At 38.1% G+C, this 57,671-nt stretch carries 44 protein-coding genes, 1 other RNA gene and 1 pseudogene (1 of these 46 only partly in view); 27 read left to right on the top strand and 19 right to left on the bottom strand.

The window, feature by feature from the left end:
- The 12 genes from ACFILT_RS01175 to ligA all read left to right on the top strand — a co-directional run.
- Positions 1-1,080, top strand: the 3' portion of a protein-coding gene (locus tag ACFILT_RS01175) for an FtsW/RodA/SpoVE family cell cycle protein (RefSeq protein ID WP_375678613.1). Its footprint begins 75 nt before the window's first position; only the last 1,080 of its 1,155 coding nucleotides appear in the window; its start codon lies beyond the left edge, outside the window; its stop codon occupies positions 1,078-1,080.
- On the top strand, positions 1,073-2,209 hold the full coding sequence (murG, locus tag ACFILT_RS01180; protein ID WP_375678612.1) for an undecaprenyldiphospho-muramoylpentapeptide beta-N-acetylglucosaminyltransferase: 1,137 nt from the start codon (positions 1,073-1,075) through the stop codon (positions 2,207-2,209). The genes ACFILT_RS01175 and murG overlap by 8 nt, the downstream gene beginning before the upstream one ends.
- Positions 2,193-3,620: a UDP-N-acetylmuramate--L-alanine ligase gene (murC, locus tag ACFILT_RS01185; protein ID WP_375679452.1), complete on the top strand. Its 1,428-nt coding sequence runs from the start codon at positions 2,193-2,195 to the stop codon at positions 3,618-3,620. The genes murG and murC overlap by 17 nt, the downstream gene beginning before the upstream one ends.
- Positions 3,598-4,575 (top strand): UDP-N-acetylmuramate dehydrogenase, encoded by a 978-nt coding sequence (gene murB / locus ACFILT_RS01190; protein WP_375634623.1) that lies wholly within the window; start codon positions 3,598-3,600, stop codon positions 4,573-4,575. The genes murC and murB overlap by 23 nt, the downstream gene beginning before the upstream one ends.
- 238 nt (positions 4,576-4,813) lie before the next feature.
- A complete protein-coding gene (locus tag ACFILT_RS01195) occupies positions 4,814-5,734 on the top strand; it encodes a D-alanine--D-alanine ligase (protein ID WP_375678610.1) in 921 nt (306 codons plus the stop codon).
- A complete protein-coding gene (locus ACFILT_RS01200) occupies positions 5,722-6,633 on the top strand; it encodes a cell division protein FtsQ/DivIB (RefSeq protein ID WP_375679453.1) in 912 nt (303 codons plus the stop codon). The genes ACFILT_RS01195 and ACFILT_RS01200 overlap by 13 nt, the downstream gene beginning before the upstream one ends.
- Positions 6,630-7,931 carry a cell division protein FtsA gene (ftsA, locus tag ACFILT_RS01205; protein ID WP_375679454.1) on the top strand — a complete coding sequence of 434 codons (1,302 nt, stop codon included), beginning with the start codon at positions 6,630-6,632 and terminating at the stop codon, positions 7,929-7,931. The genes ACFILT_RS01200 and ftsA overlap by 4 nt, the downstream gene beginning before the upstream one ends.
- 63 nt (positions 7,932-7,994) lie before the next feature.
- Positions 7,995-9,767: a cell division protein FtsZ gene (ftsZ, locus tag ACFILT_RS01210; protein WP_375678608.1), complete on the top strand. Its 1,773-nt coding sequence runs from the start codon at positions 7,995-7,997 to the stop codon at positions 9,765-9,767.
- Between the two features lie 214 nt (positions 9,768-9,981).
- Positions 9,982-10,866, top strand: a complete 885-nt coding sequence (gene lpxC / locus ACFILT_RS01215) for a UDP-3-O-acyl-N-acetylglucosamine deacetylase (protein ID WP_375678607.1) — start codon at positions 9,982-9,984, stop codon at positions 10,864-10,866.
- Positions 10,867-11,024: 158 nt separating this feature from the next.
- Positions 11,025-11,918 carry an outer membrane protein assembly factor BamD gene (locus tag ACFILT_RS01220; protein ID WP_375612003.1) on the top strand — a complete coding sequence of 298 codons (894 nt, stop codon included), beginning with the start codon at positions 11,025-11,027 and terminating at the stop codon, positions 11,916-11,918.
- A 6-nt stretch (positions 11,919-11,924) separates the two neighbouring features.
- A complete protein-coding gene (gene recN, locus ACFILT_RS01225) occupies positions 11,925-13,586 on the top strand; it encodes a DNA repair protein RecN (RefSeq protein ID WP_375678606.1) in 1,662 nt (553 codons plus the stop codon).
- A gap of 111 nt (positions 13,587-13,697) precedes the next feature.
- Positions 13,698-15,857: an NAD-dependent DNA ligase LigA gene (gene ligA, locus ACFILT_RS01230; RefSeq protein WP_375679455.1), complete on the top strand. Its 2,160-nt coding sequence runs from the start codon at positions 13,698-13,700 to the stop codon at positions 15,855-15,857.
- A gap of 605 nt (positions 15,858-16,462) precedes the next feature.
- Here the strand turns inward: ligA and ACFILT_RS01235 are convergent.
- From ACFILT_RS01235 to ACFILT_RS01245, 3 genes are read right to left on the bottom strand one after another with little or no spacing between them, the layout of a single operon-like run.
- The gene (locus tag ACFILT_RS01235; protein WP_375678604.1) at positions 16,463-18,289 is read right to left on the bottom strand and encodes an aminopeptidase P family protein; all 1,827 of its coding nucleotides are present in this window, start codon (positions 18,287-18,289) and stop codon (positions 16,463-16,465) included.
- Positions 18,290-18,311: 22 nt separating this feature from the next.
- Positions 18,312-19,181, bottom strand: coding sequence for a 50S ribosomal protein L11 methyltransferase (locus ACFILT_RS01240; protein WP_375678603.1), 870 nt, complete (start codon positions 19,179-19,181; stop codon positions 18,312-18,314).
- Positions 19,182-19,209: 28 nt separating this feature from the next.
- Positions 19,210-19,791 (bottom strand): SCO family protein, encoded by a 582-nt coding sequence (locus ACFILT_RS01245; protein WP_375678602.1) that lies wholly within the window; start codon positions 19,789-19,791, stop codon positions 19,210-19,212.
- Between the two features lie 136 nt (positions 19,792-19,927).
- Between ACFILT_RS01245 and ACFILT_RS01250 the strand changes: the two genes are divergently transcribed.
- Positions 19,928-20,557, top strand: coding sequence for a DapH/DapD/GlmU-related protein (locus ACFILT_RS01250; RefSeq protein WP_375678601.1), 630 nt, complete (start codon positions 19,928-19,930; stop codon positions 20,555-20,557).
- Positions 20,558-20,613: 56 nt separating this feature from the next.
- Here ACFILT_RS01250 and ACFILT_RS01255 read toward each other — a convergent pair whose 3' ends face one another.
- From ACFILT_RS01255 to ssrA, 5 genes are all read right to left on the bottom strand, one after another.
- Positions 20,614-22,953, bottom strand: a complete 2,340-nt coding sequence (locus ACFILT_RS01255) for an ATP-dependent helicase (protein ID WP_375678600.1) — start codon at positions 22,951-22,953, stop codon at positions 20,614-20,616.
- Between the two features lie 120 nt (positions 22,954-23,073).
- Positions 23,074-23,325 (bottom strand): ribbon-helix-helix domain-containing protein, encoded by a 252-nt coding sequence (locus ACFILT_RS01260; protein ID WP_375612010.1) that lies wholly within the window; start codon positions 23,323-23,325, stop codon positions 23,074-23,076.
- 10 nt (positions 23,326-23,335) lie between these two features.
- The gene (locus ACFILT_RS01265) at positions 23,336-23,518 is read right to left on the bottom strand and encodes a DUF4169 family protein (RefSeq protein ID WP_375612011.1); all 183 of its coding nucleotides are present in this window, start codon (positions 23,516-23,518) and stop codon (positions 23,336-23,338) included.
- Between the two features lie 8 nt (positions 23,519-23,526).
- A complete protein-coding gene (locus ACFILT_RS01270) occupies positions 23,527-24,078 on the bottom strand; it encodes an SspB family protein (protein WP_375612012.1) in 552 nt (183 codons plus the stop codon).
- Between the two features lie 179 nt (positions 24,079-24,257).
- Positions 24,258-24,614: a transfer-messenger RNA gene (ssrA, locus tag ACFILT_RS01275) on the bottom strand.
- 97 nt (positions 24,615-24,711) lie between these two features.
- Here ssrA and ACFILT_RS01280 point away from each other — a divergent pair.
- Positions 24,712-25,017, top strand: a complete 306-nt coding sequence (locus ACFILT_RS01280; protein WP_375618238.1) for a DUF2853 family protein — start codon at positions 24,712-24,714, stop codon at positions 25,015-25,017.
- 68 nt (positions 25,018-25,085) lie between these two features.
- Here the strand turns inward: ACFILT_RS01280 and ACFILT_RS01285 are convergent, their stop codons facing one another.
- From ACFILT_RS01285 to ACFILT_RS01295, 3 genes are all read right to left on the bottom strand, one after another.
- On the bottom strand, positions 25,086-26,393 hold the full coding sequence (locus ACFILT_RS01285) for an MFS transporter (RefSeq protein WP_375632342.1): 1,308 nt from the start codon (positions 26,391-26,393) through the stop codon (positions 25,086-25,088).
- 653 nt (positions 26,394-27,046) lie between these two features.
- On the bottom strand, positions 27,047-28,357 hold the full coding sequence (locus ACFILT_RS01290; protein WP_375678599.1) for an MFS family transporter: 1,311 nt from the start codon (positions 28,355-28,357) through the stop codon (positions 27,047-27,049).
- Positions 28,358-29,310: 953 nt separating this feature from the next.
- Entirely contained in the window at positions 29,311-30,618 is a 1,308-nt protein-coding gene (locus ACFILT_RS01295; protein ID WP_375678598.1) for an MFS family transporter, read from the bottom strand.
- A 213-nt stretch (positions 30,619-30,831) separates the two neighbouring features.
- Between ACFILT_RS01295 and ACFILT_RS01300 the strand changes: the two genes are divergently transcribed.
- From ACFILT_RS01300 to ACFILT_RS01330, 7 genes are all read left to right on the top strand, one after another.
- Positions 30,832-31,626 (top strand): thymidylate synthase, encoded by a 795-nt coding sequence (locus ACFILT_RS01300; RefSeq protein WP_273722957.1) that lies wholly within the window; start codon positions 30,832-30,834, stop codon positions 31,624-31,626.
- Positions 31,623-32,132, top strand: coding sequence for a dihydrofolate reductase (locus tag ACFILT_RS01305; RefSeq protein WP_375629938.1), 510 nt, complete (start codon positions 31,623-31,625; stop codon positions 32,130-32,132). Before ACFILT_RS01300 ends, ACFILT_RS01305 begins: the two co-directional genes overlap by 4 nt.
- A 119-nt stretch (positions 32,133-32,251) precedes the next feature.
- Positions 32,252-33,391 (top strand): FtsH protease activity modulator HflK, encoded by a 1,140-nt coding sequence (hflK, locus tag ACFILT_RS01310; RefSeq protein ID WP_375612019.1) that lies wholly within the window; start codon positions 32,252-32,254, stop codon positions 33,389-33,391.
- Positions 33,392-33,393: 2 nt separating this feature from the next.
- Positions 33,394-34,332 carry a protease modulator HflC gene (gene hflC / locus ACFILT_RS01315; protein WP_375628861.1) on the top strand — a complete coding sequence of 313 codons (939 nt, stop codon included), beginning with the start codon at positions 33,394-33,396 and terminating at the stop codon, positions 34,330-34,332.
- 151 nt (positions 34,333-34,483) lie between these two features.
- Complete coding sequence (locus ACFILT_RS01320; protein WP_375628863.1) at positions 34,484-36,007, top strand: Do family serine endopeptidase; 1,524 nt, start codon at positions 34,484-34,486, stop codon at positions 36,005-36,007.
- Between the two features lie 707 nt (positions 36,008-36,714).
- Positions 36,715-37,587 carry a tRNA (adenosine(37)-N6)-dimethylallyltransferase MiaA gene (miaA, locus tag ACFILT_RS01325; RefSeq protein ID WP_375678594.1) on the top strand — a complete coding sequence of 291 codons (873 nt, stop codon included), beginning with the start codon at positions 36,715-36,717 and terminating at the stop codon, positions 37,585-37,587.
- Positions 37,588-37,857: 270 nt separating this feature from the next.
- Positions 37,858-39,657: an acetolactate synthase 3 large subunit gene (locus tag ACFILT_RS01330; protein ID WP_375632344.1), complete on the top strand. Its 1,800-nt coding sequence runs from the start codon at positions 37,858-37,860 to the stop codon at positions 39,655-39,657.
- Positions 39,658-40,316: 659 nt separating this feature from the next.
- Here ACFILT_RS01330 and ACFILT_RS01335 read toward each other — a convergent pair.
- The 4 genes from ACFILT_RS01335 to ACFILT_RS01350 all read right to left on the bottom strand — a co-directional run bounded on the left by ACFILT_RS01335 (position 40,317) and on the right by ACFILT_RS01350 (position 43,700).
- Complete coding sequence (locus ACFILT_RS01335; RefSeq protein WP_375678593.1) at positions 40,317-40,826, bottom strand: TauD/TfdA family dioxygenase; 510 nt, start codon at positions 40,824-40,826, stop codon at positions 40,317-40,319.
- Between the two features lie 33 nt (positions 40,827-40,859).
- Positions 40,860-41,156, bottom strand: coding sequence for a hypothetical protein (locus tag ACFILT_RS01340; RefSeq protein ID WP_375679456.1), 297 nt, complete (start codon positions 41,154-41,156; stop codon positions 40,860-40,862).
- 902 nt (positions 41,157-42,058) lie between these two features.
- Complete coding sequence (locus ACFILT_RS01345; RefSeq protein ID WP_375679457.1) at positions 42,059-42,499, bottom strand: MFS transporter; 441 nt, start codon at positions 42,497-42,499, stop codon at positions 42,059-42,061.
- 274 nt (positions 42,500-42,773) lie between these two features.
- On the bottom strand, positions 42,774-43,700 hold the full coding sequence (locus tag ACFILT_RS01350; RefSeq protein ID WP_375679459.1) for a D-2-hydroxyacid dehydrogenase family protein: 927 nt from the start codon (positions 43,698-43,700) through the stop codon (positions 42,774-42,776).
- A 1,039-nt stretch (positions 43,701-44,739) separates the two neighbouring features.
- Between ACFILT_RS01350 and ACFILT_RS01355 the strand changes: the two genes are divergently transcribed.
- From ACFILT_RS01355 to ilvC, 3 genes are all read left to right on the top strand, one after another.
- The gene (locus tag ACFILT_RS01355) at positions 44,740-45,861 is read left to right on the top strand and encodes an ATP-dependent RecD-like DNA helicase (RefSeq protein WP_375629922.1); all 1,122 of its coding nucleotides are present in this window, start codon (positions 44,740-44,742) and stop codon (positions 45,859-45,861) included.
- Positions 45,862-45,944: 83 nt separating this feature from the next.
- Positions 45,945-46,679 (top strand): pyridoxine 5'-phosphate synthase, encoded by a 735-nt coding sequence (locus tag ACFILT_RS01360; protein WP_375678900.1) that lies wholly within the window; start codon positions 45,945-45,947, stop codon positions 46,677-46,679.
- A gap of 1,068 nt (positions 46,680-47,747) precedes the next feature.
- The gene (ilvC, locus tag ACFILT_RS01365) at positions 47,748-48,767 is read left to right on the top strand and encodes a ketol-acid reductoisomerase (RefSeq protein WP_375612028.1); all 1,020 of its coding nucleotides are present in this window, start codon (positions 47,748-47,750) and stop codon (positions 48,765-48,767) included.
- 126 nt (positions 48,768-48,893) lie between these two features.
- On the opposite strand, the gene ACFILT_RS01370 is transcribed toward ilvC, so the two are convergent.
- The 4 genes from ACFILT_RS01370 to ACFILT_RS01385 all read right to left on the bottom strand — a co-directional run bounded on the left by ACFILT_RS01370 (position 48,894) and on the right by ACFILT_RS01385 (position 54,728).
- A complete protein-coding gene (locus tag ACFILT_RS01370) occupies positions 48,894-50,285 on the bottom strand; it encodes an amino acid permease (protein WP_375612029.1) in 1,392 nt (463 codons plus the stop codon).
- 1,011 nt (positions 50,286-51,296) lie between these two features.
- A complete protein-coding gene (locus tag ACFILT_RS01375; protein ID WP_375612030.1) occupies positions 51,297-52,697 on the bottom strand; it encodes an amino acid permease in 1,401 nt (466 codons plus the stop codon).
- A gap of 792 nt (positions 52,698-53,489) precedes the next feature.
- Complete coding sequence (locus tag ACFILT_RS01380) at positions 53,490-53,969, bottom strand: LysE family translocator (RefSeq protein ID WP_375678902.1); 480 nt, start codon at positions 53,967-53,969, stop codon at positions 53,490-53,492.
- A gap of 150 nt (positions 53,970-54,119) precedes the next feature.
- Positions 54,120-54,728 (bottom strand): fumarylacetoacetate hydrolase family protein, encoded by a 609-nt coding sequence (locus tag ACFILT_RS01385; protein ID WP_375678903.1) that lies wholly within the window; start codon positions 54,726-54,728, stop codon positions 54,120-54,122.
- A gap of 622 nt (positions 54,729-55,350) precedes the next feature.
- Here ACFILT_RS01385 and ACFILT_RS01390 point away from each other — a divergent pair.
- From ACFILT_RS01390 to ACFILT_RS01400, 3 genes and pseudogenes are all read left to right on the top strand, one after another.
- Positions 55,351-55,542 (top strand): annotated as a pseudogene (locus ACFILT_RS01390) (DEAD/DEAH box helicase family protein); the annotation flags it as partial.
- Positions 55,543-55,665: 123 nt separating this feature from the next.
- Positions 55,666-56,313 carry a hypothetical protein gene (locus tag ACFILT_RS01395; protein ID WP_375679460.1) on the top strand — a complete coding sequence of 216 codons (648 nt, stop codon included), beginning with the start codon at positions 55,666-55,668 and terminating at the stop codon, positions 56,311-56,313.
- A 29-nt stretch (positions 56,314-56,342) separates the two neighbouring features.
- A complete protein-coding gene (locus tag ACFILT_RS01400) occupies positions 56,343-56,522 on the top strand; it encodes a hypothetical protein (RefSeq protein WP_375679461.1) in 180 nt (59 codons plus the stop codon).
- The last annotated feature ends 1,149 nt before the right edge of the window (positions 56,523-57,671 follow it).

The raw sequence follows: 57,671 nt of genomic DNA on the forward strand, positions 1-57,671 counted from the left end.
TTAATTTTAATGGGAATTGGCATTATGCTGTCTTTTGCTGCCAGCCCTATTATTGCAAAAAAAATCGGAATTGCTGATAGTTTTTATTTTGTTCGGTGGCATATCATTTTCAGCATTTCAGCATTTTTTACGATGGTTACCATTTCTTTTTTTTCGCTTTCTAATATTCGTCGTTTATGTGCTCTTTTGCTCATTGTAACGCTTGCTCTTATGGTTGCAACCTTATTTTTGGGTCCAGAATTAAAGGGAGCAAGGAGGTGGATTCTACTATTTGGTTTTTCTGTACAGGCTTCAGAGTTTATGAAGCCAGCTTTTGTGGTTATGTCCGCTTGGCTTTTTTCGGAACAGATACGCAAGAGGGGCATTCTGGGTTATACGTTAGCGATTCTACTTTATGGCATTTGTTGTGTGCTTCTGGTTTTGCAGCCTGATATTGGACAAACAGTTTTAATAAGTGCAACATGGGGGGGGCTGTTTTTTATTGCTGGTGTCCCTCTTACTATTATTTTTCTCTTTCTTATTTTAGGCGTTGTAGGAATTATTTTAGCTTATTTTTTTCTGCATCATGTGCGCGAGCGGATCAATGGTTTTTTGACAGGTGAAGGAGATACTTTTCAAGTGGATGTGGGACGTGAGGCTATTTTGAATGGTGGTTGGTTTGGGCAAGGTCCTGGGGAGGGCACAGTAAAACGTATCATTCCTGATAGCCATACAGATTTTGTATTTTCCGTTGCTGCTGAAGAATATGGTATTATTCTTTGTTTATTAATTATGATGCTGTTTGGCTTTATCGTTATGCGTTCATTGTATATAGCCATGAATACACGTGATTCCTTTATACGTCTTGGTATTACTGGCATAGCAATGATGATTGGCTTTCAATCAGCTATTAATATGGCTGTTAATCTTCACTTAATTCCTCCCAAAGGCATGACATTGCCTTTTATTTCTTATGGTGGTTCTTCGATGGTGGCGATTGCGTTTTCAATGGGCATTTTGCTCAGTTTAACACGTCGTTGGCCAGAAGCACGCCTTTCAGCTTTTTCTTCCTCTTCTGTCTTGGATACGCCTTATGAATGATAAAAAAGTTATTGTTTTGGTGGCTGGTGGTACAGGTGGACATCTTTTTCCTGCTGAAGCCCTTTCTGTTGAATTAAGGAAGCGTGGATATGATGTTCATTTAATAACAGATGAAAGAGCACGACCTTTTGTTCGGTGCTTTGATGAAGAGCATATTCATATCGTTTCATCGGCAACATTTATACGACATCATCCTTTTTCTCTAATAAAGACGTTTTGGTCTTTGCTAAAGGGAATGGGGCAATCGTTGGTGTTGTTTTATAAATTACGTCCTGTTCTTGTTGGAGGATTTGGGGGGTATCCGAGCTTTCCTCCTCTTTTTATTGCGGCTTTAACGAGGCGTGTGACATTTATTCATGAACAAAATGCTGTTATGGGGCGTGCCAATCGGGTGTTGGCAATTTTTGTGCGTGCAATTGCTGGTGGTTTGTTGTCGCCAAATGGCGCTTATGCTCATAAAATACTTTTGACGGGGAATCCTGTCCGTGAGGCTGTGTTGAAGGCGGCCAAAATTCCTTATCATTCTTCAGAAGGGGAAAAGCCATTTAATTTTTTGATTTTTGGAGGTAGCCAAGGGGCTTCTGCTTTTTCACATATTGTTCCAGAAGCTATTGCTTTATTTGATGATAAGAACCGTAAACGTTTACGAATTGTACAGCAAGTCCGCGGTGAAGCAGGAAGGTTGATCAAAATCTATCGTGATATGGGGGTACAAGCAGAAGTTGCTCCTTTCTTTGATGATATGGCTGAACGTATGGCACATGCTCATTTTATTTTGTCGCGCGCTGGGGCTTCGTCCGTTTGTGAGATAGCGGTGATTGGTAGACCTGCTTTGCTTGTTCCCTATCCCCATGCTTTAGATCATGATCAGGCTGCCAATGCAGCTCTGCTTGCTCGTGTAGGTGGTGCGCAAATTGTATCAGAAAAAGATTTAAATGCACAAAAGCTTTTTTCTCTTTTAATGCACGCTTGTTGTGCGCCCCATTTATTGGAAAAACAAGCGCTTGCTGCAAAAAAAGTTGGACAACCTCATGCAACCCGTTGCCTTGCTGATATGGCTGAGTCCTTAATTGCAGGGCGATTGTTGTCAGATATAAAAGAGGAGCTTTTTAATGAAAATGCCACTTGATATAGGCGTTATCCATTTTATCGGAATCGGGGGGATTGGTATGAGTGGAATTGCGGAGGTTTTTTATAATCTTGGCTATAAAGTTCAAGGGTCAGATCAAGTTGAAAGTGCAAATGTTGAACGTTTGCGGAAAAAAGGAATTAACGTTCATATAGGTCATTGTGCTGAAAACTTAGGGAATGCAGAGGTTGTTGTTTTTTCTACTGCCGTTAAAAAAACAAATCCTGAGTATATTGCTGCAAAGGAAAGACATTTGCCGCTTGTCAGACGTGCAGAAATGTTGGCGGAGCTAATGCGGTTTCGGCGTGCAATTGCAGTGGGTGGTACACATGGTAAAACAACAACCACATCAATGGTCGCAGCCCTTCTTGATGCTGGTCATTTTGATCCAGTGGTGATTAATGGCGGTATTATTAATGCTTATGGTACGAATTCTCGTACAGGAGATGGCGATTGGATGATTGTTGAAGCTGATGAAAGTGATGGTACATTTTTAAAGCTGCCTGCTGATATTGCTGTTATTACTAATATTGATGCTGAGCATTTGGATCATTATGGAAGTTTTGATGCTGTGCGTGAGGCTTTTCGGCAATTCGTAGAAAATGTTCCTTTTTATGGTTTTGCTGTTTTGTGTCTTGATCATCCAGAGGTTCAGTCATTGGCGGGCCGTATTGATGATCGTTGGGTGATCACTTATGGTGCAAATCCACAAGCGGATGTTCGTTTTCTTAATCTTTCGATGGATGGTCAAAAAACGCATTTTGATGTTCTTGTTCGCTCACGCAAAACAGGAAGAAAGATTGAGTTGAAAAATTTGCTTTTGCCCATGGCAGGGCAGCATAATGTTGCCAATGCAACGGCGGCGATTGCTATTGCGCATGAACTTGGCATTTCAAATGAAGCTATAAAAAGGGGCTTAGCAGAATTTGGCGGAGTAAAACGGCGTTTTACGCGAACAGGAAGTTGGCGTGGCATTGAAATATTTGATGATTATGGACATCATCCTGTTGAAATAAAGGCTGTTTTGCGTGCAGCACGTGAGAGTGCAAAAGGGCGTGTTATTGCGATTGCACAACCCCATCGGTATTCGCGTTTGTATCACTTATTTGATGATTTTGCTGCTTGTTTTAATGATGCAGATACAGTGTTGATTACGCCCGTTTATGCGGCTGGTGAAGAGCCTATTGTAGGATTTGGTTCTCAAGAATTGGTAGAGCATATTAAAATGGCGGGTCATCGTGATGTGCGCTTGATACATAGTCTGGAAGATGTTGTGTCTCTTGTCTCAAAATTTGCTCAGGCAGAGGATTATGTTGTTTTTCTTGGTGCTGGCAATATCACACAATGGGCTTGTGCTTTGCCTCATCAGTTAGCGGTATTGGATGGTCATGGTAAATTTTCAACACATTGATGGTGAGGCGCTATTGGCGCAATTGCAACCACTGTTGGGTGGCGTGAGAGGAAAGCTTACACCTAATGTTGAGATGCGTAAGGTAACGTGGTTTCGCACGGGCGGGTTGGCAGAGCTTTTTTATCAGCCTGTTGATGAAGAAGATTTGGCTCTCTTTCTTCAAAATTTGCCTGAATTTGTTCCTGTAACAATTGTCGGTATTGGTTCTAATCTTCTGGTGCGTGATGGGGGGGTTCCTGGTGTTGTGATTCGTCTTTCGCCAAAAAAATTTGGGCAAGTGAAGCAAGTTTCTCCAAAAGGCTTTTTAGTTGGTGCTGGTACGGCGGATAAACATTTAGCTGCTGCCGCTTTAGAAGCTGAGATTGCAGGTTTTCATTTTTATCATGGTATTCCTGGAGGTCTTGGAGGAGCTCTCAAAATGAACGCGGGTGCGAATGGTGTTGAAACTGCAGCGCGTGTTGTCGAGGTCTATGCGCTGGATCGTAAAGGGCAACGTCATATCTTGAGTGTGAAAGATATGCATTATTCCTATCGCCATTGTGATATTCCTAAAGATTTTATTTTTACGGCTGCTTTATTAGAAGGAAGACTCGGCAATAAAGATGATATTCGTGCTGCTATGGATGAAGTTGCCCTCCACAGAGAAACAGTGCAACCTATTCGCGAAAAAACAGGGGGGTCAACTTTCAAAAATCCTGAGAATACATCCGCGTGGCGCGTGATTGATGAAGCAGGGTGTCGTGGTTTACAGATTGGTGGCGCTCAAATGAGTGAAATGCACTGTAATTTTATGATTAATACAGGGCAAGCAACAGGATATGATCTTGAAGCATTGGGAGAAACAGTGCGTGCGCGTGTTTTTGCAAATTCAGCCCACCTTTTACAATGGGAAATAGAGCGTATTGGTCAATTTGAGCGTGGTCGAAGTGTTTCTCCTTTTGATCCATTTCATTGATTTATTGTTCACTAAAAAAGTGAAAATAAAAAATTGAGTCATTTCAAAGAGATAATAAAAAAATTCTATTAAGAATCAATAAATTAACAAAGAATCTCTTGCATCAGGCTTTTGAGTCTGATTCATTATGCAAAATGCTAGGTTATTGATTCGCAAGGATAAACTTTGTTTTTCCTGTATGTGGTGCTGATGTATTCTATATAGACTACATATAGTATGCGAAAGAGGGTGATTTATTATGAAAGATAAACATATAGCTGTGTTAATGGGAGGTTTTTCTTCTGAACGGTCTATAAGTTTATCTTCGGGGGCGGCGTGTGCTGATGTTCTAGAGATGCAGGGGTATCGCGTGAGCCGCGTGGATGTTGACGCTCATATTGCTTCTGTTCTTGAACAGTTGCAGCCCGATATTGCCTTCAATGCATTGCATGGTCCATTTGGTGAAGATGGCCGGATCCAGGGGATTCTTGAATATTTAAAAATTCCTTATACCCATTCTGGTGTGATGGCATCCGCTTTGGCAATGGATAAGGGACGTGCAAAAATTATCGTTGAAAATTTTGGGGTTTGTGTTGCTCCTTCTCGTATCATGAGCCGCTTTGCTTTGGGACAAACGCATCCCATGGAGCCTCCTTATGTAATTAAACCTGTGTGTGAAGGATCAAGTTTTGGTGTTGTCATTGTCCAGGAAAATGAAGCAGCACCGCCGCATAGTATTGGGGGAGCTGAGTGGGGGTATGCTGATGAGGTGATGATTGAAAAATATATTCCTGGTCGTGAATTGACTTGTGCTGTTTTGGGGAATGAAGTGCTGGATGTGTGTGAAATTCTTCCCGATAAACACTTTCCATTCTACGATTATGGCTCGAAATATAAAACGGGTGGTTCTCTTCACATTTGTCCTGCACAACTTTCACTAAATATTTACCAAAGTGTGCAAAGAATGTCTTTAGCAGCCCATCAGGCGATAGGGTGTCGAGGTGTTAGCCGTTCTGATTTTCGTTTTGATGAGAAAACGGGAGAATTGGTTTGGCTTGAAATTAATACGCAACCCGGTATGACATCGACGTCTCTTCTTCCTGATATTGCAAAAGCGAGCGGCCGTACTTACGGCGATATTGTTCAATGGATGGTGGAGGACGCATCATGTATGCGTTGAATGTTAATAAAACAAATGTTCCGATGGAGGTGCTTTCAGTGCCGGCTTTGCCACGTCTTTATCGTCGTTTTCTCCGGTTTATGTTTGAGTTTGTTTTTGTCAATATTCATATTCCACGCCATTTCGGCTCTTTTGCTGTTGTATGGTTTTTCTTTGTTACGGCTTTTTATGGACTTTCATCAAGTGGTCAGATGGCTGTGATCGTAAATACGATCATATTGGATAGTAGTTTTGTGGTCACTCATGTCGATATAAGCGGTAATAAGCGCTTGGCAAAGCAGGATATTTTTAAAATTTTAAAACTTGATGTTGCGCCTTCTATATTCACTTTTGATGTTGAAAGAGCACGTTCTCTTTTGGAAAAACAGGCTTGGGTGCAATCGGCTAATGTTCAGAAAATTTATCCCAATAGAATGCGCATTTCCATTGTGGAGCGTGAACCCTATGCCATTTGGCAACATGATGGCATAATGGATATTGTTGATAATACAGGTCGTGTCATTGTGCCTTTTAAAGGGGAAATTGTTCGGGATTTACCTCTTGTGGTTGGGCAGGGTGCACAAAATGCTGCTAAAGTGTTTATTCAAGCGCTGTCAGTCTATCCGGAAGTATATGATCGTATTCGTGCTTTTGTGCGGGTAGGTGATCGACGTTGGGATCTTGTTTTGAATAATGGAATGCGCGTTATGTTGCCTGAAAATGGTGCTCTTGAAAGGCTTTCTTTTCTTTTTTCGTCCGGTATAATGCAAGATCTTTTATCTCGCGATATTCTCAGTGTTGATTTACGTCTTGCTGATCGAATTACTGTTTCTTTATCAGATGAAACGTTGGAGCGTTATCATACTACTGTAGCAGAAGAAGAACGTATTTTAAAAGCGCGAAAGGCAGGAAGCCTATGATGCTACTCAGATCACATCATTTGAAGGGGCGTAAAACACGTTTTTTAACGGTACTTGATGTCGGTTCAAGTAAGATTGTTTGTCTTATTGCTTGTTTGCGTCCTTTGAAGTATGCACACTATTTACATGGTCGTACACATTCTACGGAAATTCTAGGCTTTGGAGTGCAGCGTTCACGTGGTATTAAATCCGGTGTTGTCATGGATATGTTTGCAGCAGAACAATCAATAAGATTGGCTGTTGATGCGGCAGAAAAAATGGCGGGTTTGGTGGTGGATTCAGTGATTGTGAATTTTTCCTCAAGTCGATTACAAAGTGCTTTGATTAATGGAAAGGTTCATTTGAATGGTCGTGAAGTCACCAAGCGTGATATGCGTATGGCCTTTTCAGATGTTTCGCGTAAAGCCTTTGATGCTGAACGTCATGTTATGCACTCAGTTCCAGTTTCTTATGTATTGGATGGAGATAAAGGAATTTTTGATCCTATTGGCATGGCAGGGGAAACATTTGGTGTCGACGTGCATGTGGTAACAGCAGAAACAGCCTCTTTGCGTAATTTGGAAACTTGTATTAATCGTGCACATTTGAGTGTTGAAGCAATGGTTGCTACTCCCTTTGCAAGTGGTCTTGCTGTCTTGATGAATGATGAGGCGCGTTTAGGGGCTGCATGTATTGATTTTGGTGGTGGAACAACAACATTTTCAGTGTTTTTTGAGGGGAAATTTATTCATGCAGATGCTCTTGCTGTTGGGGGGCATCATGTCACTCTTGATGTTGCGCGCGGATTTTCTATGTCTTTAACAGAGGCGGAACGTTTAAAAGTTGTTTATGGTTCAGCACTTTTAACAAGTGCTGATGAGCGGCAAATGATTAATGTAGCAGAAATTGGGAGTGAACAGCGTGAAACTCAATATCCTCGCGCGGTTCTTGGGCGTATCATTCGTGCGCGTGTTGAAGAAATTTTAGAAATGGTCCGTGATTGTTTAAATCGTTCTGGTTTTGGTCACATCATTGGTAAACGTGTTATTTTGACTGGGGGAGCAAGCCAGTTAACAGGATTGCCAGAAATGGCACGTACTATATTAGGAAGAAATGTTCGTATCGGGCGGCCTTTAGGTATTTCGAGGCTTCCTTCTCTTGCAAAAGGGGCGGCGTTTACATCTGCTGTTGGGTTGTTAATTTATCCGCAATTGGTGGGTTTTGAAGAAAAAACAATGCAGGCGGCAGGAAATCATTTATCGATGGGCACGCGTGGGTATTTTCAGCGTGTTGGTCAGTGGTTGCGTGAGAGTTTTTAGTTAAGTCTAGTTGGATAAATTTCATCGCTTTGGCTTGCGGTGTCTTATGAGAAGGAAAAGAAAATGACGATTAATCTGCATCGGCCAGATATCGCGGAATTGAAGCCACGCATTACCGTTTTTGGTGTTGGAGGTGGTGGCGGGAATGCCGTGAATAATATGATAAATGCTGGTCTTCAGGGAGTTGACTTTGTTGTTGCAAATACGGATGCACAGGCTTTGGCTATGTCAAAGGCTGAACGTGTTATCCAACTTGGGGCAGCTGTGACAGAAGGTTTGGGTGCTGGTGCTTTACCGGAAGTTGGACAAGCGGCGGCGGAGGAATGTATTGATGAAATTATTGATCATCTTGCAGACTCTCATATGGTTTTCATTACTGCTGGTATGGGGGGAGGAACTGGAACAGGAGCTGCTCCCGTTGTTGCTCGCGCAGCGCGTGAAAAAGGTATTTTGACTGTTGGTGTTGTGACAAAGCCGTTTCAGTTTGAAGGTGCACGCCGTATGAAAACGGCAGAGGCTGGTATTGAAGAATTACAAAAGTCTGTCGATACATTGATTGTTATTCCCAATCAAAATCTTTTCCGTATTGCAAATGATAAGACAACGTTTGCTGATGCTTTTGCTATGGCTGACCAAGTGCTTTATTCTGGTGTTGCTTCCATTACGGATTTGATGATTAAAGAGGGGTTGATTAACCTTGATTTTGCTGATGTTCGTTCTGTTATGCACGAAATGGGGCGAGCCATGATGGGAACGGGTGAGGCATCTGGTGATGGGCGTGCTTTGGCTGCGGCTGAAGCTGCTATTGCAAATCCATTGTTGGATGATACCTCTATGCGTGGGGCGCGTGGTTTATTGATTTCTATTACGGGTGGTCGTGATATGACTCTCTTTGAGGTTGATGAAGCTGCTAATCGTATTCGTGAAGAAGTAGATGCTGATGCGAATGTGATCTTTGGCGCTATTGATGATGAGTCATTGGAAGGTGTTATTCGTGTTTCTGTGGTTGCCACCGGTATTGATCGTGAAGTTAGTGATGTGGTTCAGTCCTCTCATCCTCAGATTCAAAGGCCTGCTTCTTCAATACGCAAGAGCGATCCTGGAACGTCACATAGTTCTTTTCATGTTCAATCATCGCCTCTGCGTTCTGAGTCAATGGTAGAAGTGATCGAATCACTTGAAATAGAGAAGGGTAAATCAACCGGAGAACAGTTCCGTCCCAAAAGTCAAATTTTTGCACAACCTGCAGAAGCAATGACGACACGAAGTGCCTCGAATGCTGTTGCGTATGGTTCAAATGCTGTTCAGGAACAGAGATCCAATGTGCCTCGTATGCAAGTAAGCCGTGGTTCTCAACAGGCGATGACGGCTCCTGTGAGTATGGAGGCAACAGCGCATGTTCTTGATGAGATGACAGGGCTTGTGAAGCAAAAAGAAAAGCCAGTGCAACCAAAACAAATGCAACAAATGCAAGCGCGCGCTCCAATGCGTATGCCTGAGTTAAAGGATTTTCCTCCTGTTGCGCATGGACAAAGCCAAAGAACATTTGTGACGGATCAGGGTCCTCGTAATCTTTGGCAGCGTTTGAAACAGAGCTTGACACATCGTGAAGAAGCTGAGCCAGAAGCGAGGCTGGAGCCTGCTGTTAGCTCGTCTCAGCAGAAAGAGTCTCATGTTTACAATAAAAACTCTCAGGCGCTTTCTCAAGATGCTTCTGTTTATGTTCCACGTCGTTCTGGTGAGCTGCATCCTCAGGTACCACAAGATCAGCGTACTTTTATAAGTGAAGAAGATCAGTTGGAAATACCAGCATTTTTACGTCGTCAGGCAAATTAATTGATGAAAAATGAGGTAAAGTAAGAAATTTTATTATTTCTTTAATGATCAGACAAAAATTATACAGTAAAATATATTACTGTTTTTTGGATAAAATACTTTGTTTAAAAAAAAACCGCTTACAATAAGCGGTTTTTTTTATTATTTACTATGAATATTTTTTATAGTTTTATAAATTTTGTTAAAAGATGTACAAGCAATTTAATAAAATGATATGATGAATTTAGTACCAAAATATCAGTCTACTCTTAAAAAAGCAGTAACATTTAAGGGGATTGGCGTTCATAGTGGCTGTTTGTCAGTGGTAAAGGTTTGTCCAGCGGATGTTGGGTGTGGTATTGTTTTTAAGCGTTGTGGATTAGACGGAACAGAGAAAATATTTCAAGCCCATGCATCGCAAACAGGAGAAACTGAATTATCGACAGTACTTGGAGATGGAGATGTAAGGGTTGAAACAATTGAACATTTGATGGCGGCAATTGCTGCTTATAATTTGGATAATCTTATTATTGAAGTGTCACATAATGAGATTCCTATTTTGGATGGTTCAGCGTGGCTATATTGCCAAGCTTTTGAAGATGTTGGTATTGTACAGCAAAATGCGTTGCGTTCTTATTTCATTATAAAAAAGCCGGTGCGAGTTGAAGGAGCTCATGGTGTTGCAGAGCTTTTGCCATTCGATGGACGTCGTTTTGATATAACGATCTCTTTTCCTTCTTCTGCTATTGGTAAGCAACATTTCAGTTTTGATCTTACCACACGAGGGTTTAGGGATGATTTGTCACGTGCGCGCACTTTTGGTTTTATCAAAGACGTGGAAGAATTAAGGCTTTCTGGAAAGGCGAGAGGCGCTTCTTTGGAAAATTCTCTTGTTATCGACCTTAATGATAAAATTTTAAATCCCGATGGTCCTTATTGGGAGAATGAATGTGTTCGGCACAAGATGCTTGATGCGATTGGTGATACTGCTTTGCTTGGGGCACCTTTTATTGGATTATTTCGTTCTTATTGTAGTGGGCATAGAATTAATGCGCAATTGGTGAAGGCTGTTTTGGCAGACGAATCATATTATGAAAAGAGCTTTTTAGAGAAAAAGTAAAAAAATTGGCAAGATTTTTTTATCGTTTATTTGATTTTTAAGGGGATGATTGACCTAAACTGCTAAATTGGTTATGTGGATTTTAAAGTGATATGGTATAAAAACTTTAATAAATTGTTTTTGCTACAAGGTGATATTCTCTGGAGGCCGGAAAAACTATGAAAAAATCTCATGTGTGCATTGGAAATATGACATATAGAAAATCTAACATTGTACGCAAGATATTGGGGGTGGTACTTTTAGGAAGCACCTGTATGTTAGCGGGATGTCTCTTTAAAGAGAAAAATACCCTTGATCCATCTGCTTATGTTTTGAAAATAGAGCCACCAGATGTTCTCTATAATCAGGCGCTTGCTAGCCTTGAAAGTGGGCGTCTTGGGGATGCATCGAAGAAGTTTTTGAAGATTGAAAAACAGTACGCTTATACAGACTGGGGGCGTAAATCTTTGGTCATGGGTGCTTTTACTAATTATCGACTCGGAAAGTATGATGATTCAATTAGTATGGCTCAACGCTATATTACTCTTTATCCAGGGTCGACTGACTCGGCTTATGCGTACTATATTATTGGTCTTTCTTCTTTCCGTCGGATTCCTGATGTTACACGTGATCAACGTGATACGAAACGTGCTATTGCTGCTATGCAGCTTCTTATAGAGCGTTATCCTAATTCTGAGTATGTCAAGGATGCTAAGGATAAAATCCGTTTTGGTCGCGAACAGCTGGCTGGTAAAGAAATGCAGATTGGCCGTTATTATGAAGAGGGGCGGCGTTACCTTGCGGCAAGTAGACGGTTTCGTACCGTGGTTGAAGAGTATTCTGATACAAATCAAATTGAAGAAGCGCTTTTCCGCTTGACTGAGGTTAATCTTGCTCTCGGCTTAACGGCGGAAGCACAGACGGCAGCAGCTATTTTAGGACGTAATTATCCCAAAAGTGAGTGGTATAAATTTTCTTATAATCTCTTGCAGAAGAATAAAATATCACCACGTGAGCATAAATCTTCTTGGATCTCAAATGCTTTAGGTGGTGACAAGAAGAGGGTACGTTGATTCTCTATGTTGGTACAGCTTTCGATTCATAATATTGTTTTGATCGAAACGCTCGATATTCATTTTACAGCGGGGTTGACGGTTTTAACTGGAGAAACGGGTGCGGGGAAGTCTATTCTCCTTGATGCTTTATCACTTGCTCTAGGGGGGCGGGGTGATGCTTCGCTTGTGCGTCATGGGGCTGACCGCGGGCAGGTCACAGCTGTTTTTGATGTGTCTGTTTCACATCCTGCACGTCAACTTATTCGTGAGAATGGTCTTGATGATGAGGGTGATATTATTTTACGACGTGTGCAATCAAGTGATGGACGTAGCCGTGTTTTTATCAATGATCAGGTGTCTAGTGTTGCATTGATGCGGAGTGTTGGCCGTTTGCTGGTTGAAATCCATGGACAACATGATGATCGTGCGCTTGTTGATGTTGCTACACATCGCCAATTATTAGATGCCTTTGGTGGTCTTGAAGATGAAGTGGAAAATTTGCGTCAGTGTTATCACACATGGCGTGAATTTGAGGAGCGTTTGCAACGGCAGCGTCTTAAAGTAGAGAGTGCTGTACGGGAGGTTGATTATCTTCGTGCGTGTGTAGAAGAGCTTGAAAAGCTTGATTTTAAAGTTGGTGAAGAGGAAGCTCTTTCTCTTCGTCGTGCTGATATGCTTAAATTAGAAAAAATAGCGACAGATATTAAAGAAGCGGATGATCTTTTAACGGGTCAAAAATCACCAATCCCAGTACTTTCTAATTTGGTGAGGCGTTTGGAGCGGAAAATTCCTGAGGCGCAAGAACTTATTGCACCAGTGGTGAAATCTATTGATGAGGCATTGCATGCACTTGCAACAGCACAAGAAGGTATTGAGACGGCAATACGAGCATTAGATTTTGAACCTGATGAATTGGAACGGATAGAAGAGCGTCTTTTTGCTCTTCGGGGTTTTGCTCGTAAATATCAAGTTTCTGCGGATGAATTGGTTCAGTTACGCGATAAAATGGATGCTGAACTGGCTGACTTTGAAGAGGCTCAGACCATATTGACACGTTTTGAAGATGAGGCAGAGCAGGCAAAGAAAAATTATGATACATTGGCGCAAGCCTTAACAATAAAGCGTCGGGAGACAGCAAAGCATTTATCTGAAAGTGTTATGGCTGAGTTGCCGGCATTGAAGTTAGAGAGGGCTGAATTTATTGTTGAAATGCAAAGTGATATGGAAAAGCGGAGTGCAGAGGGATGTGATCGTATTGAATATTGGGTGCGGACAAATCCTGGAACACGTGCTGGGCCGATGCTTAGTGTGGCTTCTGGCGGTGAATTATCCCGTTTTTTGCTGGCATTAAAAGTTGTTTTATCTGATCGAGGATCAGCACCGACGCTGATTTTTGATGAAGTTGATACAGGCGTTGGGGGGGCTGTTGCAGCGGCTATTGGGCAACGGTTGCAACGCTTATCAGAACATGTCCAAGTTTTCGCTATTACGCATGCTCCACAGGTTGCATCGAAAGCGCATGGTCATTTTCTTATTTCAAAAATTGAGAGTCATGATAAAGGACGCTTTGTTACTGCGATTCATAAAATGAAAGAACATGAGCGTGCAGAAGAAATTGCCCGTATGTTGGCTGGAGAACAGATTACTGAAGAAGCGCGTGCAGCGGCTCAAAAGCTTCTCGCATAAAGGTAATTAGTCAGCGATAAAAATACTGGAAAGCTTATATTTATTGAGATTCACTTGATAAGGAGGCGTGGGAGGCCCTTGTGACAGCGCTTGTAATTTGGAATAGATTTTATGAACAAAGATGCAGATAAAAATCTCACAGCTGTTGAAGCAGAACATGAATTAGAGTGGTTGGCAAAAGAGATTGCACGTCATGATGTGCTTTATAATCGTGATGATCAGCCTGAAATTTCTGATGCAGAATATGATGCTTTACGTCGTCGTAATGCAGAAATTGAAGCTCTTTTTCCAGAACTTATACGTATTGATTCTCCTTCACATAAAATTGGAGCACCAATTTCTGAAAAATTTGAAAAATCTGTTCATGCACAGCCTATGCTTTCACTTGATAATGCGTTTAGCTCTGAAGATGTTACTGAATTTGTTGAGCGTATTCGTCGTTTTTTACGGCTTCCAGAAACACAAGTGTTGGAAATAACAGCGGAGCCAAAAATTGATGGTTTATCTTTGTCTTTGCGCTACGAAAAGGGGCAGCTTGTGCGTGCGGCAACGCGTGGGGATGGAACTGTCGGTGAAAATGTGACGGCAAATGCCCGAACAATTGCTGATATTCCACAAGTTTTGCAAGGTGATTTTCCTGATATTATTGAGGTGCGTGGTGAAGTTTATATGGGGCGGGAGGATTTCCAAGCACTAAATATCAGCCAACAAGAGAAGGGCAAGTTAACCTTTGCCAATCCTCGAAATGCGGCGGCTGGTTCTCTCCGTCAGCTTGATTCACGGATAACTTCTAGCAGAAAACTTCAATTTTTTGCTTATGCTTGTGGTGAGGTGAGTGAAATATTGGCAGAAAGTCAAATGGAGATGATGAAAAAGCTAAAAGAGTATGGCTTTGTTATCAATCCATTAACAAAAGTCTTTAAGACAGTAGAAGACATTATTTGCTATTATCACGATATCGAAGAATGCCGTCATTCTTTAAGCTATGATATTGATGGTATTGTTTATAAGGTTAATGATTTGATGCTCCAAAAGCGTTTGGGGTTTGTTGCTCGTTCGCCGCGTTGGGCAATAGCGCATAAATTTCCAGCAGAAAAAGCAATGGCGCTTTTGGAAGATATTGACATTCAGGTCGGTCGTACGGGAGCTTTGACGCCTGTTGCACGCCTTACACCTGTTACTGTTGGTGGGGTGGTGGTGACCAATGCCAGTTTGCATAATGAGGATTATATTAAGGGAATTGGTCATAAAGGAGAGCCCATTCGTGAAGGGCGTGATATCCGTGTAGGCGATACCGTGATTGTACAACGCGCTGGTGATGTGATCCCTCAAATTGTTGATATTGTCATTGAAAAACGCCCGAAAGATGCTGCTGTTTTTATTTTTCCTCATTTTTGTCCAGCTTGTGGGAGTCATGCTGTTCGTGAAGTGGGAGAAGCCGTGCGTCGATGCACCGGTGGGCTTATTTGTCCTGCACAAGCGATTGAACGTATTCGTCATTTTGTTTCACGCAATGCCTTTGATATTGAAGGACTTGGGAAAAAACAAGTGGAATTCTTTTTCCATGTTCAAGATGAGGCGCTTTGTATTCATACACCAGCCGATATTTTTACTTTACAACGGCGCCAAGAAAAGTCTTTGATACGTTTGGAAAATATGGAAGGTTTTGGTACTGTTTCAGTGCGAAAATTGTATGATGCCATTAATGCGCGTCGAGAAATTCCTTTGAGCCGTTTTTTGTTTGCATTGGGGATTCGTCATGTTGGCGAAGTGAATGCACGCCGCCTTGCACGTGCTTATAAAAATTATACAGCTTTTGAGACTGCGGCTATGGAAGCATTTATGCCATGTGATAAGGAAAATGAAGAAGGAAATGAGGCTTGGATAGAGCTTACCAATATCGAAGGAATTGGACCACAGGTAGGGAGCGCAATTGTTGATTTTTATCAAGAAGAGCATAACCGTGAGATTTTATCTGTTTTGCTTGAAGAAGTAACTCCTCTTGATGAGGAGCCTATCATAGCAGATTCTTCACCTATAGCGGAGAAGATCATTGTTTTTACAGGAACTTTGGCGCATATGTCACGCGATGAAGCAAAAGCATTGGCAGAGCGATTAGGGGCTAAAACATCTGGTTCACTTTCTAAAAAAACAGATCTTCTTGTTGCAGGACCTGGAGCGGGCTCCAAATTGGCTAAAGCTGAGGAATTAGGTGTTGAGGTTATTGATGAAGAGGCTTGGCTACAGCTAATTGAGAAACATAATGTTTAGAGGATGTTTTCTAGAAGATCGTATGCTGTTTGTATGATTATCTCTCTTACATTTTTTGGGGGATGAAATCAAAAAGGGGGATAATAGGGGCTGTTTTTTGCAAAAACAGAGCGCCATATATTTTAATATTTATTACGTTATTTAAAATAATTAACGTTGAACTTAAATATTAAACTTAGAACTATTATGATGAAGAATATACAAGGTTATTATTAGTAAAATTTATAAATTATCATTGTGAAGCAAGGTAAAAATTGTAAATAAATATGCAGAATTTTTGAATCTAAACGGCGTAATAAGTTGGTTATAATGGGCGTTTTAGAAATGCGACGCGGAGGGTTACAAAATATAATGAAAATTTCTATATAGCAGAATAAGGCTATAACTCATGTGGAGATGGTGGAGGATAATTGATAAGCATGATCTTTTGCGAGTGTATCCCGTTCTGTTTCAATTTTGGAAGGCTTTTGCCGTATCGGCAAAAAAACTTGAAGTATTTCATAGAAGCATTTTTGGTGTTTGCTGATGGTAAATTCGCACTTCTCTCTTTAAAAGAGAAGGGTGTAGTGTTTTGTAGAAAGGGTAAAAGTTATAGGTTGCTTCATTTAAAGGGGCATTGTTGCTTCTTTTGCCCATTTTTTATCTTCTTCATTTAAGTAAGGTGCATTCATCTGATAAACGCGCGCATGGTAATCATTGAGCCATTGTCGTTCTTCTTGTGTCAAAAGCTCTGGAAGGATTAACCGTCGATCAATGGGGCAATGTGTGAGTGTTTCGAACGAGAGCATTTCTATATCTCCGCCATCAATTTTTTGTGCTGGCTTCACAATCATCAAATTTTCAAGACGGATACCAAAAGCGCCTTCGCGGTAATAGCCTGGCTCGTTTGAAAGAATCATACCGGAGATGAGTTCTTGGCACCCTTTGCGAGAAATATTTTGCGGTCCTTCATGGACAGAAAGATAAGATCCAACACCATGACCGGTGCCATGGGCATAATCAAAACCAGCTTTCCACAATGCAATGCGTGCAAGAGCATCAAGGTCTTGTCCTCGTGTGCCTTTTGGAAATCTGATAGTTGAAAGAGCAATCATGCCTTTGAGGACAAGCGTAAAACAGCGTTTTTCTTCTTCTCCAATATTCCCAATTGCTACGGTGCGTGTGACATCAGTCGTGCCATCACGATATTGTCCACCTGAATCAACGAGGTAAAGTTCACCGGCTTTGAGTTGTTTATTTGTTTGCGTTGTTACACGATAATGAATAATGGCACCATTTTCTCCTGCTGCTGAAATTGTATCAAAAGAAAGATCTTTAAGTTTTTCTCCCATTTCTTTTGCTGTATTTATGCGAAATTCTTCTAATTTTTGAGCAGCAGAAATTTCACTTATTGACCCTGGTATTTGTTTATCTAACCAAGAAAAAAAACGGGTTAGGGCAACACCATCGCGTAGATGCGCTTTGCGTGCGCCATTGAGTTCTGTGTCATTTTTAATGGCACGTGGTAGAGCAGCAGGATCGGTAAGTGTGATAAAAAAGCTATTTTTTTCTTCAATAACAGTTCGTAATTTTTCGCATGTTAGCTGTGGATCTAAGGCAAACACTGTCCCTTTTTGAACATACTCTTTGATCTTGGGAATAAGCTGTTCTGGTTCATATAATTTTGCATAACGTTCTAGATATTGTTTCTGTTCTACACCAAGTTTTTTGCTGTCAATGAATAAAGCTGGTGTTTTGTTAAGTGGAATGAGAGCAAAACAAAGGGAAAAAGGCGTGTTGGAAACATCATTGCCCCGTATATTGAATGTCCATGCAATGGAAGAGGGGTCTGTAAAAATAAAAGCATTTGCATGAGTTTGCTGTATATCTTTGTAAATCAAAGCGAGTTTTTCATCTGTATCGCACCCAGCATATTTGAGAGGGTGAATTGATAAGGCAGATTGTGGTAATTTTGGTTGATCATGCCAGAGCAGATCAATGGGATTATGTTGAACTTCTACAAGTTTTCCACCTGCTTTCATTTCTAATGCGTTTTTTAATGCATCGGTGGCAGCAATCGTGTGGAGCCATGGATCAAAGCCAATAGAAAGTTTTTGACCATTTTTTTCAAGCCATTGTGAGGGAGGACAAGTTATGAGATCTTCATAATTAAAAATATCAGGATCAGTTTGTTGGCGAACTTGGAGCTTATATCGCCCATCTGTAAATATGATGGCTTTGTTTTTTAAAATCAGTGCAATCCCAGCTGATCCAGTAAAGCCGGTTAACCAGCTAAGGCGTTGAGCATGAGGAGGGACATACTCTCCTTGGTGTTCATCGCACCGCGGAACAAGAAAACCATCGAGTCCAAGGTGATCGAGTTCTTTACGAAGGCAAGAAATGCGTTCTGCTGCATAAGCAGGATTTGTTGTCGCCTCAAAAGATTGATACATAACGACGTCCTTTTCTTTTATTTTATTTCAGGTGTATCGTAACCCATCCTTGCCGGTGGTATGTTTCGATATGCTTCAGTCCTTGTTTTATATAAGTCTCCAAAACATGGGCATGTTGTTCTTCAAGAATTCCAGAGAGTATAAGTGATCCCCCTTTTTGAAGTGCCGTTACCACTTCTTGCGCAAGTTCAATAAGCGGATTAGCAAGGATATTGGCAACGATGAGATCAAAAGGGGTTCGTGATGCAATTGCATCATGGGAAAAATCTGTTGCTGTAATAGCTGTAATATATTCCTTGACACCATTGAATTCGATATTGTGTTGTGCAACTTGAACAGCAATTGGGTCAATATCGGATGCAAGCACAGTAATTGGTTTGAGCATTGCTATGCCAATGGCTAGTACACCGCTCCCAGTACCAAGATCAAGGGCATTTTTTGGATTTTCGTGTTTCATGACTTTGGCAATCATTTCTAAACAACCGGCTGTTGTTCCATGATGTCCGGTGCCAAAAGCTTGATTAGCTTCAATTTCAATAGGGAGAACATTTGCTGGAATGGCGTTTCGGTTGTGACTTCCATGAAGGAAAAAAGGACCGGCTTGCACAGGTTTTAGTCCTTCTAGGCTTTTTTGTACCCAATCAATGTTGGGTAAAACTTCCATATTAATTTTATCAAAATCTATAGAAAGAATTTTGGCAAAACGTTTCAATGCGTTCTCTTGATTGTCTTGATCGACATATAGAGAAAGCTCATATACAGCATTTTGTTCATCTATCTCTGTAAGAGCAAGAGGATAACCTTCTTCGTCAAAGGCTGTTTCTATAAGGGTATAGAACCGTTCTGCTTCATTTTTAGAAGCAGTATAATAGAGGCGAATTTGTTGCGACATGCTGTTCTTTCTTTTGATCGGCTTTTTTTTAGTTTAAGATGAGTTTTTTTAACCGTTCAATGGCGATTTCATCTTTTAATTCGTTATCGCTTTCTTTCGTGTCATAACGGATAACGCCAGCTAATTTTCCACCTTTTTTGAGTAAAAAAATTGCTGCTGTATGGTTATATGTATAGTTTCCATCTGTTTCAGGGACTTTTTCAGCAACGATGTTGAAAGAATTGACCATTTTATGAACTTTATCAGGATCTCCACTAATGCCAACAATTTTATTGTTAAAATTACTGAGATAATCATGGAGTACTTTTGGTGTGTCACGTTCAGGATCAACAGTCACAAACCATATACCTAATTTATCAGCTTCAGGACCAAGGGCTGTAAGCCATCGATCAAGATTCATCAGTGTGGTAGGGCAGCTTTCAGGACACATAGTGAAGCCGAAAAAAATTATTGAAGGCTTGCTTCGAACATCAGCCTCAGTAATATTTTTTCCATTAGAATCAGTGAGAGTAAAGTTATCACCTAAAGGCTTATTTGTCAGCGTATCATAACCAAAAACACCTGCAAGAAATATGATTGTCAGCCCCAAGATGCGTATTACATTTTTCATAGTTTGACTCTCTTAGATAGATCGAGAAATTGTAACATTGGCAGGTTTGTTTTGCAATGTTTGTTTCACGGTTGATTTTATTGGTTTGGTTGGTATGTCTTTCCATATCTATTGATGAAACATTGGTGAAAGATGTATGAATATTGAGAAAGATCTTCGATTTCATGAAAGTAAACCTCGTATCCATACGACAGCGCGGCTGCATGGTTGTAAATTAGGGCGCTATGTGGAAATTAATGAGCGGGTGATTTTACGGGATGTAACCGTTGGAGATTTTTCTTATTTAGAGCGTAATAGTGAGGCTATTTATAGCGATATTGGGCGTTTTTGTTCTATTGCATCTCATGTACGGATGAATGCGTTGGAGCATCCTATGGAGCGCGTTTCAACGCATAAAATAACCTATCGTCCAAACGAATATTTTCGTTATATGGCATTAGATAGTGGTTTTCGTGAAAGGCGTTGTGCAAAACGTGTTATTATTGGGCATGATGTGTGGATTGGATATGGTGCGGTTATTATGCCTGGGGTGACAATTGGTCATGGCGCTATCATTGGCGCGAACGCTGTTATAACGAAAGATGTTTTGCCATATACGATTGTCGTTGGGGTGCCTGCTAAACTGTTGCGGATGCGTTTTCCCAATCATGTGATAGAATGCCTTTTAGATATGGCTTGGTGGGATTGGCCGCTTGATAAAATTCACAACGCATTGCCTGATATGCAAAATTTGCCCATTGAAGCCTTTGTTCGTAAATGGAAATGACATTCAGAATAAAATAAAGTGGTTTCTTGAAAAAACTGATCGTGGTTTACTTGTAATTAAGCTTTGTTTACAAAATTGTCTAGTACACGCTTTTCTCCGGCTTTTTCGAACATTATTGTCAATTTATGATCGTCTATTGCTGTAATATGACCATAACCAAATTTTATGTGAAAAATCCGATCATTGACAGAAAAATCTGAAGGTGCATGAGAGATCGATTGAGAGATAACTTTCCCTTCAATATTCTTGTTTTTTTGTGCACGCTTTTGTCTTGCTGTTGCATAGTCACTATAAAAGGAATCGTGATGTTGAAAGGAAGATTTTCCATAACCACCATAGGATGTTTCCATTTCTACAACTTCTATATGTTCTTCTGGTAATTCATCTAGAAAACGGGAGGGAAGAGCAGGTTGCCAAAGTCCATGAATTCTTCGATTCGATACAAACCATATATGCAAATGTTTTTTTGCTCTTGTTAGACCTACGTAAGCAAGACGCCGTTCTTCTTCTAATCCTGAACGTCCACCTTCATCTAATGAGCGCTGGTGGGGAAAGAGTCCTTCTTCCCAACCTGGAAGAAAAATTGTTTCAAATTCAAGCCCTTTGGCTGAATGAAGTGTCATGATGTTGACTGCATCCATATTTTCATTATTTTCCGTTTCCATAACGAGTGCAACATGTTCCAAAAAACTTTGAAGATTTTCAAATTGTTCCATGGAACGAATCATTTCTTTAAGATTTTCTAGTCTTGTAGGAGCCTCTGGTGAACGATCTTCTAACCACATGGTTGTATAACCAGAATCATCAAGGACGATCTCGGCAAGTTCTCTATGAGGAGTGTCTTGAAGCATATTTTGCCAGCGGCGGAAGTTTTCAATAAGGCTTCGTAACGCACTGCGTGCCTTAGGCTTTAATTCATCTGTTTCAATGATGTCAGCGGCAGCAGAAAAGAGAGGAACAGCACGTGCACGTGCACTCTCATAAAGAATGCGCAGGGTTGCATCTCCTATGCCGCGTTTCGGTGTATTAATAACACGCTCAAAAGCTAAATCATCAGTGGGTTGAACAACAACGCGTAAATAAGCCATGGCATCACGTATTTCCATTCGCTCATAAAAACGAGGACCACCAATGACGCGATAATTAAGGCCAAGCGTTACAAAGCGATCTTCAAATTCACGCATTTGAAATGATGCGCGTACCAATATAGCCATATGATTTAATGCATGACCGGTTTGTTGTGCGCGTTCGATTTCTTCTCCAATTGCTCGTGCTTCTTCTGCCGAATCCCATGCTGAATGAATTTTTACCTTTTCTTCCTCGCTCTTTATTTGAGCAGAAAAAAGGACTTTTCCCAGTCTTTCTTCATTATGCGCAATGAGATGGGAGGCGGTTTTGAGAATATGAGATGTTGAGCGATAATTGCGTTCTAGACGAATAATTTTAGCAGAAGGAAAATCTTTTTCAAAACGTAATATGTTTTCGACTTTTGCACCACGCCATCCATAAATGGATTGATCATCATCGCCAACACAACAAAGATTAACATGTTGACCTTGAGGATGTTGGGCCAAAAGGCGAAGCCAAAGATATTGTGCTGTATTTGTATCTTGATATTCATCGACGAGAATATAACGAAATTGAGAATGATATTCGCGAAGGATATCTGGATTATGTTGGAAGATAGAGATAGAATGAAGTAGAAGGTCACCAAAATCACAAGCATTAAGATCTTTTAATCGATTTTGATAACTGTGATAAAGTTCACGTCCCATGCCATTACCAAAGGAATGAGCATCACTTTTTGAGATATGTGTTGGTGAGAGTCCTTGATTTTTCCAAGAATCAATCATCATGGCAAGGTTTCGTGCGGGCCAACGCTTATCGTCTAATCCTTCAGCTTGAATAAGTTGTTTTAAAAGTCGAAGAACATCATCGCTATCGAGAATAGTAAAGTTTCTTTTTAAATCAACAAGCTCTGCGTGACGGCGTAAAATTTTAGCTCCAGTGGAATGAAAGGTTCCAAGCCAAGGCATACCTTCAACAACTTCTCCAATAAGTTCACCAATACGTATTTTCATTTCACGTGCTGCTTTGTTGGTGAAAGTGACAGCAAGTATTTGCTGAGGAGAGGCAAGTCCAGAGCGTAAAATGTGAGAAATACGGGTTGTTAAAACGCGTGTTTTTCCTGTACCAGCACCTGCAAGAACTAAAAGAGGTCCCTCAGTATTCATAACAGCTTGTTGCTGTTCTGGATTGAGTTGTTCTAAATAGTCTGTGTTATATGATTTTTGTTCTTTTAGAGTATGGGAGAAAAAACCAGAGCTCTTCTTATCATGGTCTGGAGGGGAATCTTCTTCAAAGAAAGGTATGGTATGATCAGAAAAATTACTCATTATCTCTCTTTTGTAGTCTTTTTTTTATTGAAGTTCTAGATTAAAAAAACTTCTCTTAAAAAGTCACAACAGTTTCAGTTGAACAGACAGAAAGAGAACGTAAAAAAATAAGCACAAACATTAAAGGCTTTGGGTGAGAACGCTTTGAAGGGCATAAACGCGTAACGAAGCCGAAAGATTTACTTGTTGTGGTCTTTTGCTATCAATATCGGTAATAATAAAGGCTAAAGATTGTCCTTTTTTGCGGGCTATATCTTTTAGAATATCTAAAAATGGTGGTTCTAAAGAGACGCTTGTTGCGTGTCCATCAACGCGAACAGATATCTTTCGTGGAATGACTTTTGACCAATCGATAGAATTATTTTCGTGCATTTTTCCACCTTTATTCGTCGTTTCGTAAACGATTTTGATCAAGAAATTTTTGCATTTTTAAAGATTTTTGCTGCTCAAAATTTTTTTCAGTTTTTGTTCGTCCAAAACGATAACGATTTTGCTCAGCACAAAGAGATTTTTCTGTACGTTTTTTTTGTTTTCGAAATTGGCGAAGATTAATCAATTCAGTCATGAGAAAAATTATTTTTTCCGAAAGGAATCTAAAGAGACAACATCAGCACTTTGATTTTGTTTTGCATCGTTATTTGAAGGTTCTTTATTTGTACTGAGATTTTGTTCTTTTGTAAGCGTATTTTCTTTTTTTTGTTTGTTTGATAAGGTAATAGGCGTAGTTGAGGTATTTTCTGAATTTTCACTTTCTCCAGAGGTCAGATTTGAGGGCAGATCAAATGCTGCTTCAAATGCTGCTACAGGATCATAAAAGACCTGAATGGAAGTAAAAGGAATCACGAGCTTTTCGGTTATTTCCCTGAAAGAGAGGGTTACTTCGAAAGCTGTTTCTGAAACACTGAGATCTCTAAATTGATGTTGTAAGACGATTGTCATTTGCTCGGGATAGCGATTTTTTAGCCGAGGAGAAATTTTAACGCCTGGGGCATTTGTCAAAAAAGTTATAAAAAAATGATGATTTCCCGGAAGACCTGCTTTGGCAACTTCCGATAAAACTTTACGGATAACTCCACGAAGCGCATCCTGAACGAGAATATCGTAACGGATTTGATCTTTAACCATCGAAGTTTATTCCTTTTATTTCACGTAGCAGAATGGGGCGTATTGATATTGTGTGACAGAATATATTTTAAATTAGCAGATTTTTTCTACGATGCACCTCAATAAATCGAATAAATACGAAACTCTATGGTAAATAATGTCTGATAATGTCTGAAAGATCAATCAACAACATTTAAAAAAGTGAAGGCTTCTGTTGCCAGGTGCCTCCGAACCCCGCTTAAACCTGCGACGGTTTAAGGCTCAAATTGAAACATTCACACCACCTTAAGCGGCGAGACGTGCTTCCGCATAGTTGTCATTTGCAACTACTCATTTAGCCCGATAACGGTGGTACAATGCCGAGTAAAAGAGCGATCTTTACACCCTTGTCGATCCTATTTCGCCCCCACCAAAATATAACTTTGGTTTCTTATATTTTGGTGGAGGCGCCGGGTACCGCCCCCGGGTCCAATAGGTTTATTTCACCGTCCATTTATTACCATAGCTGGTAAACCAGCCCTCCAAATATAGATGAAGAACAGTCTTAGGAAAAGGGGGGGTTGTTAATATTTTTAATCCTCTAATTATTTATGGAGCTATATGATGCGGCTGTAAAGTATAGTCCGCTCATTTTTGGAGAGGAGATGATGCAAAATGACAAATAATTTAGCAGATATTAAACTATATGATTCAAATCCCGATGAAGCAGCAGTAGAACGACTTAGCCGTCGTTTAGCTTTAGTGATGAAAAAGCAGGATGCAGCGCTTGTTGCTACATCGGATCCAAAAGAGTTAGAACGTGTTGAAAAATGGGTTCAAGATGTTTTAGAAGCCGATGAGAAGAGTGCTAAAATGGCTGTTTCAAAAGTGGCTGAGATGATGTCTGGAGAGCGTAGAAAAAGTCGTATGACTTTTTATTATCTAGTTGCTAAGCAACTTAATGCACTTCATAAAATTTAAACAATATTAAATTTGTGATAATGATAAAAAAAGCCCAATTTCTTGGGCTTTTTCGTTGATAAAAAGGGTTAATGTTTTTCATCCTCTTGGAGGTAGCCTCCTTTACGCATACTCGGGACAAAGAGAAGAGCAATGAATGCCATGATCATCACGACGGTTATATAAAAATAAAAGAGAGATTCATGACCGTACTTTTTTAATCCAAGCGCAACGTATTCAGCAGAACCACCAAATAAGGCGTTGCCAATGGCATGAGAGATGCTAACGCCTAATGCGCGTATTGAAGAGGGAAACATTGCTGATTTGACGACACCAGAGATGGATGTATACATGCTCATAATGAAGAGCAAGCCAATAATGACGGAAAAGGCAACCCATATACTATGCGTATTACCGATTATCCAGAGTCCAGGAAATGTAAAGATGACAGAGAGTACACTCCAAATGATAAGTAAAGTTTTTGTTCCAATTTTATCGGCTATGATACCAGCTATGGGTTGGAATAGGATGAAAATAAATAGTACAGCTGTCATAATCGTTGTTGCGGTATGTTTATCAAAGCCGGTGGTTGTGATCAGATATTTTTGCATATAAGTCGTAAAGGTGTAAAATGTGAGTGATCCTCCTGATGCAAAGCATGCAATTACGACAACGGCTTTTGTATGCTTGGTGAGAAGTTCCTTAAGACTGCCAGAGTGTTTGTGAGAGCGGCTTTCTTTCGTGGTTGTTTCGTGGAGAGAACGACGCAGATAAATCGCAATCACTGCCCCGAAACCACCAATTACAAAAGGAATGCGCCATCCCCATGCTTTTAACTGATCTTCAGAGAGATAAGATGCTAGAATAAATATAATGAAGCTGGCAAGAAGTTGACCTGTAATAAGGGTGGCAGATTGGAAAGAAGCAAAAAGCCCACGATGTTTTTTGAGGGCAACTTCGCTCATATAAGTGGCTGCTGTACCATATTCACCACCTGCTGAAAGTCCTTGCATCATCCGAGCTAAAAGTAAAAGGATTGCTGATGTTACTCCTAAGGTTTCATAGGTGGGAAGTATGGCGATGAAAAAAGAGCCACCACACATCATAAAAATGGATATAAGCATCGAGCGTTTACGTCCATAACGATCGGCGACAAACCCTAAAAACCAAGCTCCAATAGGGCGCATAAGAAAGCCAATAAAAAACACACCTGCGGTTTTTAACAGTGGCGTAATCGTATCACCATCGGAGGGAAAGAATTGTGATGCAAAATAAATTGATGCAAATGAGTACACGTAAAAATCATACCATTCTACGAGATTTCCTGATGCGCTTGCTATAATAGCAAAAACACGTTTTCTTGCATCCTGTGATGCTGAAGTTGTTTCATTTTTCATGAATTGTTCCCCTTTTGGATTTATAGTTCATATTTTCTAAACATAATTGTTTATGATTTCCAGAAAAATTCAATGGTATTATAACAATTTCTTAGGGAAACTCTTTAAGATGATTTATTAGAGTTATGTTGTTATTCGTTTTAAGATTTTTACTTGTGTTATAGAATAAAAAGTTATTACGTTGCATTTAAAGGGAGAGAACATTGAAAAGTAGATCAAGATACTTAAACTTTATGAGAAGAATGCAATTATTGGAATCATACCGGAAGATCATAGAAGAGATGGTCTTTATGAGCAGAAAGCCCAAAAACTGAAAATATTTCAAAAAGCTTAAGTAATGTAAAAGGGGATTTTTGTGTCCTTGCTTATCTTGTTGTATCACCACACATCATTATTTAGGAGGGGGAGGTAAGGCTCAGATAAGGTTTTCTGTATGAGGTATTTTTCAGATATCATGATAAATATTTAGGGTAGGGCTTGCCTATAGAATCTTATCAAGTAAATTACATAAAGAGGGCAGTAACTATAGACAATTTAAGAGAAACTGAGTTGTTTGTAAGACGAATGCGGGGCGGGCTTTTCGTTCTTTATTAGGGTGGAGAGGAGATCAAAAAAACCCAATTTCTTGGGCTTTTTTTATCCAGAAAATAAGTTTAATGAAGTCTATCGTCTTTATTGAGATATCCTCCTTTATCTATATCGGGCATAAGAAGAATAGAGATGAGTGCAATGACCATCATACCAACGATGTAAAAAAAGAAAACAGATTCGTATCCCATATTTTTTAATCCAAGCGCTACATATTCAGCAGAACCGCCAAAGAGTGCGTTGCCAATGGCAAAAGCAAATCCAACACCAATTGCTCGGATTGAAGCAGGGAACAATTCTGCTTTTATGATACCAGCAATGGACGTATAAAAACTCATAACACAGAGTATTCCAATAATAATTAAGAGTGCTGTCCATGGATTATGGGCATTACCGATCATTTTAAGTACAGGAATGGTGCAGATAATGGATAATGCCCCCCAACTAATGAGTGAAGCTCTTGCTCCAATTTTATCGGCTAGGGAACCAAAAAGAGGTTGGAGTAGCACAAAAACAAAGAGGGCGGCAGTCATTATCGTTGTTGCGGTTTGTTTATCAAAGCCCGTGGTTGTGATCAGATATTTTTGCATATAAGTGGTGTATGTATAAAATGTGAGAGATCCACCAGCTGTAAAGCCAACAACCAAAAAGAAAGCTTTTTTATGATTGCGAAAAAGTTCTTTAAGACTACCAGCGTGTTGTTCAGAGCGGCTTTTGTGGGTTGTTGTTTCATGGAGCAAACTACGCAGATAAATTGCAACGATTGCTCCAAAGCCACCAATGACAAAGGGAATACGCCATCCCCATGCTTTTAACTGATCCTCGTTAAGGTAAATGGCTAAAATAAATATTATAAAACTTGCGAGAAGTTGACCTGAGATCGTTGTTGCATATTGAAAAGAAGCAAAGAGCCCGCGACGATTTTTGGGTGCAACTTCGCTCATATAAGTTGCTGCTGTACCATATTCACCGCCAACGGAAAGTCCTTGAAACATACGGACTAAAAGGAGAAGAAACGCTGCTGTTATTCCCAAGGTTTTATAAGTGGGAAGTATGGCAATGAGAAAAGAGCCACCACACATCATAAAAACAGAAATAAGCATTGAGCGTTTACGTCCATAACGATCCGCAATGTATCCAAAGAGCCATGCTCCAATTGGACGCATAAGAAAGCCAATAAAAAAGATTCCTGCCGTTTTTAACAGTTGTGTAACAATATCTTCATCTTCAGGAAAAAATTGTGATGCAAAATAAACCGATGCAAAGGAGTAAGCATAAAAGTCGTACCATTCTACCAGATTTCCTGATGCGCTGGATATGATAGCAAAAATACGTTTCCTTGTATCATGTGGATCTAAAGTTGTTTGATTATTCATGAAGTATTCCCCTTTTAGATTTATAACTTTTCTTCTTTTTAAAGCTATTTACGATGTGCATTATAAAAACGCCATTGTATCATGATAATTTTTTAGGGAAACATAAAGATTTTTTCTAGAGCTATCAGTGGTGTTTTGGGCTCATGGTGTTGTTACATTGCGTAAATCATACGCTTTTTACTATCCTTAAGGAAATATTATTTTTTGTTTGATTGTGAATTATTTGCATATGCAGAGTGTTTATGAAGATATGATACTCTTTAGTTTATATGCTTGATGTTGTTTCGTAAAATGATGTTATTGACTATTTCATGCGAGGTTGGTGTATCTGTTAAAATACTTTTTATGAATGAGCTTAAGTGTTAAGGGGGAGTACAATATTAAGAGTTCGTCAAAAGTATAATGATAGCGGCTTGCACTTTTATTAAGTGTAAAGAGAGTAATGTTCATGTTTATATTTTACGGGGCTTTTACGTTATGTCATTCACGGGTGCCGTTGTGAAATGGAGTTGGATGCATTGAGAAATGTTTCTCAAAAAAGTGTGCGAATTCATAATATAATGGTATTTTCTATTTTCATGAAAGAATTTGTTTTGCATGAGGGGTACCATTAAGAATGTATTAAACAAAATCATGAGTGTAATCTTTATTATTGATAAAATTATCTTGAAAGATAATCACTTTTCTTCGATTTTGAGTGGGCATGGGAATATTAAAATAAATCAAACGTTTTTTATCTTCAGTGAATTAAATTCAGCTAAAGAAGTATTTATTACATAATAATATGAAGCCATTTATTTTTATAAGCGGCGTGTGCAGGAGGGAACATTGCTTCTTTAGAGTGTTTGAAGGGATAAAAAATTGTGAGCTTTAAACTTCTATCGGAAAGAATATAAAAAAAGCCCAGTACTCTGGGCTTTTTTGTTAAAATTCTTGTTTGTTAACATTAAAGGTTAATGAATATCGTCTCCTTGTAAATACCCTTTTTTGCGAGCATCTGGCATTAAGAAAACAGCAATGAATGCAATAATCATCATGCCGGTTATATAAAAATAGAAGACAGATTCATATCCAAGATCTTTTAATCCAAGTGCGACATATTCAGCAGAACCGCCAAACAGTGCGTTGGCAATAGCATAAGAGAGCCCAACTCCTATTGCTCGTACTGAAGCAGGAAACATTTCTGATTTTACAATGCCAGAGATAGATGTATAAAAGCTCATAATGCAGAGCATTCCAGTAATGACTGATAAAGCAATCCATGTACTATCGGTACTACCAATCATATTAAGTCCAGGAATGGTAAAGATAATAGATAAGACACTCCAAATAAGGAGTGAAGTTCTTGTTCCAATTTTATCTGCAAGAGCACCAAAGAGGGGTTGGAGTAACATGAAAACAAAGAGTGCAGCTGTCATGATTGTTGTGGCTGTATGTTTATCAAAGCCAGTGGTTGTGATCAGATATTTCTGCATGTAAGTCGTATAGGTGTAGAATGTGAGCGATCCTCCAGCTGTAAAGCCAATAACCAGAAAGAAAGCTTTTCGGTGGTTACTCAGAAGTCCCCTAATACTACCAGCTTGTGCACTAGAACGACTTTCTTTGGTCGTTGTCTCATGGAGTGTGCGGCGTAGATAAATCGCAACAATTGCGCCGCATCCACCAATGGCAAATGGAATACGCCAGCCCCACGCTTTTAGCTGATCTTCGGTGAGATAAAGCGCTAAAATGAATATAACGAGACTGGCGAGAAGTTGACCACCAATCAGTGTGGTATATTGGAAAGAGCTAAAAAATCCGCGGCGATTTTTGAGGGCGATTTCGCTCATATAAGTTGCTGTTGTACCATATTCACCACCGACAGAAAGCCCCTGAAGCATTCTGAGTAAAAGTAAAAGAATTCCTGCTGCCATTCCAATGGTTTCATAGGTAGGAAGTAGGGCGATTAAGAACGAACCACCACACATCATAAAAACAGAGATAAGCATTGAGCGTTTGCGTCCGTAACGATCGGCAATGAAGCCAAAAAGCCATCCGCCGATTGGGCGCATAAGAAAACCAATAGCAAAAACACCCGCCGCTTTTAAAAGTTGCGTAACGTCATTGCCATCTGAGGGAAAGAATTGTGATGCAAAATAAATAGATGTAAAGGAATAAACATAAAAGTCATACCATTCTACTAGATTACCTGATGCACTGGACACGATAGCCCAGATACGTTTTCTTGTATCATGTGGTTTTAAAGCTTCTTGTTTTTCCATAGTCGATCCCTTTATTTGATGTTCATCCATCTTTGTTCATTTATGTCATTTTTTTAGAAGCTGTCTATAGTATTTTATCTTTTGCATCAAAAATTTAGTTAGATCATGATAATTTCTTGTGTAAGATGTTTTTGGAAAAAGATTTGAATTATGTTTGTACGGATTTTACAGTTTTTATTTTCTATAATAAGAAGAATCGGACATAATACCCTCATGAAATCATATCTTGCTCTTTTATCTCATGTTTTAAATCAGGGTATTGATCGGACAGATCGAACGGGTGTTGGAACGCGATCTATCTTTGGGTATCAGATGCGTTTTGATTTACAAGCAGGATTTCCGTTGTTGACAACAAAGAAACTACACTTACGTTCAATTATTTATGAACTTTTGTGGTTTCTTAAAGGCGATACAAATATCGCTTGGTTGAAAGAGCATGGTGTGTCAATTTGGGACGAGTGGGCTGATGAAAAGGGAAATCTTGGTCCTGTTTATGGTTATCAGTGGCGTTCTTGGCCCGCTCCTGATGGACGCCATATTGATCAAATTAACAATCTTTTAACGATGATTAAGGAAACGCCAGATTCTCGTCGCTTGATTGTATCAGCTTGGAATCCTGCATTAATAGAGGAAATGGCGTTGCCTCCGTGTCATTGTCTTTTTCAATTTTACATTGCGGAGGGGAAATTATCTTGTCAACTTTATCAGCGTTCGGCGGATATTTTCTTAGGTGTTCCATTCAATATTGCATCCTACGCATTGCTAACGATGATGATTGCGCAAGTAAGCGGTCTTAAAGTAGGCGATTTTATTCATACTCTGGGAGATGCTCATCTTTATTCTAATCATTTTGAACAGGCAAAATATCAATTGTCTCGTATACCAAATGCTTTGCCATGTATGCGCATAAATCCAGCGGTAACAGATCTTTTTTCTTTTCAATTTGAGGATTTTGAGTTGCTTAATTATGAAGCACAACCCCATATTAAAGCGCCGGTAGCAATATGACGATTTCCATTTGTTTAATTGCTGCTGTTGCAGAAAATGGTGTTATCGGTCGTGAAGGTGCCATGCCGTGGCATTTATCGACGGATTTGCAACGCTTTAAAGCTTTGACGTTGCGTAAGCCCATTATTATGGGAAGAAAAACTTGGGATTCTATTAGGAGACCTTTACCAGGGCGTACAAATATCGTCATTACGCGTGATTGTACCTTTTGTGCTGAGGGGGCTGTTGTTGCTCACTCTTTATCGCAAGCTTGTTCTCTTGCAACAAGCGTTGCTTCTCAAAATGATGTAGAGGAAATTTTTATTATTGGTGGTGGTGCAATTTTTCAACAAGGGTTGCATATGGCTGATAAAATATTTCTTACAGAAGTTTTAGCTTCTATAGAAGGTGATAGTTTTTTTCCTGTTTTTGATAAAGAAAAGTGGACTATTGTGCAAACACAAGATATTCCAAAAGGGGATAAAGATAGTCATCCGACACGTTTTGTTGTTTATGAGCGGAAATAATTTTTTGTAATATGAAGTGGAAGGGTTTATCAGTTGTATTGTAATGAGGTAAGAGACACCCTATAAGATCAAGCAAATGGTTGGTGTTCGAGTAGTGGTAATCAGTTAAAGAGGTGATAATGCCCTGGACAAATCAAAATGGTGGTGGCCCGTGGAGTGGCGATAAAAACAGTGGTGACAAAAAAACACCAGCTAAGAATCTCTTTGGTTCTGGTGGCGGTAATGGTGGCGAAAATGGTCCTAATCTTAATGAAATTTTGCGCAAAGGGCAGGATCAGTTTAAACAATTCGGGAGAAGCAGTTTTTCTGTTTTATTCCTTCTGCTTATTGTGTTTTTTTGGCTATACCAGTCAATTTATATTGTTCAGCAAAATGAACAAGCGGTAGAGTTGCGCTTTGGCATCCCTAAAGAAGGCATTATTGGTGATGGGTTGCATTTTCATTTTTGGCCAATTGAGACCTATATGAAAGTACCTTTAACGGAAAAAACAATCGCGATTGGTGGGAAGCCCGGTCAGGCGCAACAAAGTGATGGTTTAATGCTTTCGAGTGATCAAAATATCGTTAATGTTAATTTTTCCGTTTATTATCGGATTTCATACCCTAGTCAGTTTTTATTCAATGTGAATGATCAAGAGGGAACTGTCCGCCAAGTTGCTGAGAGTGCAATGCGTGAGGTCATTGGTTCGCGGCCGGTTGATGATGTTTTACGTGACAAGAAAGAAGAAGTTGCTAATGACGTTAGAAAGATTATCCAGTTGACTGTGGATAAATATCAACTTGGTGTCGAAATAAGCCGTGTTTCTATCAGTGAAGCTGCTCCTCCGACAAAGGTTGCTGCTGCGTTTAATTCTGTTCAGCAGGCGGAGCAGGAACGTGGAAGAATGATTGAAGAGGGGAATCGTGTGCGTTTTACGAAAATTGGTTTAGCAAATGGTGAAGCTTCACGCACACGGGAAATCGCAAAAGGTGAAAAGGCACAAATGGTTGAAGAGGCAACAGGGCGTGCTGAACGTTTTCAGGCGATAGCTCGAGAGGCTGCGATTTCACCAGAAGCTGCTCGCTACCGTCTCTATATGGAGACGATGGGGCGGATTCTTTCTTCACCAAATAAGCTGGTTCTTGATCAGGCAAATTCTCCAGCGGTGCCTTATTTACCTTTGAATGAATTGTTGCGTAGCAAGTCATCGGAAAAAGTAAAGGCAACAGCAGCGCGTCCTGCGTTACTCTTAGATTCTCGTATTTCTGGAGGAGATTAATTATGCAGCAATCTCGCTTTTTGTTTGTTTTTAGTGCTATAGTGTTTGTTTTGATGATTTTGTGGATGTCCGTATTTATCGTCTATCCTCGTCAACAAGTAGCAATTAAGCGTTTTGGACAAATTGTTCAGGTAGAATCTAATCCTGGAATCTATTTCAAGGCGCCCTTTATCGATAAGATGATCATTGTTGATAATCGGTTATTGCGTTACGATGTTCCTACACAATCTGTACAGGTTCGTGGTGGTGCGTATTATGAGGTGGATGCGTTCTTTATTTACCGTATTACAGATCCTAAGTTGTTTTTACAGCGCATTGCTTCTGGGCGTCCACAAATTGCGGCACGTGAAAACCTTGCACCACGGTTTATTGACGCTTTGCGTGCTGTTTATGGTAAGCGAGAATTTAAAGCAGCCTTATCGGATGAACGAGGCGCGATGATGGCTGAAGTACAGAAGCAATTTTCTGTAGATGCAGGTTCGTTGGGTATTGCCATTGTTGATGTGCGTATTCGTAAAACCGATTTGACTGATGCTGTTTCAGAAGATGTCTATCGGCAAATGGCAGCTGAACGTGAAGCTGCTGCGGAAAATATCCGGGCTCGTGGTCAGCAGGAGCGAGATCGTATTGTGGCAGAAGCTAATCGTGAATATGAAGAAATTGTAGCAGCTGCAAAGCGTGATGCTGAAATTACCCGTGGTGAAGGTCAAGCTGAAAGTATTCGTCTTTTATTGAATGCGAGGGAGGCTAATCCGTCTTTTTACGATTTTTGGTTGGCGATGGAACAATACAAGAATTTAGAGAAAACACCGATGGTGATTTCTCCAAATGAGGATTTCTTTTTCTATTTTCGTAATCCGCCGCAGGCAAATAAAGCATTCTTACCGACAATGAATACTGGCCTCAGTAAAACTGATCCAAAATCGGGAGAGAATAGATAAAATAATGGATTGCAGATACGAGATTTTGCATGAAAAGAATGATCTGTGACCATTTTCTTTTATGGTAAAAGTGGTAGAGAGTATCGAGCCGTGCTGGTTTTACGTAGATAAATTTAGTGGGGCTCTTTGCATCTTTGATTAAAGGCATGTCATGGATAGAAGTGTCGTGAGTAAAAATACGTTTTTAAAGTTTTTTATCACAAGAGTTGTTTTTTGTGTGACTTTGTTTCTATCAGGATCAGTGAGTTTGTCTTGGGGAGCCGAGACAAGCAAGGCATTGCTTTCTATTCCTGATTTAGCTTCTGAGCTTTTGGAAACAGTTGTGAATATTTCCACGGCGCAGACTGTTGAAGGAACAGAACAGGATGCAAACACCTCGGTACCCGTTATCCCAAAAGATTCATTGCTGGAGGAATATTTCAGTGATTTTTTTACACCCAAGGATGGTCAAAAAGATAGTCAATTTCAAAAGGTGCGTTCTTTAGGGTCTGGTTTTGTGATTGATGCGCAAAAAGGGATTATTGTTACAAATTATCATGTTATTGTAGATGCTGATGATATTGAAGTTAATTTTACGGATGGTACAAAATTAAAGGCAAAGCTTCTTGGAAAGGATAGCAAAACTGATTTGGCGTTGCTTCAAGTCGATGCAGGAAGTAAAAAATTAAAAGCTGTGCGTTTTGGTGACTCAGAAAAAGCACGTATTGGTGACTGGGTTATGGCTATTGGTAATCCTTATGGTTTTGGTGGAAGTGTGACGGTTGGTATTATTTCTGCACGTAACCGTGATCTTAATGCTGGTCCCTATGATAATTTTATTCAAACAGATGCAGCAATTAATCGGGGAAATTCTGGTGGGCCGTTATTTGATAGAAATGGTGAAGTCATTGGCATTAATACAGCAATTGTTTCACCTTCGGGAGGATCTATCGGTATTGGATTTGCTATTCCATCGGATATGGCTCTTTCTGTTATTAATCAATTGCGTGATTTTGGAGAAATAAGGCGTGGTTGGTTGGCTATTCGTATTCAGCCGGTAACAGAGGATATTGCAAAAAGTTTAAAATTGGACAATGCTGTGGGAGCATTGGTGGCTGGTAAAATAGAACAGACGGAAGAAAATAATGTAGATAATAGCCAGTTACAAACTGGAGATGTTATTCTTTCCTTTGGTAATTCCAAAATTAAGCATGCACGTGATTTGCCGCGTTTAGTTGCAGAAAGTTCAGAAGGAAAAGTGGTGGACGTTACTATTTTACGCAATGGGCAAGAAGCAACAGTAAAAGTTAAGCTTGGACGTTTGATTGAAACAGATCCAAATGAAGATACAGAAGAAGTTGATGATAAAAAAAATCAAGATCTGTCGAAAAACGTGACAATGCAATTTATGGGAATGACGTTATCTGAACTGACAGAGGATTTGCGTCATCGTTATTCAATTTCAGACAAACTTCGAGGACTAGTGGTGACATCTGTTGCACAAAATAGTGCAGCGGATAAAAAGCGTATTCGCGTTGGTGAAGTGATTGTTGATATCAATCAGAGTTCTATCACAACAATTGATGAGGCTAAAAAACGTATTCATAAATTACGTGAAGCTGGACGCAAAAATGCTCTATTTATTGTAGCGCGTCCAGATGGAGAGTTACGGTTCGTAACGCTCCTAATGGATTGATCCTTAAAAAATTATTTTTTTGTTTTTTATTAGCCTTAGTAATGGGATATTTTGCAAGTCAGGCATGTGATGTCCAATGTTTCTCAAGCTCATTTCATGATAGAGAGCATGGGGTGTGCAATATAAAATCTATTGGAAATCGTCATATCTTTATGCTGGATATCAAAGTATAAATTGGTGCCATCATAGTATTTTTCAGTTCTCAATATTGTAACAGTCTAGACTTTGAAATGCTGCATAAGAGATATTGGTACACCTTTCTTAAGTCTATTTTTATCTCTGCTTGTGATGCGCAAGTAAATGGTATTGATATGATGCTTTATGAGGCTCTTATTATAAACCGGCGTAGCATGCTATTTTTATAGGAAAAAATAAAGCTGTTTGATTGTATAGGTTAAGTTCAGTATTATTTTTATAAATGATGACAAAGAGTATGTTTTTAATGGCCTTAACGGACAGAATTATTATAGCTGTGGTTTGTTATTGAATTATGATAGCAAAAAATGCTTGGAAATTCCTTTGGTGTTGTTATTAAGTCTATTTTTTCTTTTTTATAAGTTTCATAGGATTTTCTTTGTATTGAAGAGAATTTGTGTTCGTATTTTTGTTTGAAGTATTTACTCTATGATAATGGAGAGAAAATACAGGAAGGCTTTGGGGGTGTCTGCATGTTGCAATAAGTTATTGATTGGGAGAAATTGCTATTCATGGCACAAAGAACAGTTACATTAATAGCGGGGCCAACGGCAAGTGGGAAGTCAGAACTTGCCTTGCAAATGGCTCAAGAAAAGAATGCTCTCATTATTAATACTGATTCAATGCAGGTTTATGATGTTTTAAATATTTTAACGGCACGGCCGGGGGAGGCTGATACCGCGATTGTTCCCCATTATCTTTATGGTCATGTGAGTCCTACTTTGAATTATTCAGTAGGGCAATGGTTGTGTGATGTCGAGAAGCTATTGGCTACTTTTTCTTTAAGATCAGTTATTTTTGTTGGTGGGACAGGACTTTATTTTCGTGCTCTTTTAGAGGGGATTTCGGAAATCCCTCATGTTCCAAATGTTGTGCGGCAGAAGTGGCGTTTGCTGCTTGATCAAGAGGGACCTGAAAGTCTTTATCGCCAGTTGTTGCAGATTGATGCTGTTGTTGCTGAAAAAATTTCTTCGCACGATAGACAGCGTATTGTACGTGCTTTGGAAGTTTATGATGCAACCGGTAAGACGCTCAGTTGGTGGCAGAAACAAAAAACAACACCTATCATTGCGCCGAATTTGACCGAAAAAATTCTTCTCATACCACCACGTTCTCTGCTTTATGAACGTATTCATAAACGCTTGGATTCTATGATTGAAAGAGGAGCTTTAGAAGAAGTGGTGGCTATGAAAAAACTTAAACTTTCCCCTTCTTTACCAGCAATGAAGGCTATTGGTATACCTGAATTTATGGCTTATTTGGATGGATATAGAAGCTTTGAGAATGCTCTTGAAGCGGTAAAAATACAAACGAGGAGATATGCAAAAAGACAAATGACATGGTTTCGTAATCAATTTGATGAAGAATGGATGCTTACTTTTTGATACAAGAGTTAGAGCTTTGCAAAGAAACTTATCGAAAGATAAAAGATAATTCGTGAAAAAGAAATTTTTTAGAAAATATAATTTTTTATTGACGAATGGTATCAATGGAATTAGAAATCTTTCTACAAGGAATTTTTTATATATTTTATACGTTGGAATAATGGGGGTAATCATACAGTATGTGTTGTGTAATGGGCTCCTTTGGGGGCTTTTTTTATGGGCTCCGTTAGGGGCTTTTTTATTGTCCTATAAAGTAGGTGAGTGGGAAAAATGAGAAATGATCCAAGAAAGCAAGAGAGTGCAGATGGAAAAATAATGTCGGGCGCTGAAATAGTGGTTCAAGCTCTTATAGATCAAGGCGTTGAACATATTTTTGGTTATCCTGGTGGGGCTGTTTTGCCTATTTTTGATGTTCTTTATCACCAAGATACACTCCAGCATATTTTGGTGCGCCATGAACAAGCCGCAGGGCATGCAGCTGAAGGCTATGCACGCAGCACAGGGAAGGTAGGGGTTATGCTTGTGACTTCTGGTCCAGGGGCAACGAATGCTGTTACACCTTTGCAAGATGCTCTTATGGATTCGATACCTCTTATTTGTTTTTCTGGGCAGGTGTCAACAACGGTGATTGGAACAAATGCTTTTCAAGAGGCTGATACAGTTGGAATTACAAAGCCTTGTACGAAGCGTAATTGGCTGGTTAAAAATGTCAATGATCTTGCGGCTATTATTCATGAAGCTTTTTTTCTTGCTCAATCAGGTCGTCCTGGGCCGGTTTTGATTGATATTCCTAAGGATGTTCAATTTGCTTCAGGATTTTATAGAGCACCTCAAGTTCAGGAGTCTTTACATTCTTTTCCATCGTTGAAAGGGAATACTAAGGCTATTGAATCTGCCGTTTCTCTTTTAGTTGAGGCAAAACGCCCTATTATTTATTCTGGTGGTGGTGTTATTTCATCGGGGATGAAAGCTATACAGCTTTTACGTAATTTGGTTCAATTGGGGGATTTTCCGATTACTTCAACATTAATGGGACTTGGTGCTTATCCTGCTTCCGGTAAAAATTGGCTTGGAATGCTTGGAATGCATGGAACCTATGAGGCTAATATGGCCATGCATGATTGTGATGTCATGTTAGCTGTTGGAGCACGATTTGATGATCGTATCACCGGGCGCCTTGATGCATTTGCACCTCATGCGCGTATTATTCATATTGATATTGACCCTTCTTCTATCAATAAAATTGTAAAAGCAGAAGTTCCAATTATTGGTGATGTGGCTTGTGTTTTAGGAGATATGACGCAACTCTTAAAGATACAGCAACCAGCGTTTAATAGTGAAGTCCGTGAGGCGTGGTGGACGCAAATTAACCGTTGGAAAGCTCGTAATTCATTGGCATATGCGGAGAAAAAAGATGTCATTATGCCGCAATATGCTCTTGAACGGCTGTATGCTTTTACCAAAGATGCGAATGCTTATATTACAACGGATGTCGGGCAGCATCAGATGTGGGCAGCGCAGTATTATCATTTTGATGAACCAAAACATTGGATGACTTCTGGTGGTCTTGGAACGATGGGGTATGGTTTACCTGCTGCTATAGGTGTTCAAATAGCGCATCCTGATGCGCTTGTTGTGTGTATTTCTGGTGATGCCTCCATTCAGATGAATATTCAAGAGCTTGCAACAGCTATTCAGCATGACGCACCGGTGAAAATTTTTATTTTAAATAATCAGTATATGGGAATGGTCCGCCAGTGGCAGCAATTGCTGCATGGTAATCGTCTTTCTCATTCTTATACGGAATCTATGCCTGACTTTGTGAAATTGGCACAAGCTTATGGAGCCGTGGGAATTCATTGTTCAAAACCCGATGAACTTGATGATAAAATTCAGCAGATGATTGACTGTGATAAGCCTGTTCTTTTTGATTGTCGTGTTTATCATTTAGAAAACTGTTTTCCTATGATCCCATCGGGATGTGCTCATAATGAGATGTTATTACCCGATGAGGCAAGCGAAGAAGCTATTGCAAATGCTATTTCTTCCGAGGGAAAGATTCTTGTATAAAATGAATATGTTAACAAAATGGTGAAGGATGGTGATGATGAAGTCTTTGGAGTCTTCATCTCTGTCTCTTCTTTGTGGAGAGTTCCTATTATCCTTAGAGCTCATTTTATGATTTTCATTCTTTGTTTAAAGACATGGGGTGTATTATTATTTGTTCATCTAAAAAATGTTATAAGTCGTGTGCACAATTATGTTTGAATTTATTTGTACGCGATGTTTGTTTTTTTAATTCATATGTTCACATTAATAGCTATTTCGTTGCATTTTTTAGATAATACATTGAATTATCTGTTATAAATTAATTATGTTGTCTCATATATGAATGATTTCATCGTGCAAGAAAAAAAGCCACAGTGCTTGAAGGGTGCAACCATGCAAGCCGTTATGCCTATGAAAACAATAGAAAAGTTTGTTACTATGTTTTGGTTTTGCATTATGAAATTACTCCAAATAGCTCTTTCAGGGGCTTGATAGGAAAATCCCCCTAGCGGTTTAAAAGGAAGGGAAAAAATAACAAAAATCAAATGCAGCCATAGAAAACCAATAGGTCACCATAGCTTATAATCAGGTATGATTATGCGGGAGAAACCTATACATATGAGATGTATCGTCAATATATAAACCAGAATAATACTCAACATCATATCATTATCAGGATATTAACATTGAAAATTAAATACTCTTTCTTTTATTTGTTCTATATATCTATGATTCCATAAATCTGCAGACATAAACACTCTTTGAATCCACCGCATTGGATTTTTATAACGATCAAATGATCCAAAAAATTTATCTCTAGAGTGTAGGGCCCTTCTGTTATCAATGTATAATAATCTTCCTGGTTGTACATCAATTCCAAAAGATACAGCCTTAATAGCTTCATAAAAATGATCTGAAGCTTTCTTGGCTTTTTTTGACTGTGGCTCTAACATGCCTGGATAAAAAACAGCGCTGATATCTGGGAATTCACCGTCCCCTTGAACTAGGGGCACTTTACTTGTAGAGGTTACCCCATTTTTTCTCCATCTATAGGGAACATTAATTATATATAAATTATCCCTTAAGCTCCTCAAATCCTCCTCACTTAAAAGTTTTAAGGCTAGACGTGCATCAGATATTCTCGTTAACGGGCCATCAACGCCATTGCGAATACCAGATAAAAGTATCACCTTTAGGAGATAAATTTAAATCCGTTATAAATTTTAGTGCAGCATTTTCATATGAAAATCTAACTCAACTTCAGATCCTAATTCTGTATAATCTTTTTTATTATCCTCTAAAGGAACTAGGTTATTTACTATATGTTCGCCTTCAAACTTAATTGAATAAGGCTCTCCGATCAATAAAGAAAACATCATAATTAAATTTTCGCTAATATAGCCACTTTTACAAGACGCATCTAAATTGTAAGGATTAGGTGACATATTAATTTGTCTATCAACAGGAAGGTTTTCAAAGATTAAATATGGTCTAGGGGTAATAGACACCTTTTGGTTCATAAGAATTGTCAATATTCTATGTGGTAGCAGCGAAAATGCTATTTTTTTAACTCAACCGAATATTCAATACCACCGTATGGATCATAAATAACATGGTCTAAAGCCTCTCAAAGTTTGTCTCTTTCGACATTGCTCAACTAAAAAGTATTTTCCATTTATCATTATAATTTTCCCCAATTATATTTCCCTACTTTTTTATTAAGAAAAGTGAAAAAACAATAATTAAAATCAGCATGTTAGTAAATAAGTTTCTGTAAAATCTTAGATTAATCCAAATAATGGTGGAGCAGTAATAATTGCGATTTGATTTACAGATATTGCTAAACCCAGAGAAAACACAACGCTTTCTTTCGGCTTAAGAGTCTACAATATAAGCAGCCCAAGGGCCATACTATCCCATTCTTCCAAAAACTAACCAAGCAGATAAAATAGTTAAATAAATTATGAATCCACTCATGCCCAAAATTAATATTAAAATCAAAAAACGACTGCAATCATACAAAACAAGACAGGAAAAAACCGTCCTTTTCTACAATGATCACTCCATGCTGCTAAAATAATTCTTCCTAAGGCACCAGAAGCCTGTGAAACAAAAAATAAATAAGTACTTTTATCTAAAGACAGGTATAGATTCTATAAAAATAGATCGTTATAAAAATGGTTAAAACATATTGAACGATCACAAGTGAAACGCTTGGAAAAATAATATTCTTCATATGAAGCGCAGCCAACATTGCAAGACGAGATCTTACATTTGCATAGAACGAAATTCTTGCCTTGCTTTTTGGAACGATAGCGATAACTTTTGCTGGTGAGTGATAAAAAATAATAAATATACATCCCCCTAAAAAAGAAACTATGGCACCGACCAAAACGCACCTTGTATGCCATAGACAAGCACACTAGCAGGAAGAACTATTCCAGCTAATGCCCCCACAACCTAATGTTAACCTCGCCTGCCTTATTCCCATTGCAAATCCGCGCTGCGATTGTGGAAACCATGAAGAAACAGATTTAGCGCCACCGGGTTGAGCAGAACTATAAAATTCCCCTATAATTAGCAAACAAACCAAAAGGGAAATATAGTTATCTGCGATTTCTCCCAACAAAAGGGCGACAGAAACGCCGACCGCGCCAACTCCAACAATATAGCGCTCGTTAAACTTGTCTAGTAATTCGTCAGCTACAAGTAAACCAATAATAGGTAGGAACTGCGCTGCTGAAGACAGCAAACCTATCTGAGAGTTACTAAGCGAGAAATCTTTCTTAAAAAATTCAGCTAAAGGACCAATCCCTTGAACAAAGAAGCAGGCTGATGCTTGAGCGATAGTGGCAACAAGCAATACAATCCATCTATAATAATTTTTTCTATAAATTTATTATTGCTCACTCAGCCCCCTCCAATTAAAGTGCATTCCAATAAAGTGGCCTTTTTTAATGATTGCAATAATAAATTGTGTATTTTATGCTGATTACATAAAAATCTGTCCATACTATTGGTATTAATATGAAAACTAAGGAATATGCTTAATTTAAGGAAATAAGCTATTATGTGTCGTGCAAATTTGATAGGCTAGCGATATAAGATAAATTTTACAAACATTGGCTCAGCCGGCATTAAGTGCTCTTTATAAAAGAAGCTATATTTTGGCAAGCTTTTTCAAAATAATTCTCAAAGCTTTCTTCAGTCACATAGCCCAGATGTGGTGTGCAAAGAACTCTATCTGATTGCAATAATTTGCTCTCATATACTGGCTCGCTGTCGTAAACATCCAGTGCAAAGTAAGTTGAATTTTCCAAACTTAGTATTTTTTCTATCGCCCCTTTTTCAACCAAAGCTGAACGCGCTGTGTTAACAAAAATAGCATGTGGTTTCATGCTCAATAGATCATCTAATTTTATGATTTCTCTGGTTTTATCGCTTAAACGTAAATGGATGGATATAATGTCAGGACATGTAAAAAATTCATCTTTTGAATGCGTAAAATGATAACCTAAATTTCTTGCTTCTTGCGTTGAACGCTCGCTCCCATAAACCAAAATGGACATGCCAAAAGCTTGAGCATATTGAGCAACCATTTTACCAATACGCCCAAACCCGAATATTCCAAGAGTAGCCCCTTTCATTTGGTTGCCAAATGTTGTTTGCCATCGTCCTTTTTTCATACCAGACACAGATTTATAGAGTTTTCTACGCGCAGACATAATTAAGAGCCAGGCAAATTCAGCAGCAGAAGTTGGATCTCCACCACCGTCTAATATTTCAATTCCTAAGTCTCTACAAGCTTCTATATCAATATGTGAACCTATAGGGCTTGTTTGGCAGATTAATTTTAAATTTGGCAGTTTCAGGAGAAGATTTCTATCAACTATAGTCCGCTCTCTGATTAAGATAAGAATATCTATCTCTTTGAGTTTATCTTCTAAATCACATTCTTTAGCTAAATTATTTATAACCAGCACTTCATGTGATGTCATTAATTTTGTAATAGATTGTAATGTTAGGGTGGCTTTTTGATAGTCATCTGGAATTAATATTTTCAATTTAAACCTTCCGTTTCATTCATCAATATTTGAGCTCATTATTTCATTTCTAAAACAACCAAAAAGCAATCTCATCGCTGATATTTTGACATAACGCCAAGCCTATTAACAAATTATATCCCTTGATTTATTGTTATTTCTAGCAATAAGAATAGCATTAATCAGTTAGTTTTTATAAACTTTAAAACATTGCGACAAAAAGAAAAAGTTTAACTCAATAGATGGAGAATTGCGCTTTTCTCATATTCTAGAGGACGAACCTGAAGTGCTACGCTGGACTGAAGCCATGTCCCAGTTTTCTATAATAGACTACCAAGAAGGCCATACTTACGAACCATATTTTATTGTTGAAACAGAAAAAGCTACATATTTGTGCGAGATAAAGCGTGCTTCATATAAGTGTGATGTCTCTCTTTATTCGTTGAGATATCAATTATTTGTAGCATGAAGAGTAAATTTATTAAAATCATGATGAGAGGGAGATAGGAACTTTATAGGTGTATCATCATAGGATTAAGTCGTTTTGTTGAGAGCTATTTTTATTTCTGCTAAAAGGTTTTTGATATATTTAATTATTATTTCGTAATAGTGGATGTACTTTATTTTTATGTGCAAGAAAGCTGATTGATTGTGTAAAATAGCGTTCAAAAATTACATTATTTTTATCCTGTTAAGGACATTTTTTCTAGTGAGGGTTTTGCAATTGCAATACTCTTTTTCTCATTCTAAATTTTGGTTAGAAAAAGCGTATATAGCTGTTATTTTAAATTTAAGATATGCATCTTTCATTGTTGGTGTTACTGTTGTAAAAAATGATGTTTTATTTGATACGCATAAGGTGTTACCAAGAAGATCGATGTATAGATAAAATTTAGATTGTTACAATATCTTGAAAAAACAATGGGTAAATAATTGATAATTGTGCTACGAAAGTTGTTAGATGGGCGTGTGTCAGCAATTCTTAATAAAAAGGTTTTTCTTGATAGTCGGTTTTTTTCAAAATACTGCTCTTTTTATGCAAATCTTATGTTGGTAAGCTATGCAGTTTTCGCCGGAACAGGATAATGCATTGAAGGCTGTTGCCGCGTGGTTGAAGGAAGGGCGTTTTCCTCTTTTTCGCCTTTTTGGCTATGCGGGGACGGGTAAGACGACGCTTGCACGCTATTTTGCAGAGACAGTTGATGGTTCTGTTCAATTTGCTGCTTTTACAGGGAAGGCGGCGCAGGTTTTGCGTTCTAAAGGTGCAAGCAATGCTTGTACGATTCATTCGCTGATTTATTGTCCGCGTGGAGAAGAGGAAGTTTCCGATGAAATAACAGGAAAAAAATCTATTGCTCCAACATTTACGTTAAATCGAAGAAGTGCTGCTGCACAAGCTAAACTCATTATTGTTGATGAGTGCTCGATGGTAGATGAAAAATTGGCCCGTGATTTAATGAGTTTTCGAACGCCAATTCTTGTTCTTGGTGATCCAGGTCAATTGCCTCCTATATCAGGTGGAGGCTTTTTTTCTAATGGGGAACCAGATTTTCTTCTTTCAGAAATTCATCGGCAAGCGCGAGATAATCCGATTATACGTCTTGCTATGGATGTACGTGAAGGACGCGATATTGCTTATGGTGACTATGGAGAAGCGCGCGTTGTGACACGTAAAGAGGTCAATCAACAATTGGTTTTGGATGCTGATCAGGTCTTGGTAGGGGTTAATCGTACACGCCACCTTTATAATCAGCGTTTGCGTGTGTTAAAGGGATTTACAGCAGATTATCCACAAGCGGGAGATAAGCTGGTGTGTTTGCGAAATGATCCGATTAAAGGTTTGTTGAATGGCTCTTTATGGAAGGTGATGACTTCACAGAAGGAGACCGTTAAACCAAGTATTAATCTTCTTGTGAAACCAGAAGAAAGTGAGCGTGGGGTAGCAAAGATTAAACTTTTAAAAGCAGCGTTTGAAAACCCTGATCAAGAAATTTCATGGCAATTAAAAAAGCGATATGATGATTTTGATTATGGGTATGCATTAACGGTTCATAAGGCGCAAGGTTCTCAATGGAATAATGTCGTTTTGTTTGATGAAAGTTTTGCATTTCGTGATATGTATGCGCGCTGGCTTTATACGGGAATTACCCGCGCAGCGGAGCGTTTAACGATTGTTCGATAGAGAAAATATGTGTATCATCTCAGTTTCAGATGGAAAATGCCTTTTTTCTATCTTGTTACACACTATAAAAAATGGAAATGGGCATGGCGGTAAAACTTTCGGTTAATCTTAATGCTGTTGCTGTTTTGCGTAATCGACGTAATCTTCCGTGGCCAAGTATAACGAATATTGGGCATATAGCGCTTGCTGCTGGAGCAGCAGGTTTGACGGTTCATCCGCGCCCTGATGAAAGGCATATTCGTTTTTCGGATTTGCCAGATATATACTGTTTAATAAAGAACACTTTTCCTACTGCTGAGTTTAATATTGAAGGTTATCCCAGTGATCAATTTTTAGATATCGCTGAAAACTATGCGGATCAGATTACCCTTGTTCCTGATGATCCAGATCAGTCAACGTCTGATCATGGTTGGAATTTTGCTCATGATGCAGAATTTTTAGCACCTATTATTCAGAATTTAAAAAACAGAAAGATTCGTGTATCCCTTTTTGCTAATCCTACTGTCGATGGTCTTGATATTGCTAAAGCAATGGGCGCTGATCGTGTGGAATTTTACACGGGACCTTACGGTGGTGCATTTCAGGATAAAACAAAACAAGATCAAGAGCTCAATAAACTTGTTTTAGCAGCAAGAAGAGCAAAAGAATTGCAGTTAGGTATAAACGCAGGGCATGATCTGACACTTATGAATCTTTCTGCTCTTGTCAAAAATATTCCTTGGCTTGATGAAGTTTCTATTGGCCATGGGCTCATTGCTGATGCATTAGAGTATGGAATACATGAGACTGTTCAGCGTTTTATCCGGTTATTATCGTAATCTTTTTCTCTCTATAAAAATTGGAAAAGAAATTTTTATAGAGGTTTGCCAATTTATCTTAAAAAACAATTTTATATATGTTTGAGATAAATAGCACTATTATCGTGCATTATAAATATTCTATTGTTCCTCTATTTATTGGTTGCTTTCTATCTTTTGTTTTTGAGTGCATGCGATGTTTTTTATTTGTACTATCCATTATGAGGAAGTTTTAAAATCTTCTTATTATAATTTCTTTGAATGGAGAAGAAGTAGGGTTTTGAAAGTATTTCCCTTATAAAGGAGTGCGTAGGATTTTAATGGATCAATACACAAATTTTCTTGATATTTGAGCTCATTTTTGGGTTATCTGTAAATAGTATAACGTAAGATCTCCTTATGAATAAGCTTAATGCAATAGGAGCTGTTAAATAGAATGATGATATCGACTTGTAGCTTTATGAAGTAAAGAGAGTGATGTGCAATAAATCTTACACTATTATAGGGAATTCTTGAAAAGGGCTTGAGCATATTAAAATTTTTTTATAAGGCGCCATAAATGGATAACATAATAGCCGTATGGGGGCTTCTTCGTGTGAGAGGCGTGGATATTAAAAGAACGTAAAAAGTAAAAACATCCTCTCTATTATTCTAAAGATATTGTTGTATATGCTTTTGAAGGTTGTATTAAAACAATACTTGTTATTTTGTAATTTTTCTTGCTATCCGTATTGATTTGGTTCATGTTAAAGATTGTATGTTGTATCTTAATTTTTAGAATATAGCGTTTTGTTGCACGATAAAAGAGTAGAATATTAGCTAAATTTTCTTTAGAAATCTTATTTTGTGTAATTATTGTTTTTGTAGAATAGCAGTTGAAGTTTATTTGGGGATCCGTATATGTTTTAGGAATGTTTGGGGACTACAGTTTTTTCTATGCAATATGTAAACTTTAAAATTATTCAATTGCTGTGTTCTTATAAGCTGTGTTTTTTGTCTTTATAAGTGTGTGATGCACTGTAGATAATGTTTCTTATTGAATAAAAATAATCTGAAATCCAGTTTAAATAGAGAAAGAAGGAATTTTTTATGCGTGTTTATTATGATCGTGATGCGGATGTTAATCTCATTAAAGGGAAAAAAGTAGCCATTGTTGGTTATGGTTCTCAAGGGCGTGCGCACGCTTTAAACTTGAAAGATTCTGGTGTTAAAAATGTGCAAATAGCTTTGCGTTCAGGGTCGGAAACAGTAAAAAAAGCCATGGCTGATGGTTTTGAAGTGGTGAGTGTTGCTGAAGCAGCAAAATGGGCAGATCTCATCATGATGGCAACACCAGATGAATTGCAAGCTGATATTTATAAGGAACATATTCATGATCATTTACACGATGGGGCAGCGATTGCTTTTGCGCATGGTTTGAGCATTCATTTTGGCTTGATTGAACCTAAAAAAAACGTTGATATTGTGATGATTGCTCCTAAAGGTCCAGGGCATACAGTTCGTCATGAATACCAACGGGGTTGTGGTGTTCCTTGCTTAATAGCGGTGGCGCAAGATGCTTCAGGGCATGCACATAATGTAGCATTATCTTATGCATGTGGACTTGGTGGTGGACGTGCTGGGGTGATTGAAACAACATTTAAAGAAGAGTGCGAAACTGATCTTTTTGGTGAACAAGCGGTTCTTTGTGGTGGTCTTGTTGAATTGATTCGAGCAGGTTATGAAACATTAACACAAGCAGGTTATGCGCCGGAAATGGCTTATTTTGAGTGTTTGCATGAGGTTAAACTGATTGTTGATCTCATGTATGAAGGGGGCATTGCAAATATGAATTATTCGATTTCTAATACAGCTGAATGGGGTGAATATATGTCTGGTCCACGTGTGATTACGGATGAAACCAGAGCAGAAATGAAACGTATATTGAAAGATATTCAAACGGGTAAATTTACATCGAATTGGATTCAAGAATATAAAGCTGGTGCTGCTCATTTTAAAAGTATGCGGCGTTTAAATGATAATCATCCTATTGAAGAAGTGGGTAAAAAACTTCGTTCTATGATGCCTTGGATAAAATCGAATGCTTTGGTTGATAAAGAGCGTAATTGAAGATTCTACAGAGATATTTTGTCAATAGCTTTTATAATTTTATAGATAAATATAAAAAGGGTAACTTTAGTTACCCTTTTTATATGTTTTTTGTTTATATGTTTTTTGTAATATAAGCTTTATTTTTTAATTTTTTGCATAATTCTTTTTCCCAAAAAGAAAGTATACAATTCCTAAAAATATGAACCATGCTGGAGTGTATTTTAAAGCTATGGCAGTGTCAGCTTCTAATGACAATAAATAGATAATGAATGCAAAGAAAACAAGAAGCGCCCAACACATAACAACACCTCCTGGCATTTTATAAGGAGAGACAGTATGCTGGAGAGGACGATTGCGGCGATAGACGATATAGCTGATCAAAATGATAGACCATACAAATATAAACAAAGTTGCGGCAATTGTCGTAACAATTGTAAAAGCAGCTATGAGTGTTTGAGATAACGATACAACGGCATAACCAAATAAGATGCATATACATGAAAAGAATAATGCGTTGGCTGGAACGTGGTTACGAGAAAGTTTTCCTAAAAATTTAGGAGCACCTTTTTGTGTTGCTAGCCCATATATCATACGGCTGGTAGAAAAAATTCCACTATTTGCTGAAGATGCGGCAGCTGTGAGGACAACAAAGTTCATCAAACCTGCAGCAGTTGGGATACCAATAAGTGCATACATTGTTACAAATGGGCTTTTTTCTGGACTGATTTGATCCCACGGCGTCACAGACATAATCACAAGAAGAGAGAATATATAAAAGAATACAATGCGGATTGGTATTGAATTAACAGCCTGTGGTAAAGCTTTTTGAGGCTCTTTTACTTCAGCAGCAGCTGTTCCAGCGAGTTCAATGCCAACAAAAGCAAAAATAACAATTTGAAATCCAGCAAAAAAGCCTGTAATTCCTCGCGGAAAAATATTCCCACCGTTCCATATATGGCTAAGAGAAGCAACCGTACCGTTTGGAGAGACAAAACCGGTAAAGATCATATAAAATCCTACAACGATTAGGACTAGAATTGCTACGATTTTGATAAAACCAAACCAAAACTCAAGTTCGCCAAATAGTTTTACGGCGACGAGGTTAAGAATTAAAAAGGACATAAGACCAATTATAACAGGAATCCACGGATTGAGTTCAGGCCACCAAAAATGTGTATAAGTGACAATAGCAATAATTTCAGCAGTTCCAGTGACAATCCAACACAACCAATATGTCCAGCCGATAAAGAATCCGGCACATGGCCCTAGAAGATCGGTTGAGAAGTCAATAAAAGATCGGTATTGTGTATTAGAAAGCAATAACTCTCCCATAGCACGCATGACAAAGTATAGAGCACAACCAATAATTGCATAAACGAGTAGAATTGAGGGGCCTGCTACACTGATTGTTTTTCCTGATCCCATGAAGAGACCTGTTCCAATCGCTCCACCAAGGGCTATAAGTTGTATGTGTCGGTTATGTAGTCCACGTTGCAATTTCTTCTTAGGTTTTTTTTCTAAATTTTGTTTGTTCATTTTTGGGGAGTTCTCCTTAGTTATTTTTAAATAAAAATTACCCTAAAAAAGGTAATTCCTTCTATAGGAACACGCTATGGTTAAGGAGTAAAGGAATTTTTTTCTATGACTATATGTGAATAAAGCAAAAACATTATTAATTAATGGAATAATTATTTTATATATAAGAAACAAAAGATAAATTGTATTATATTTTTTTTGATTTTTTATGTTTTATACATAAGTTATATATATAATATATAATATAATTTATATTATATATTATTATTAGTTGTATATAAATAATAATTTATATTTATGTATATTTGTTTGTAGTAATTTTATATAAATATCTTTATATTTAAAATTATTTATTTATAGATATTGTTATATATATAAAAATATAAATAAAATTGTAAATTTATTAAATATAAAACTTTGTATATAAATAAAATAATTTTAAATGGTTAAATTATTATTTAAAATATTAAAAAATATATTTAAAATTTACATTTAAGTATTAATATTTAAAATTTATTACAAATAGAAAAATATTTTCATAGAATCTTTTTTTATTGCAGATAGCTATTAAGATATATTCTGTTTAGAGCTATATTTTTAATTGTGATAAAAAATTGAATATAAATTTTTTGGGGGGAAAGTTTTAGATAAATCTCATGTTTTATTAGTAAACAATGTCAGTGAAGTTTATAGAGAATTTTTTACAGAATAGCTCGTTTCTTATCCTATTGTGCAGTAAAATACTGTTGTGTAGAGTACTGATATAAAGCATATAACATTTTACGCATTAAGTATTTTTAGAATGGGTGGTGAGTGTTCAGGGCAGGGCTAGCCCATAGAGCCTTATGTAGGTGAACCATATAAATGATCAGCAGCATTCCCCCTTAATAAGCCGGATTGTTTACAAACCGGTGCCGGTAGGAATCGTCGTTTTTTGATGTTTGGGGAGGAGGTTAAGTAGAAAAGGGTAACTAAAATTACCCTTTTTTGAGATGTTTTTATGTATAGACTTTATTTGTTACCTTGAGTTATTTTTTTCTTTACAAACATAAAATACATTATACCTAAGAAAACAAACCAGAATATACTATATTTTAAGGCTAGTAGAGTATCAGCTTCTAATGTCAACAAATAGAGCATGAAAACAAAGAAAACTAAAATTATCCCACACATGATAACACCTCCTGGCATTTTATAAATGGATTCAGCGTGTAGATGAGGGCGATTGCGACGATACACAATATAGCTAATCAAAATTACAGACCATACGAATAAAAATGCAATAGCTGAAATGCTTGTCACAATTGTAAAAGCACTTATGAGGCTTGGAGAGAGTGAGGCAATTGTATACCCTATTAAAATACATAAACAGGAAAAGAATAGAGCATTGGCTGGAACATGGTATCTGGAAAGTTTACCTAAAATTGGAGGGGCACCTTTTTGTGTTGCAAGTCCATATATCATACGGCTGGTAGAAAAAATACCACTATTTGCTGAAGAGGCAGCTGAGGTGATAACGACAAAGTTTACCAAGCCAGCAGCTATCGGAATGCCTGCAAGCCAAAACATCGAGACAAAGGGGCTTTTATCTGGAACAATTTGATCCCAAGGTGTGACAGACATAATTACAGCGAGAGAAAAAATGTAAAAGAGTACAATACGGACTGGTATTGCATTAATTGCTTTGGGGAGAACTTTTTTAGGTTCTTTTACTTCAGCAGCGGTTGTTCCAGCAATTTCTATACCAACAAAAGAAAAAATGGCAATTTGAAATCCAGCAAAAAAACCTGTCATTCCTCGCGGAAAGATATTGCCATCGTTCCATACGTGATTGAGAGAAGCAACCGTACCATTGGGAGAGGTAAAGCCCGTAACGATCATATAAAATCCCACAACAATTAATGCTAAAATTGCGACGACTTTGATAAGACCAAACCAGAATTCAAGTTCACCGAATAGTTTCACGGCAAAGAGGTTAAAGATTAAAAAGACACTAATGCAGGTAAAAACGGTAAACCATGGATTGAGTGTTGGCCACCAAAAGTTCATATAAGTGATGATGGCAATAATGTCAGCAGCTCCAGTTACAACCCAGCTCAACCAATAGCTCCAGCCAACAAAGAAAGCGATTCCCGGTCCTAGCATATCGGTTGAAAAATCAATAAGAGATCGGTATTGTGAATTAGAAAGCAACAATTCTCCCATAGCACGCATGACAAAGTATAGAGCAAAACCGATAATAGCATAAACGAGTATGATGGAAGGACCTGCTACACTAATTGTTTTTCCTGCCCCCATGAAGAGACCTGTTCCAATAGCACCACCAATGGCTATAAGTTGTACATGTCGGTTGTGTAGTCCACGCTGCAACTTATTCTGAGAATTATCTTTTAAATTTTGTTTGTAGCTCATTTTTTGGGGGTTCCCTTTAATTATTTTGAGATTAAATTACACTAAAAAAGCATTATTTTGTATCGAAGCATGATATAAATGAGGTGTAAAGGAAAAAAACGTTTTTTATGATTTTGTGTGGATAAAGAAAAGAATATGCTTTTGAAAAAAGAGAATGTTGTCCTCTTAAATAACGTAACAGATATTTGAATAGGGAGCTTTTTATTGTTATGAATAACAAATAAATTGTTCATTAAAAAAATAAATTGTTCATTAAAAGACGTGGGGCTTTTAAAATTATTTCAGAAAGTTGTCAGGAGTTTTTATAATTTTTTGAAACTTATTATTTGTAATCAGTGCATTATTTATTATTATTCATAATGGTGAGAGTTTTACTTTTTGCTCAAATAGCACTCGAGAGTTCTCATCTTAGTTTAAGAAACAATTTTTAATGGAAAATTAAAATGATTTTTAAAATCATTTTTTTGTTTGTATGGTGCTATCATAAATCAAAAAGTTACTTTTGTTTCATAAACGAAAAGAGGAATATCATAGCTTATTTTTTTTAAAGTGATGAATAAGGATTTTGTTTAGATATTGGTAACATTTTATAAAATGTTACGAGAAACTCACATTGTTTACACAAACGTCCTTGAGAGTATGATAAAGAAATGCAACGTAATTCAGTTATATAAAGAAAAAAAGAACTGGGGATTGTATAAGCTCTGTTAGAGATTGAGCTATTCATAGTGAGAGACAGAATCAGGAAAAGATTGCTCTATTAACTTTACAATTTGTTATCAAAAGATAAAACTATCCAAAGAAAATGAAAAAAGAAAACAGAGATAAAACTGTTCCTGTCGCAATGTTAATCGAGCCTTTTACCCGCTGCTTTTTTAAGGCGGTACTGGCAAATGATATAAAAATGGTCATTAAAGTAAACCATGCAAAGATGTTGAAAGAATGTATTGTGACAAGTTCAAAACCTTTTTTAATGCTATCTCCAGAAGCTAAGAATTTTGGAAAAGCTGCTATGTAAAATATAGATACTTTGGGGTTTAGTATTTGTGTCAGAAAACCGTCCATATAGCTGGTTAAAAGCTTTGTTTCACTCGTAGCATGCTTTTCATTCGTTGAACTTCTTTCTTTTGAATTTAAGCTGTGTATTCCAGATTTAATTGATTTAAAGCCCATGTATAATAAATAGCTGCCACCCATGAGTTTTACTAAAAAAAACAGCGTTTTGTTGTTGAGAATGAGCGCTGATACACCTAGGTGTGGAAAATGCCCCATGCACATATGTTGCTGTACACAATCCTAAAACGTTTACAAATGCGTTCTTTCTTCCCAATCTCGTTGCATTATCGATGATAAGGGCCATATTCGGCCCCGGTGAGATGACTAAAAAAAATGAAACAATGAAAAAGGTCAGTATTTGATGATTCATTTTACTTTTAGCTCTGAAATTAATTGATTTTCGAGATACAATTCTATTCTGTCAAACTGAGAAAGTTTTCCGACACCCTGTGGAGTGCCTGTGTATATGAGATCACCACGTCTTAGCTGAATGTAGTGACTTAAAAATGAGATTATCTTCTCAAAGTTAAAGATCATATTTTTCGTATTGCCAACTTGTCTTGTTTCGCCATTTAACTTCATTGCAAAGGTTATTGGGTTGTTTATTTTTTCCTTGTTTATGAAGTCAGAGACGTATGCGGCGCCTTTAAATCCTTTCGATAAAAGCCAAGGAAGCTTTTTTTCTTTCAGTTTTGTTTGCAAATCCCGCGCTGTGAGATCAAGACCGATTGCTACGGCATCATAGCATTCTTCTGCTTCTTCCTCCATGATCATGAAAGCGTCCTTTGAGATTTTGAGCACAATTTCGGTTTCAAAATGTATTTCTTTGGAAAAATCAGGGAGATAAATTTCATTGCCTAAAACGAGTGAACTTTTGGGCTTGCTAAAGATAACAGGTTCATCTTCAACAACATTACCTAGTTCATGAACATGTTCAACATAATTGTATCCAACACAGTAGATGTCATTTATCATGGGAGCCCTCCAAATTTTTCATTTTCTCTTTGTATAGGCAAGAGAAAACTTTGCAAACAACATTTTTTCTTATATCGCGTTTTGCGTTTTCTGGAAAAGAAGCATTATGTGGGTTAATGACTAACCACGATGACAGCCCTTCGCATTATCCTCTTTTGAAGAGTGCTCAATCTTATAGTTTTTGAGATTATTTTCATTTTGATTGCTAATCTCCTGAAATTACTTTATTACTTAAAGAGTGATTTTGCTCGTCTACGCAGCGATTAGTAGGGTCTGAAAGCCCTAAAGTTCGATCATAAATGAGCCCACTCTGTGGGTGTCTCGGAATTATGGGATATTTTTCTATGTCTAGGTGCTATGAGCACTAAAAGTAAAAATCTGGTTCGTATTCAATACTTTCAGGCTCTCGGAATACTAATGCGAGGGTGCTCGCAACCGGCGGGGGATTTGAAAGTGAAAAGCAAAAAGCCACATTTTAACGACATTTCTATAGGCAAAAAATCGCTTTCAAAGAAAAATGCTGGGAATGTCGTAAAAGCAATTAGGGCACCAATTAGGGATAACTTTTCAACAAATCAAAAAGTATGAGAAAGTCTGTGATGGTTAAAAAGAAGCAGACCGTGGCAAAGTTATTATGGCATTTGGAACGGAGAAGATTTTTACCAGCTTTAAGATAGCACAACAAATAGCCGGAACTGGAGAGCGTGTTTTGTTTCTCGTGCCTTCTCTGGCTTTGATGTCACAAACGATAAGAGAATGGACACGCTATACAGAAGTACTGTTTCATTCCTTTGTGGTGTATTCTGATACATAAGTTGGCAAGCGTCGTAAAACAAAGAAGCTGCTGCCGAACTCGATGTCTCAGATCTCGCTCTATCAGCTATCAACTGATGCTTAAAAGCTTTGAAAAAAAGCAAATAAAGTATTAGTAAATGCAATGACTGTGGTGTTTGCTACTTACCAATCAATCCAAGTGATTGCGGATGCCCAAGAGAAATACGGTTTATCAGAATTTGATCTGATCATTTGTGAAGCAGCGCAGGTTAAGGCAGATAAGGTAGAACCTTTGATTGTAGAAGCCAAGGAAGTAGCTGAGACTGCGAAGACAACAGCGGAAGAAGCGAAGAGTGTTGCGGAGCAAGCAAAAGAAGAAGCTGATACGACGAAGCAAGGGCTTGGAGAGGTCAAGAGTTCATTAGACACGGTGACAGCAACGACAAATTCTGCGAATACAGCCGCCTCTGAGGCAAAAGTGTTAGCGGAAGAAGCGAAGAGTGCATTGACAGAAGTTCAAGAGAAGGCACAGAGGAACAGTGACAGTCTTTCTGAACTTCAAGGTAAGGTAGGTTCTCTTTCCACTAAATTTTTAGAGAATGTGCGTTTTCATCAACCTGACAGAATTCTGGAAGCCGATCCGAAAAATAGAAAAGGTCTTGTGATCAATGACGGGGCATGTTTTCGCTTTTATCATGGTGAAGAGAATGGGGGTAGGTACCTCTTTTACCGCATTCCAGGGCGTGGAAGGATGACTTTTGACGAAGATCTTGAAGCAGGAAAGGATTATTATATATATATCTCATCTTAAAAGATCAGACGAATGCGCTATCCTTTGAAATTTCGCAAAATCCAACGGCTCCTGATGGCTATACAGAGGATAATTCTGAAAAGATCGGTGGATTTCATACGCTATGTGCGGATGTTGGTGAGATTGAAGGCCATCTCTTAATCGGTCATATAAGATATAATACTAAAAAATACAATAAAGTCAATAGTTTGAGTGTAATTATTTTATAAGAATCCACACTTTTATGCATGATTCATTTAACTATTTTTTATATAAGATTGCCATGTATGAATAGACCATAAAAAGCAAATCATCATGTAAATGTTATAACGCATGTGTCATTCAAATGAAAAGCAGATATCATTCATAACAGTTTATAAATTTATGATACGTTTTTATCACAGCACAAATTACATTGTTTTAAAATTTAATTGTTTGGAATTATCGATAACATACGTTTAAAGATTGGATTATTATCACATGATAAAAACATAAAATTACACTTCTCAAAATTGAGAAGCGTAAAATAGAGAGCTGTTATAACAGCATCATCATAACACCGAACATTTTAAAGATTGCATAAAAGGAATTAAAGACAAGATCGCTTTTAAAAACGCTTTCTAAAAATTTAGAAACGATAAGTAAGCAGCATAAATATAGTATCATCACAACAGCTGTGCTAATTTTTAAAAACGAAACTGTATTCGCTTCCACAAAAAAATGGAAACGAACAATGCCATAGCAGTAGAATACTATCTACTTAGATATGGTACTAAAAAACGTTTTAAAAGTTACCGTTTAAAAGCACAGAGCCAAATATGGACTGAGTGATTTACTCACCCCAAAATTGGGGGCAGCTATTGAGACAAAGATAAGCAAGCAAAATTCAAAAATATTTTAACATCATAAGGCATGGGATTTTACTTAATTTTGCTAGCCAAATATAGAGCGATTAATTTGCAAAGAAGTTACATTTGAGTGCAAAATGAAAATACGCTTATGAAAGCTTTTCTAAATGCATGTTTAAACGTTTGAAACTGATATTTATAACAGTTTTTAAAGCCTTGCGTTTGATAAAATCGGTTGTTTATTGTCTTATGAGAGATTGTTTTGAAAACCAACGCTCGTAAATGTAAAAAGCGGGTTTTGATAAAGCTACCAAGCATTTTGATAATGTGCTTTATTTTTTTTAAGATAAAGACGTTATGATTGATACGTTTGATAGCCATAAAAGCGTTTATAGGCTCTGTAATTCAAATGAGTGATTAAGATCATACGCAACATTTACATTCCTTTTGATAAGTTTTCATATCTCTCATAGAGCACTTGCAATATGATACGTTTTGTATATATGCACTCATTACTCCATTGTGGATGAT

It is taken from the genome of Bartonella sp. AP7XZML, from assembly GCF_042195745.1.
Taxonomy (GTDB): Bacteria; Pseudomonadota; Alphaproteobacteria; order Rhizobiales; family Rhizobiaceae; genus Bartonella.

What these genes read in the sequence shown, in the direction of transcription:
- ACFILT_RS01370 (WP_375612029.1), bottom strand. Translation starts at nt 50,285, where the DNA reads ATGAACAAACAAAATTTAGAAAAAAAACCTAAGAAGAAATTGCAACGT.
- ACFILT_RS01355 (WP_375629922.1), top strand. Translation starts at nt 44,740, where the DNA reads ATGCAGTTTTCGCCGGAACAGGATAATGCATTGAAGGCTGTTGCCGCG.
- lpxC (WP_375678607.1), top strand. Translation starts at nt 9,982, where the DNA reads ATGATGAATTTAGTACCAAAATATCAGTCTACTCTTAAAAAAGCAGTA.
- ACFILT_RS01380 (WP_375678902.1), bottom strand. Translation starts at nt 53,969, where the DNA reads ATGGGGCATTTTCCACACCTAGGTGTATCAGCGCTCATTCTCAACAAC.
- ACFILT_RS01320 (WP_375628863.1), top strand. Translation starts at nt 34,484, where the DNA reads ATGGATAGAAGTGTCGTGAGTAAAAATACGTTTTTAAAGTTTTTTATC.
- ACFILT_RS01220 (WP_375612003.1), top strand. Translation starts at nt 11,025, where the DNA reads ATGAAAAAATCTCATGTGTGCATTGGAAATATGACATATAGAAAATCT.
- ACFILT_RS01280 (WP_375618238.1), top strand. Translation starts at nt 24,712, where the DNA reads ATGACAAATAATTTAGCAGATATTAAACTATATGATTCAAATCCCGAT.
- ACFILT_RS01240 (WP_375678603.1), bottom strand. Translation starts at nt 19,181, where the DNA reads ATGTCGCAACAAATTCGCCTCTATTATACTGCTTCTAAAAATGAAGCA.
- ACFILT_RS01300 (WP_273722957.1), top strand. Translation starts at nt 30,832, where the DNA reads ATGAAATCATATCTTGCTCTTTTATCTCATGTTTTAAATCAGGGTATT.
- ftsZ (WP_375678608.1), top strand. Translation starts at nt 7,995, where the DNA reads ATGACGATTAATCTGCATCGGCCAGATATCGCGGAATTGAAGCCACGC.
- ACFILT_RS01295 (WP_375678598.1), bottom strand. Translation starts at nt 30,618, where the DNA reads ATGGAAAAACAAGAAGCTTTAAAACCACATGATACAAGAAAACGTATC.
- ACFILT_RS01235 (WP_375678604.1), bottom strand. Translation starts at nt 18,289, where the DNA reads ATGTATCAATCTTTTGAGGCGACAACAAATCCTGCTTATGCAGCAGAA.
- ACFILT_RS01375 (WP_375612030.1), bottom strand. Translation starts at nt 52,697, where the DNA reads ATGAGCTACAAACAAAATTTAAAAGATAATTCTCAGAATAAGTTGCAG.
- miaA (WP_375678594.1), top strand. Translation starts at nt 36,715, where the DNA reads ATGGCACAAAGAACAGTTACATTAATAGCGGGGCCAACGGCAAGTGGG.
- hflK (WP_375612019.1), top strand. Translation starts at nt 32,252, where the DNA reads ATGCCCTGGACAAATCAAAATGGTGGTGGCCCGTGGAGTGGCGATAAA.
- ACFILT_RS01265 (WP_375612011.1), bottom strand. Translation starts at nt 23,518, where the DNA reads ATGACTGAATTGATTAATCTTCGCCAATTTCGAAAACAAAAAAAACGT.
- ACFILT_RS01260 (WP_375612010.1), bottom strand. Translation starts at nt 23,325, where the DNA reads ATGCACGAAAATAATTCTATCGATTGGTCAAAAGTCATTCCACGAAAG.
- ACFILT_RS01195 (WP_375678610.1), top strand. Translation starts at nt 4,814, where the DNA reads ATGAAAGATAAACATATAGCTGTGTTAATGGGAGGTTTTTCTTCTGAA.
- ACFILT_RS01290 (WP_375678599.1), bottom strand. Translation starts at nt 28,357, where the DNA reads ATGAATAATCAAACAACTTTAGATCCACATGATACAAGGAAACGTATT.
- ACFILT_RS01245 (WP_375678602.1), bottom strand. Translation starts at nt 19,791, where the DNA reads ATGAAAAATGTAATACGCATCTTGGGGCTGACAATCATATTTCTTGCA.
- ACFILT_RS01385 (WP_375678903.1), bottom strand. Translation starts at nt 54,728, where the DNA reads ATGATAAATGACATCTACTGTGTTGGATACAATTATGTTGAACATGTT.
- hflC (WP_375628861.1), top strand. Translation starts at nt 33,394, where the DNA reads ATGCAGCAATCTCGCTTTTTGTTTGTTTTTAGTGCTATAGTGTTTGTT.
- ftsA (WP_375679454.1), top strand. Translation starts at nt 6,630, where the DNA reads ATGATGCTACTCAGATCACATCATTTGAAGGGGCGTAAAACACGTTTT.
- ACFILT_RS01330 (WP_375632344.1), top strand. Translation starts at nt 37,858, where the DNA reads ATGAGAAATGATCCAAGAAAGCAAGAGAGTGCAGATGGAAAAATAATG.
- ACFILT_RS01395 (WP_375679460.1), top strand. Translation starts at nt 55,666, where the DNA reads ATGACTGTGGTGTTTGCTACTTACCAATCAATCCAAGTGATTGCGGAT.
- ilvC (WP_375612028.1), top strand. Translation starts at nt 47,748, where the DNA reads ATGCGTGTTTATTATGATCGTGATGCGGATGTTAATCTCATTAAAGGG.
- recN (WP_375678606.1), top strand. Translation starts at nt 11,925, where the DNA reads ATGTTGGTACAGCTTTCGATTCATAATATTGTTTTGATCGAAACGCTC.
- ACFILT_RS01305 (WP_375629938.1), top strand. Translation starts at nt 31,623, where the DNA reads ATGACGATTTCCATTTGTTTAATTGCTGCTGTTGCAGAAAATGGTGTT.
- ligA (WP_375679455.1), top strand. Translation starts at nt 13,698, where the DNA reads ATGAACAAAGATGCAGATAAAAATCTCACAGCTGTTGAAGCAGAACAT.
- ACFILT_RS01360 (WP_375678900.1), top strand. Translation starts at nt 45,945, where the DNA reads ATGGCGGTAAAACTTTCGGTTAATCTTAATGCTGTTGCTGTTTTGCGT.
- ACFILT_RS01255 (WP_375678600.1), bottom strand. Translation starts at nt 22,953, where the DNA reads ATGAGTAATTTTTCTGATCATACCATACCTTTCTTTGAAGAAGATTCC.
- murC (WP_375679452.1), top strand. Translation starts at nt 2,193, where the DNA reads ATGAAAATGCCACTTGATATAGGCGTTATCCATTTTATCGGAATCGGG.
- murB (WP_375634623.1), top strand. Translation starts at nt 3,598, where the DNA reads ATGGTAAATTTTCAACACATTGATGGTGAGGCGCTATTGGCGCAATTG.
- ACFILT_RS01270 (WP_375612012.1), bottom strand. Translation starts at nt 24,078, where the DNA reads ATGGTTAAAGATCAAATCCGTTACGATATTCTCGTTCAGGATGCGCTT.
- ACFILT_RS01200 (WP_375679453.1), top strand. Translation starts at nt 5,722, where the DNA reads ATGTATGCGTTGAATGTTAATAAAACAAATGTTCCGATGGAGGTGCTT.
- ACFILT_RS01340 (WP_375679456.1), bottom strand. Translation starts at nt 41,156, where the DNA reads ATGAACCAAAAGGTGTCTATTACCCCTAGACCATATTTAATCTTTGAA.
- murG (WP_375678612.1), top strand. Translation starts at nt 1,073, where the DNA reads ATGAATGATAAAAAAGTTATTGTTTTGGTGGCTGGTGGTACAGGTGGA.
- ACFILT_RS01285 (WP_375632342.1), bottom strand. Translation starts at nt 26,393, where the DNA reads ATGAAAAATGAAACAACTTCAGCATCACAGGATGCAAGAAAACGTGTT.
- ACFILT_RS01250 (WP_375678601.1), top strand. Translation starts at nt 19,928, where the DNA reads ATGAATATTGAGAAAGATCTTCGATTTCATGAAAGTAAACCTCGTATC.